The organism is Nocardia sp. NPDC101769, assembly GCF_044766925.1.
GTDB lineage: Bacteria > Actinomycetota > Actinomycetes > Mycobacteriales > Mycobacteriaceae > Nocardia.
On the sequence record NZ_JBIWMX010000013.1, the window covers coordinates 1 to 56,596 of the forward strand.

Sequence of the window (56,596 nt, forward strand, 5' to 3'; positions counted from 1 at the left end):
CACGGGGGGTGTGAGGCCGGAACCAAATAAAATATTTGGCACTGACATTCATCGACACACTATTGAGTTCTCAAAGAACACACGCACAAGCAATCGACCCAAAGTTGATTGGATGTCCTGCGAGGCAACTTTTCCAGCCTAGCCGCGAGACTCCGCAGAGTCAAGGGCCAACTTTCTGGCTGGCGTGTTCATGTCCGGCGCTCCTCGTCCAACCTCGTATCCGCTTCCGATGATTTCCAGCCTCTGAGCTGGGCTTTTCGGTCCCGGTCGGTGTCCGTGTCGCTCTGACCTGGACTAAGTTACGCGGCGGATAACGCGAGGTCAAATCCGCTGGTCGCGGATGCGTTTACGCTGGTAAAAGGGTTGCTGACCGGGGCGATCGGCGACCTGAGCCACCGGTTTGTGACCCAGGTCATTTCGATCTTGTTTCGGTATCGGCGAACCGGTCAGTCGGCCGCGCGGCGCACGCCGGCGAAGTTCTTCTTGCCGCGACGCAGCACCAGCCACCGTCCATGCAGGTAGTCGGCATCGGATGGGGTCCACTCCGGATCGGACACCTTCTCGTTGTTCACGGCGGCGCCGCCCTCGTTGACGGCGCGGCGGGCCGCACTGCGGCCCTCACACAGGCCCGAGTCGACCAGCAGATCCACGATGGTGGAGGTTCCGGTCGCCTCGGCGACCTTGCCGTCGACCGCGGACTCGGCCAGGGCCGCCGACAGCGTGGCCTCGTCGAGCTCGCGCAGATCGCCGCGGCCGAACAGGGCCTGACTGGCCAACTGCACCGCATGGGTGTTCGCCTCGCCGTGCACGAGCGTGGTCATCTCGGCGGCCAGGCGCTTCTGGGCCTCGCGGGCAAAGGGGCGCTCGGCGGTCGCCTTCTCGAGCTCGTCCAGTTCCTCGCGGGAGAGGAACGTGAACCAGCGCAGGTAGCGGACCACGTCGGCGTCGGCCGTGTTCACGAAGTACTGGTACCAGGCGTAGGGGCTGGTCATCTCGGGGTCCAGCCAGAGGCTGCCGCCGCCGGTGGACTTGCCGAACTTCTTGCCGTCGGCCGTGGTCACCAGCGGGACGGTGAGGGCGTGCACGTGCTCGCCGTCGACGCGACGGTTGAGCTCCACACCCGCGATGATGTTGCCCCACTGGTCCGAGCCGCCGACCTGCAGCGTGCAGCCGTATTCGCGGCGCAACTGCAGGAAGTCGTTGGCCTGCAACAGCATGTAGCTGAACTCGGTGTAGGACATGCCGTCCGACTCCAGCCGGCGCTTGACGGTGTCGCGGGCCAGCATCACGTTCACCGAGAAGTGCTTGCCGATGTCCCGCAGGAACGAGACCGTGCTCAGCGGGCCGATCCAGTCCATGTTGTTGGCGATGATCGCCGAGTTCGGGCCGTCCAGATCCACGAAGCGCTCGAGCTGGGAACGGATGCGGCCGGCCCATTCGGCGACTGTATCGGTGGAGTTCATGGCGCGCTCGCCGATGTCGCGGGGGTCGCCGATGAGACCGGTCGCGCCACCGGCCAGCACGATCGGGCGGTGGCCCGCGCGCTGGAAGCGCTTGAGTGCCAGCAGGGGAACCAGGTGTCCGGCGTGCAGGCTGGCCGCGGTCGGGTCGAACCCGGCATAGAGGGTGATCGGGCCCTTGGCCGCGGCCGCACGCAGGGCGTCCAGGTCGGTGGACTGCGCGATCAACCCGCGCCAGGTCAGTTCATCGATGATGTCGCCGCTCACGCAGTCCATCTTTCCATTCCGCCTCTCCGCGACTTTTTCGCCCAGCGTTGGCACCGTCGCCAGTACCGCATGCGGGCGCCGGTGGAGAGCAGAAACAATTTTGGCCGTCCCCGACGAGTTACCCCGGTCGCAACGAAATCGGTTGTCGCGTGACATACGAGGAAGCCCGTCGCCGAGTTTCGTCGGCGACGGGCTGGGGTCGAGCGATTGTTCGGGTCACTTCACCAGGTTGGTGAAGGTGGAGAAGGAGGCGCGGCGCTCGTAGGCGATCCACGCGAAGACGCCGACCAGGATGAGCGGGAAGATCGCCATGGCCGGGGAGCCGAGCACGAAGGCCTGGGTGGCGGCGGCGCACACCATGGTGATGGACAGTCCCGCCGCGGCAGGGCCGTTCAGGCGGGCGACCAACAGGCCGATGCCGCCGGAGACCTCGACCAGGCCGGTGAAGTAGCGGAACCAGTCGCCCCAGCCGATCTGGTGGAAGACGCGGACGGCGTCGGCCTGGCCCACGAACTTCGGCAGGCCGGAGGCGACGATGAAGAACAGGCCGAGCACGATCTGCAGGGTCCACAGCACGCGGTTGCGGAGCTTGCCCGAGGTGGCGGTGGCGGCGACGATCGGGGTGGCGGCGATGGCGGTCATGTCGAATGTCCTTTCGGGGCTTGTCGGTTCGGTGTCGAACTCGCTTGCTCCCTAGGACGGGGGCCGTCACGGAAACTCATCGCCGTTCGGCAGAACTTTTTTGGCTAGGGCTCGAAGGCGGCTTTGAGCGCGGTCAGGTGGACGCGGCTGGCGGTGGCGGCGACCTCGGGATCGCGGGCGCGGATGGCGTCGTAGAGGTGCTCGTGCGCGTCGTGGTCGGTGGCCGGATCGCGCATGGGGCGGATGCGGAGCATGTCGATCATGGCGTGGCGCGAGCGCGGGACGAAGGCGTTGAACAGCTCGAGCAGGATGTCGTTGTGGGCGGCGGCCACGACCGTGCGGTGGAAGGCGGTGTCGGCGTCGACCAATCCCTCGACGGAGTCGCCGCTTTCGGCGCGGGCGGCCAGGGCGCGGAGCATGGCGCGCAGGTCGGCGGGGGTACGGCGGCGGGCGGCCAGGGCCGCGCCCTCGGCCTCGATGGCGATGCGGGCCTCGATGACGGTGACGATGTCCGAGCGGCGCAGCACCGTGTCCCAGTCCTCGGCGACATCCAGGGCCGTGACGAAAACGCCCGCGCCCTGGCGGCTTTCGAGCACGCCCTTACCGGCGAGTTCGCGAATGGCCTCGCGGAGTGTCGAGCGGCCGACGCCGAGCTGGGCGGCGAGCGTGGTCTCGCCGGGGAGGCGGTGGCCCAGCTGCCACTCCCCCGCACGAATTCGCGAGAGCAGGACCTCGGCGGCCTGGGCGGCGAGCGGATGCCTCTGTACCTGCGCCACTATTGCTCGGCCTCTCTACTTGTCTGAGGAGTGAATCCCCTCTAGTCTAGTCCACATGCTTCTGGGTGCCCTGCTTCTCCTTCACCGCCGCGGCGGGGTCTGACCGACCGGCACCCCGCTAGCGGGCTCGCTGTGCTGCGCCGGTCACCTCCTCCGACGCGAAAGCGAATCTCCCGTGAGCACTCCCCCGAGCTGGAATCGTCAACAGTCGTCCGTCATGCCCTCGCATCGGTATCGCGATGTGTACCAGCGGGTTTCGGTGCCACTGACCGAACGCGCCTGGCCCGCCAACCGGATCACGACCGCACCGCTGTGGGTGCCGGTGGATCTGCGCGACGGCAATCAGGCCCTGGCCGAGCCGATGGATCCCGACCGCAAGCGGCGGTTCTTCGAACTGCTGGTGGCCATGGGCTACAAGGAGATCGAGGTCGGGTACCCGAGCGCCTCGCGGACCGACTTCGATTTCGTGCGGTTGATAGGGGCCGAACGGCTGGCTCCCGAGGACGTCACCATCGTCGTCTTCACCCCCGCACGCCGGGATCTGATCGAGCGGACCGTGGAATCGGTGCGCGGCATTCCCAACGATGTAGTCATCCACATGTACACCGCCACCGCGCCTACCTGGCGGAATGTGGTGCTGGGCAAGACCCGCGAAGAGCTGGCCGAGCTGATCACCGCCGGCGGGCGCGATGTGCTGGAACTGGCCGGGGACATGCCGAATGTCCGGTTCCAGTTCTCGCCCGAGGTGTTCATGCTGACCGAACCGGATTTCGTGCTGGAGGTCTGCGACCGCATGACGACCCTGTGGGACGCCGCGCCCGAGCGGCCGGTGACGCTGAATCTGCCCGCGACGGTCGAGGTGGCGACACCGAATGTGTACGCCGATCAGATCGAGTACATGCACCGGAACCTGGCGCGGCGCGACAGCGTGATCCTGTCGGTGCATCCGCACAATGACCGCGGCACCGGGATCGCATGCGCGGAGTTGGCGGTGCTGGCCGGGGCGCAGCGGGTCGAGGGGTGTGTGTTCGGCAATGGGGAGCGCACGGGCAATGTCGATCTGGCGACGTTGGCGTTGAATCTGCATGCGCAGGGCGTGGATCCGATGATCGACTTCTCCGATATCGACCAGGTGCGGCGGACCGTGGAGTACTGCACGCGGCTGCCGGTGCACGAACGCCATCCCTACGCTGGCGATCTGGTGTACACGGCATATTCGGGAACGCATCAGGACGCGATCAAGAAGGGTTTCGCCGAACATCGCGAGCGGGCGGCCCGGCTGGGGCAGCCCGAACGTGAAATCGCCTGGGAGGTACCGTATCTGCCCATCGACCCGGCCGATGTCGGCCGCTCCTACGACGCGGTGATCCGGGTCAATTCGCAGTCCGGCAAGGGTGGGATCGCGTATCTGCTGGAGACCGAGTACGGCCTGGAGTTGCCGCGCCGCCTGCAGATCGACTTCGCCCGCCACGTCCAGCACCACACCGATCGGACCGGGACCGAGGTGTCGGCGCGGACACTGTGGGAGCTGTTCACCGCGACCTACGCGGGGAGCCCGGCCGATTCGGATATCCCCGCCGACGCGACGGTCGAGGACGCCATCGGCCTGCTGGGCCGGCGTGGGTTCTCGGTCGAGGTGCTGTCGGTGACACATCAGAGCGTGGACCACGCCGGAGTCGATCCGGCCGCCGCCTACCTGGAGTACCGCACGGACGACGGTGTGTCCTGGGCCTTCGGTACCGGTGAAAACTCCGCCCGTGCAACGGTTTCCGCCGTGCTGGCGGCCGGGGAACAGGCGGCCCGGGCGGTACCGCTGAGCGTGTAGCCGCGGCTACCCGACGACGTCGCCGTGGACGGTCCCGGTGCCGGGGCCGCCCAGGCGTCGCTCGAGTTCGGCCACCCGGTGTTCGAGTTCGGTGATGCGCTGGCGGAGTTCGGCTTCGGCCGAGGGCGCGGCGGTCGGGCCGGGGCTCGCCGCCATGCGGGCGTCGATCCGGCCGCGGAGGTCGTCGGGCGTGGCGCTCTCGCTGATGAGGACCTGCGAGGCCACGCCGGAGCCCTCGGCGACCAGGGCGAGCAACAGGTGTTCGGGGCCGATGTAGTTGTGCTGCAGGCGGATTGCCTCGCGCAGCGACATCTCCAGCACCTTCTTGGAGCGGGGTGTGAAGGGAATGTGCCCGGCGGGGGCGTGGTTCTCCTGGACGCCGACCGCCTGGTTCACCCGCTCGCGGAGGCCGGAGAGGTCCAGGCCCACGTCCGCGAGGGCCTGCCCTGCGATCGGATCGCCGCCGTGCAGGATGCCGAGCAGCAGGTGTTCGGTCCCTATCCAGTCGTGCCCGAGCAGGCGGGCCTCCTCCTGGGCCAGCACGATGGCGCGGCGGGCAGTGTCGGTGAACCGTTCGAACATGGGCTATTCCACCTAGGGTGAGCTGTCGATCCGTCCACCGTAGTCCTCCGGGCCGCCCGCCGATACGGACTCCGGTGCGCCGCTCGGCGCCCGGCGCACGAACTGATCCGGACTAGGCGGAACGATCCAGCTTGGGGGCGCGCGGGCTGCGGCGGTAGGCCGACACCGCCGGGGAATCCGGCAGCCACAGGCGCCACGGACGATCGGCGGCCAGGCTCACCCCGACCCGGGGGCCGACGGATACGGCCGCGGGATCGGTGATCTCGGGGCCGAGCTCCAGGCGGATCGGCGCGTCCCGGTCGAAGAGGTGAGTTCCATAGTCGTCCAGGCGAATTCCGAGGGCGCTGCCGACATTGCCGGGGCCACGGGCCAGGTCGGCATCGGTTTTGGCGGCGGGGCGGCGGGTGCGGGCGACATCGTGGCCCGCGATGATCTCGCCCGCCCGGACGAGGACGGCACTCGCGACGCCGTCGGGACCGCTGGTGACGTTCACGCAGGTGTGCATGCCGTAGCTGAAGTAGACGTACAGCACGCCGGGCGGGCCGAACATGATCGCGTTGCGCGGAGTGCGGCCGCGGCCGGAGTGGGCTGCGGGGTCGGGCCACGGGCCGACCGGGTCGCTTCCGTAGGCCTCGGCCTCGACGATGCGCAGACCCACCGGCCCGGACCAGAGCGTGCTGCCGAGCAGGCGCCGCGCGGCGCGCAGTGGTTCGACGGCAAGCTCTTCGGCACTCACGCCGACCTATTGTTCCGCACGGCCGTCCCGCCCGGAGTGCCGGGACGGCCGTGCGGGGCCGGCTACCCGTGGTCGGAGCCGAACCGGTGGTCAGAGCCAGGCTGCGACGCCGCCGTGGTGCGAGCAGGTGCCGCGGCGGTGCTGGCTGAAGCTGTAGGTGCCGTCCTGGCAGCGGGCGGTAGCTCCGTCCGGGACGGCGGGAGACTCTTCCGGACGCGGCACGCAGGCGCCGTTCACGTTCTCGTATTCGGTGGCGGCGCAGGCGGTGTGGAGCACCGGTGCGGCGACCGCGGGGCCGGCGAGCGCGCTGCTCGCACCGATGAAAGCCGCGGCGGCCCAGGGCAGAATATGTCGCGCCGCACGGCGCTTGGTATAGCCGATCACTACGAAATCCCTTGCAGAGTAGCGGTGTCGAAGCGGGAGCGGATGCCCCCGCCGAGCGCCGAACAATACGGGACCGCTATCGCCGTGACCCCGGATTCCTGTCGACCGACCGATTCGGCGACCTATTCGCCGCCACCCTGCTGCTGAATACCGGCCAGTTTGTCCGGATTCACCTGGAAGCGGATGTTTTCGATGTGACCATCGCGAATGTCGTAGGTCAGGGCACCCACGCGGTAGTCGCCGATCATGGCCAGGACGCCGAGTTCGCCATTGATGTAGGCGGATTCGAGGCGGATGCCCGCGCTGCTCGGTTTGGCCATGGCGCCGAGCATCCAGCGAGCCACGTGGTCGGGACCGTAGAGCGGGCGGCGGGCGGCGGTGACCTTGCCGCCGCCGTCGTTCCACAGCGTCACATCGGGGGCCAGAAGTTCCATGAGCGCGTTGACATCTCCGCCCTGGGCCGCGGCCATGAACTTCTCGGTGACCTCCGAGCGGATCGAGACATCGGTGTCGAAGCGCGGGCGGCGCGAGTGCACGTGGGAGCGGGCGCGGTGGGAGATCTGGCGGACGGTGCCCTCGGGGCGGTCCAGGAAACCGGCGATCTCGGCATGCGAGTAGCCGAAGACTTCGCGCAGCACGAAGACCGCGCGCTCGACCGGGCTCAGGGTTTCGAGGACGACCAGCATGGCGGTCGACACGGTGTCGGCCATCTCGGTCTCCTCTGCGGCGTCGGCGGTGGTGGTGAGCAGGGGTTCGGGCAGCCACGGCCCGACATAGGTCTCGCGGGTGGCGCGCGCCGAGGTGAGGCGGTTGAGCGCCAGATTGGTGACGGCGCGGACCAGATAGGACTTGGGGTGGGTGACCGTGTCCCGGTCCACCCCGTGCCATTTGATCCAGGCGTCCTGCAGGACGTCCTCGGCGTCGGTGACGGTGCCGAGCATCTGGTATGCGGTGCCGAACAGCAGCCGGCGGTGGGCGACGAACGGATCGATCGAATCGCCCTGCCGGGCAGCGGGTGTGAGCTGGTCGGGCGTGTGGTCCTGCATGGGACTCATACCTACCTGGTCTTGCGAAACGAATCCATCTCATGCGATCGTGCGCGTGGCGCGGCCGCCGTTGGCGAACTGCACCTGCATGTTCATGTGCTTGCTGATCTTGTAGACCGGCACCGGGCTGCCGCTGACCTGCTCCTTGTAGGCGACGGCGGCGCGGCCCTTCAGGTACCAGCGACGCGGGGTGTCGTCGGCCCTGGTGAACTGGATGACCGCGTCCTTGCGGCCCAGGCTCACCGGCTGGTGGATGTAGCCGAAACGGAAGGGCTTCACGGTCTTTCCGCGCAGCCGGCGGGCCAGGCTGTCGGCGGCGTAGGCGGCGGTGGGCATGCCGCTCTGGCAGGTGCCGTGCAGGACGCCGAAGGGCATGCGCACCGCTGCGGCATCGCCGATGGGCAGGATCTCCGGGTGCGAGACCGAGCGCAGGGTGGTGTCGGTGACGATCAATCCGCGCTCGTCCACGGCGATTCCGGCCAGGGCGGCCAGCGGCGACACCTTCACGCCCGCGGTCCACAGGGTCAGGTCCGAGGCGATCAGGTCGCCGGTGGTCAGGCGCACGGCATCGGGCAGCACCTTGGCGACCTGCACACCGACCTCGCGGACGATGCCCAGCCGGTCCAGAGCGTGGTTCAGGTGCGCGCGGGCCCTGTCGCCCATCAGGTGGCCGGGTTCCTGCGCGCCGATCAGCGTCACGGTCAGGCCCGGATGCGATTCGGCGATCTCGGTGGCGGCCTCGATACCGGTCAGACCGCCGCCGATCACGGTGACAGTGCCTGCGGCAGCGGCGATTTCGGTGAGCCGGTGCGAGAAGCGGCGGGCCTGGCGCGGGTCGTTGAGGGTCCAGGCGTGGTGGTCGGCGCCGGGCACGATCGAGGTGTCGGTGGTGCTGCCGAGGGCGTAGATCAGGGTGTCGTAGGGCATGTCGGTGGCGTCGTCGAGAGTGACGACGCGAGCCGCGGCGTCGATGGCGACGGCGGCCGCGCGGTGGAAGACCACGCCCGATCCGGCCAGCAGCTCGGGGATGCGGTGGTCGGCCAGTTCCTGCCCGGCGGCGATCTGGTGCATGCGCAGCCGCTCGGTGAAACGGTCCGAGGGGTTCACCAGCGTGATGCGGGCGTCCAGCTTGCGGGTGCGGCGGGCCAAGCGGATGGCGGCCAGCACGCCGGTGTAGCCGCCGCCGAGGACGACGATTCGGTGAGTATTGGTGGTGGCGTTCATGGTCGGCTCCGTGGGGCTCGTTCCTGCTGGGTCGGGCATGGGACAGGACAGCCCCGCGGAACGTGACAACCCGACTCTGTGAACTGGGTCACAGCGGAACATTCGGACCCGGTCGCTGGTTGGCAGAGGGGTGGCCGGACCCTCCGGCCTGCGGAAACAGCGTCGGAGCGTGAGGTGTGATGGCCGTAGAGGTCGAGATCTGGACCGATATCAACTGCCCGTTCTGCTATCTGGGCAAGCGGCGTTTCGAGGAGGCACTGGAGGCGTTCCCGCATCGGGACGCCGTCACGGTGGTGCACCGGTCCTTCGAACTGGACCCGATGCTGCCCCGGGATCACAGCGACGCGGTGGTACCGCACATCGCGGAGAAGTACGGCATCAGCGAGGCGCAGGCCGCCGCCAATGAGCGCGGCATCGGTGCGCAGGCCGAGGCGATCGGGCTGCCCTACCTGACCTCGGGGCGGGACTTCGGGAACAGCTTCGACATGCATCGGCTACTGCATTTCGCGCTCGAAAAGGGCAAGCAGGAGCCGCTGCTGGATGCCTTGTACGCGGCCAACTTCGCCGAGGACGAGCCGCTCTTCGGAGATACCGAACGGCTGGTTCAGGTCGCGGTGTCGGCCGGATTCGACGACGTGGCCGTACGCGAGGTGCTCGCGGATCCCGAGGCCTACGCCGATGCGGTGCGTGCCGACGAGGCCGAGGCCGCCCGGCTCGGCGCGCGCGGCGTGCCGTTCTTCGTGCTCGACCGCAAGTATGGGGTGTCGGGCGCGCAACCGTCGGAGGTGTTCGCGCAGGCGCTGGAACGGGCCTGGAGCGATCACGCGCCGGAGCTCGAGATCGTCGCGGACGGTGAGGCCTGTGGTCCCGACGGTTGTGCGCTGCCGCAACGGGATTGAGCGCGGCTAGCGATCGCCGTCGCGAATGATCCGGTGCCCGATGGCCGAGACGCCCTGCAGGTACGCGCTGCGCTCCCCGGATCGGAGTCGGAGCAGGTCGTCGGCGATCACGAACCCGTAGGCGACCACGATCAGGACCACGAGCTGTCCCCAGGCCACCCAGGCGATGCCGATCGGCGCGGTGGCCACGACGGCGATCGCGGCGATCAATCGCAGGCCCGAGCGGGGAATGCCCAGGGCCAGCCGGAACAGGCACTGGCCCAGCAGGAACAGAGCCACGCCGCCCGAAAGCGCCAGTGCCGCGGCCTTACTCGCGGGCTGATTGCCGTGCGCGATGGTCATGGAGATGCCGGCCGCGGTCAGGATGATGCCGAGCACCAGCACGAACAGTGAATAGCCGTAGGCGAGTACCGCGGTGCGGATCTGCGCCGGGCCCCGCAGTGCCCGCAGCCGGTGCTCACCGCGCTCGTCGTCGAAGCCGAAATAGGCCCACCACAGCACATATCCGAGCGTGAGGCCGAGGCCCGCGGTCGCGACCAGGCCGACGGTGAGGTCCATACCGGTCAGGTTCGCGCCGATGGCCACCACCGATTCGCCCAGCGCGATGATCACGACCAGACCGTGGCGTTCGCAGAAATGGCTGGGGCGGATGACGAATCCCTCGGTGCGGGCCAGGTACGGCGAAACCACCTGCACCGCGACCGCGATCATCCACAGCACGGCGCGCACCCAGCCCTCGGCGATGCCGCCCGCCAGCACCAGCGCCGCGGACACGGCATTGAGCGGCGCGAGTCGCAGGATCGCGGAACTCGCCCCTCGGCTGGCCGACGTCGCGAACATGACGCTGTGCACCGTGTTGATCACGAAGTACCCGAGCCCGAAGGCCAGCCCGGAACCCTGGAACGCACTCGGAATCGCGATGGCGATGACGAAGAACCCGAACATGCCGATGAGCAGGAACGTGCGGCGTGACGAGCTGTTCGGGGCGACCTCATTGGTGAGGAACACGTACCCGCTGTACATCCACCAGATGATGGCGAACATGAGCGCCACGTGCCCCAGCTCGGACCAGCCGGGATGGCGGGTGAAGGCGTGGGTGAGCTGGGTGATGGTGAAGACGAAGACGAGGTCGAAGAACAGTTCCAGGGTCGAGGCCCGGACCTGTCCGCCCTCCGCCTCGACCTCGCCGGCCGGGCCGGACATATCGCTGGTCACGTCCTGAGCGTAGAGCCGGCCGGCTCCTGCCGCCGCCTGCGCCTGCCCCGGCCATCGCTCGCTCGGCGCGCTCAGGATCGCGCCAGCCAGGCGATCGGCCGCCCCGATATCGTGACCGCGGCGACCACGCGTAGCTCGGCGGCCGCGGCCAGCTCGGGGGCGCATTCGATGCCCACCCGCGCCCATCGCACGGGCGTTCCGGGTGCCGTTGCGAGGTTCGAGTGGGCGGGATGCACGATCGAACCCGTTCCGGCCGGGGCGAATTCGACGATCGCGACACCGTCGGGGGCGAGCAGTTCCCGGGACCGCCGCAGCACTCGCACCGGATCGCCGCCGATCCCGAGAATGCCGTCGGCGAGGATGGCGTACGACCACCGCCCGGTACCGGGGAGCTGGGCGAAAAGGTCGCGATGGAGCGCGGGTACGCCCCGGAATCGGGCGGCGGCCACCGCCATCGGTGACAGATCCACACTCAACGCGGCGACGCCTTGCCGCAACAGCCGATCGGCGCGCCGTCCCGAGCCGCAGGCCAGGTCGAGGGTCGGACCGTCGCAGCAGCAGATCAGCACTCGATCGAACCGCTCCCGCGCCGCGGCCGCCCGCGTCAGGGACCGCCCGGCCAGCCACTGCCGCCCACGCCCCGGCACGGCCCCGAGCCCGCGTCGCGGACCTCGGCGCGCGCCGCCCAGCTCTCCGGGTTCCGCCCCGGCAGCGCCATATCCCGACCCCGATCCGGCAGGAAATTCGTTGCCGGGCAAGGCAATCAGTGGGGCACGGCGACTGTTCGCCGAAGGCGGGTACTGCGCCGCCGACCCGTTCCCTCGCGCGCCTCCGCCGTGTCCGTAATGCTCGCCCAGTGATCGGTCCGGGCCCGAGCGGGTTCCGGGTGCGTCGGATCCACACTCGCGATGGTCTTCGGAGTCCGGCCTGTCGGGCGCGGGGTTCATGGTTTCGACGGTAGGTCCGTGGGACCGTTCGAGCCGGTCACCGGTGGTGACGAAACTGTGACGGCGACCGCGGAAATGGCCCGGACCAGGTGATTCACGGTTCGACGCCGCCTAGGGTAGGGAGATGCGGATTCTGGTGGCGGATGACGATCCCGTGGTGCGCGAGGTGGTGCGGCGGTATCTGGAGCGGGACGGGCTCGAAGTGGTCGAGACCGCGGACGGGCCTGCGACCGCGGCCGTACTGGCCCGGAACGAGATCGATCTGGCGGTGCTGGATGTGATGATGCCGCGGCCGGACGGGATCGATCTGACGCGGGCCGTGCGAGCGGGGGCGCATCCGGAGACGCCGATCATTCTGCTGACCGCGCTCGGCGAGGAGGACGATCGCGTGGTCGGGTTGCAGGCGGGGGCGGACGACTACGTGACCAAGCCGTTCAGTCCGCGCGAGCTGGCGCTGCGGGTGGCGTCGGTGCTGCGGCGCACGCATCCGCAGCCGGTGGCCGACGAGGTGCTGCGCGGAGACGGGGTGGAGTTGAACCGGGCGGCACGGACCGTGGTGGCGGGCGGGACGCCGGTCGAATTGACCGCGCGCGAATTCGATCTGCTGGCCTTCCTGCTGGCGCATCAGCGGCGCGTCTTCAGCCGGCAGGAGTTGCTGGCCGAGGTGTGGGGCTGGAACTTCGGTGACCTGTCCACGGTCACCGTGCACGTCAAGCGGTTGCGCGCCAAACTGGGCGCCGCACATCGGATCGAGACGGTGTGGGGTCGCGGATATGCCTGGGGCCGCGCCGATCTCGGCACTGATCCAGGAACCGAGGAGGTGTCCGGTGCCGACTGATACACCCGGGCTGATCGGGTACGCGCTGGCGGGCACGCTGCCGGTGGTGGTGGTCGGCGCGCTGCTGCTGCGCTACACCCGCAATCGCGCGATGACCACGAGCATGGCCGTGCTGGTGCTGATTCCGACGCTGGCCACCCTGTGCGGGGTGGTGGCGGTGAGCGGGCTCATGTTCGGGGCCGAATTCGAGCGCACCGCAGTGGTATTGGCCGTCGTCACCGCCGTCACGGTGCCCGCGGCGATTCTGCTCGGCCGCGAGCAGGCCCGTGCCACGGTGTGGGAACGCGAGATGCTCGAGCAGGAGCGCGCGGCGGAACGATCGCGACGCGAGCTGGTGGCCTGGGTCAGCCACGATCTGCGCACCCCGCTGGCGGGGATTCGCGCCATGGGCGAGGCGCTGCTGGACGGGGTGGTGTCCCGTCCCGAGGATGTACAGCGGTACGCGGACCAGATCGTGCGCGAGACGAATCGACTCTCCGCGATGGTGGACGACCTGTTCGAGATGTCGAAGATCAATTCTGGAGCGCTGCGGCTGCAGATGGAGCCGGTGGATCTGCGCGAGCTCATCGACGAAGTGCTGGCGGCCAACCGGCCGACGGCCGAACGCGCCCGGATCACCCTGGCCGCAACGCAACCCGAGGACAAGATCGTGGTGGCGGGCAGCGATCGGGCGCTGGGCCGGGTGCTGACCAACCTGGTCGCCAATGCCATCGCGCACACCCCGCCCGGCGGGCGCATCGACATCTCGGCGGGCGCCGACGACGGGCACGCCTGGACCCGGGTCGACGACACCGGGCCCGGCATCTCCGAGGCCGATCTGCCGCGCATCTTCGAAGTCGCGTACCGCGGCAGTTCCGCCCGCTCCCCCGGCGCGGCCGAACTCGGCAGCAGCAGCGGCATGGGATTGGCCATTGCCGCCGGGCTGGTGGCGGCGCACCACGGGGACATCACCGCGCAGAATCGTTCCGACGGTGCGCGATTCGAGGTCCGGCTGCCACTGCTGACGACCGCCGGGCGGTGAACAGCAGGTACGCGGCCACCCCCGCCCACACCACGGCGAGCGTGACCAGCAGACCGACGGTGTAGTCACGGTCCAGGGTGGTGGCGTTGCCGGGAACCGCGCCCTCGCGGCCGAGGACCGGGACGGCGATGAGGATCAGGGCCAGGCTGATGAACGCGCCCACGGCGTAGGCGGGCCACCAGCGGGCGGGGAGCACGAGGCGGCCGAGCGCGCCGGCGAGGGCCGCGGCCGGACCGAAGACCAGATTCTCGGCGAGGATGACGCCGATGAACCAGACCGCGACCGAGCGCAGGTCCGGGGTGCTCATCTGCAGCAGCAGTTCGACGCCGTACGCGGCCAGGCCGATGCCCAGCGCGCCCAGCAGGATTCGCGTGATCGTCATGACAGTTCCTCGATCGATTTCAGCCATTTGGTCTGCAGGACGCCCGGGCGGCTGGGAGCGATGAGGCGGCAGGGGTAACCGTGGTCGAGGGCCAGGTCTTCGCCATTGAGACGCAGGGCGATCAGCGTGGCGGCATCCACCACGTGGGTGCGGGGCAGGATGGACGAACCGTAGATGCCGGTCGTCTCCAGGGACACGAAACGCACGTCGCCGCCGCCATATTCGCCCACCCGGGCCAGCAGGTCGCGCAGACGGACGCCCGACCAGTGGGCCTGCGCGCTCCAGCCTTCCACGCAGGCGATGGGCAGCGCGCTGTCGGTCTGCGGCAGGGCCTCGAGTTCGGCGCGGGAGAAACCACGTTCGCGGCCACCGACTTTCACCGTCAGCGTGTACCGCGGTGAGCGCGCGGTCTCGGCGACTCCAGCGGCTGCGGCAGTCCGGTTGATCGGAACACCTTGCGGGCCTTCACCACTGCGCGGCGCGAGCAAGGAGACCCAGCGCAGGAACGGGATCGACTGCCCCGCCACTGCCAGGCCCGCCACGACCGCGCCGAGCCCGGCCGCGGCGAGCACCGCGCGCCGCGAAACACCCGACTGCGCGTATTCCGATTCCTCGGTCTCATCGGCATCCGGGACGGGGTCGTCGATCGGCCGCGAAAGCGCTTGCCGCACAAGGGGAAGCTTGACCGCCAGATGCACAATGACCGAGCCGAAGGCCACGTAGGCCATGGCGTGATGCGTGATGGTGAAGAAGAACTTCCACGGGTAGAACTGCGCGGTATTGAACAGCCCGGTCACGATCTGGAACAGCACCGCGCCGATGAGTACCGCCACCGACAGGCGTTCCAGCGCGTCCGGAATCCCCCGGCGCAGCGACGGTTTGATGAAGAACCGCGGATACACCGACCAGAACTTCACCAGCAGCAGCGGGATCATCATGACCCCGACCGTCACGTGCGTGCCCTGCGTGAGCCGGTACAGCCACACCGGATGCGCGGGCCACCAGAACCAGTCCGGCGGATGCTGGATCAGGTGGCTGATCAGGCCGGTCACGAACAGGATGGTGATGCCGACGCCGAGGGCAATGCCCGTCCGCGCGGCCACGGCCGTGGAGCGGGCGGGACTCAGCCGATCGGAAAGCGCAGGCGGCAGCAACAGTTGGAGCGGCCCGGCCCCCACGATCCGGCCGGGTCCTTCGACCGGGCCGGGCTGAGCTGTCCCACCGGACCGGGCCGTCCCGCCCGGCTGGGCTGTCCCGCGGGGTTGAGCTGTCGGGCCGGACTGGGCTGCCCCACCGGGTTGAGGTGTCCCACCGGGCTGAGGTGTCCCACCGGGTTGAGCTGTCCCGCTGGACTGGTCCGTCTCGCCGGGCCGAGCTGTCGCGTTCGACTGGTCTTTTCCGCCGGATTGGACTGGCCCGCCGGGCAGTGCGGGTTGATCGGGCAGTGCGGTGTGTTCTGACATGGCGTCCGCGGCGGGGCCGGTTCGGGGCCCGCCGCGGGCTCCTTTCGATGCTCGAATCTCAGAGTGGGACAGGAGTTTTCGCTGTCACGAGATCAGCGACGGCGCGCGCGAAGCGCCCGCGGGACACGGCCGCCACGGCGACGGCGTCGGGGTAGGTGTCCACGTCCGCGAGGGTGGGCAGGGAGTGCACCCGGAATCCGCTGTGGCGCAGTGCTGTTGCGGTGAGCTCGCCGGTGCGGGCGGTCGACATGGGGATGTCGGTGAGCAAGTGCGCCGGGTGCGGCTCGGGGAGACCGAGGGCCCACCAACCGCCGTCCGCCGCGGGGCCGAGGACGGTGTCGCCGGTGGCCACCAGGCGCGCGGCCGAGCGGTTCAGCAGGTCGGCGTCGGCCTGCGGGGTGTCCATGCCGATCTGCAGCACCGGGACACCGAACTCGGCGGCATCGACGTGGGCGTTGGCGAGGCGTTCGCCGAAGCTGTCGCCGCGCTGCGGCACTACGGTCACCTCGCGCAGGGCGGCGGCCAGTTCGACCGAACGCTCGGCGCGGTCGAGGTCGCCGGTCCAGGCGACGACGCTGTGCCGGATGCCGCTCTCGCGCACCGCGTCCAGCGTGTCGAGCAGGGCGCAGGCCGCCAGATAGGCGGCGTCGACCGGCGAGAACGGCGGTGTGAGACGGGTTTTGGCGAATCCGGGGATCGGCGATTTGGCCATCACCAGCATGGCGGCGGGGACATCGGTCGGGTTCATCGCACGCTCCAGAAGTCTCGGGCGGCACGCACGGTGCCGAGCCAGGAACCGGAGACCTTGGACTCGCCGTGAGTCCGCGGCCGATAGGTGATGTCGCGCTCCAGCACCAGCCAGCCCGCGCGGGCCGCGCCGGTGAGCAGGGCCAGCGGATAGCCGGACCGGGCATGCAGGTGGCCGAGCGCCTGCAGGCGGTCGCGGCGGGCCACCCGCATGGCGCCGATATCGTGCACCCGCAGGCCGTAGCGGCGGCGCAGCCGGAAGGCGAAGGCCCAGTTGCCAATTCGCGCATGTAGGGGTATTGCGCCGGGTACCGCGGCACGGCGGCGGCCGACCACCAGGTCGACGCCGGGGCTGAATTCGGCCACCAGCCGGGGCAGTTCGCCGGGATCGAGGGAGCCGTCGCCGTCCAGGACGGCGACCAGTTCGGTGCGGGCGGCGCCGACGCCGGCATGCACGGCGCTGCCGTAGCCGGGGGTCGATTCGGTCACCACGGTCGCTCCGGCGGCACGCGCGACCTCGGCGGTGCCGTCGGTGGAACCGTTGTCCACCACGATCACCCGGTAGCCCACCGGAATTGCCGATAGTACGCCGGGAAGCGCTTCCGCTTCGTCCCGGCAAGGGATCACCACCGTGACCCCGGGTACGGAGTCCAACTCGGTCATGGTCTCGACCGTACGGCCAACCGGCGTCTTCCGACCCCGGGACACGCATGACCAAAGTATGACAAGAGCAGGAGAAATGGTGATCCGGACAGTTCCGGCGGGTTTCGGGGCCTAGGGTTTCCGCCATGGCGAACGCTTCCGCGACCCGGGTCGCGCGCTATGTCTCCACCCGTGTCGACGGCTACTGCGCGCTCGCGGCTCTTCTGTTGGTCCTCGTCGCCTTTCTGGTTCCGCGAATCGAGGGCAAACCCTGGCGAGACCGGCTCTACGCCGGGGCCGCGCCGATCTTCGGTGACTGGCTGCCGCATGTGGGGTGGGGCACGGTGCCGGCCGTCGCCCTGGCCGCGGCCGTGGTGCGCTTCGGCCCGGACCTGGCGCGGCGGCTGTCATGGGGACGGCTGCTGCTGGCGACGTGGGCGACGGCGGCGGCGTGGGCGTTCGCGCTGGCCATGGTGGACGGCTGGCAGCGCGGCTTCGCCGGCCGGCTCACCACCCGCGACGAGTACTTGCACGAGGTCGGCGGAGTGCACGACATCGGGGCCATGCTGCGCGGATTCTCCGGGCGCATCCTGGATTTCCAGCCCGATTCGTGGACCACCCACGTGGCCGGGCATCCGCCGGGCGCACTGCTGGTGTTCGTACTGCTGGACCGGATCGGACTGGGCGGCGGGGCCTGGGCGGGACTGCTGTGCGTGCTGGTCGGGACCAGTGCCGCGGCAGCGGTGCCGTTCGCCATCCGGGCGCTGGGGTCCGAGCATCGGGCCCGGGCCGCAACGCCTTTCCTCGCGCTCATGCCCGCGGTCATCTGGATCGCGGTCTCCGCGGACGGGCTCTTCGCCGGGGTGGGCGCCTGGGCGGTGGCATTACTGGCATTGGCGACCCGGCTGGAGCGGGGCTGGGTCCGGCTCGCACTGGCGTCCGGAGTGCTGTTCGGGTTCACCCTCTTCCTGAATTACGGCTTGGTGCTCATGGTGATTCCGGCCGCCGCGGTGCTGTGGTCCCGGTCGCCGCGGCCCGCGCTGCCGGCGCTCGCGGGTGTGCTCGCGGTGGTGGGAGTCTTCGCGGCGGCGGGATTCTGGTGGCTCACCGGCTATCACCTCGTGGTACAGCGCTACTACCAGGGCATTGCCAGCGAGCGACCCTACTCGTACTGGATCTGGGGCAATCTCGCGGCGACGGTGTGCGCGGTGGGGCTGGCCACCGCCGCCGCGAGCAACCGGGTGCTGATCGAGCTGAAGATCCTGCCGGTACAGCCATGGCGGAAGTGGCTCTCGCGCTGGCGCTCCCACGTCGATCCGGCGGCGCTACTGGCCGCCGCCGGGATCACCGCCATGCTCATCGCGGACATCAGCGGGCTCAGCAAGGCCGAGACCGAACGCATCTGGCTGCCGTTCGATGTGTGGGCGCTGTCGGCGACCGCGCTGCTCCCCCGCCACAGCACACGCTTCTGGCTCGTCGCGCAGGCGGCGGGGGCACTGCTCGTCAACCACCTGATCCTGACGAATTGGTAGTCGCCGGAGCCGAATTCACCGCCAGGTGGGGGCTCCGTTCCCGGCGACCGAGCGCAACGGCGCGGTCGCGAATTCGGCGAGCCCCAGGCTCGGCGTGACGGCGGCGACGAAACCCAGTGAGCGGCGGGCGCGTTCGGGACTCGCCACGATGTGGCGGACGTCGCCGGCACGGTAGTCGCCGGTCACCACGGGCTGTTTGCCGCCATAGGCACGGGCCAGCGTGGCGGCCACCTCGCCGATGGTGATCGGGGTGCCCGAGGCGATATTGAGCGGGGTGAACGCGCCCAGCGGGTGTTCGAGGGCGGCGACATTGGCCTCCGCGATATCGCGGACGTGAATGAAATCACGGGCCTGCGTGCCGTCTTCGAACACGCGCGGGGCCTCACCTGCCTCGAGTGCGGAGCGGAAGATGGCCGCAACCCCGGAATACGGTGTGTCCCTGGGCATATCGGGTCCGTACACATTGTGGTACCGCAGCGCGGTGACGGTCCCGCCGGTGGCCGCGGCCCAGGCGATGGCGTAGTGCTCCTGCGCCACCTTGGACGCGGCGTAGAGGCTGCGCGGACGCAGGGGCGCGTCCTCGTCGATGGGCGTCCAGGCGAGAGGGCGTCCGTCGGGGCCGCGGTGGTCGAATCGGCCGTTGTCGAGATCGGTGCGGGTGCGCGGGGCCGGCTCGGCGGGCACTCCCGCGGAATCGACGTAGCGACCCTCGCCGTAGACCACCATCGAGGAGGCCAGCACCAGATGGCGGCAGCGGGCGCGGTCCATGGCCGCGAGCAGCACGGCGGTGCCGAGGTCGTTGTGGCTGGCATAGGCCGGGGCGTCCTGGGCGCTGACGCCCGCGCCGACCACGGCGGCCTGATGACAGACGACGTCGACGCCGTGCAGGAGCTCGCCGAGGGCGTCCGGGTCCCGCACGTCCACCCGGGCGATGCCGGGCGGGGGCAGGGCGGCGGATCCGTGGGCGGCCGCGAGCATGAAGTCGGCCGCGACGACCTCGTGTCCGGCGGCCAGTGCCGCGCGGTGAATGTGCGAGCCGATGAATCCGGCTGCGCCGGTCAGAAGTACACGCATGCGGCGATTCTGGACGGCCCGCCGCCGGAATGCGCCCGGACCGGCCGACCTCGCGTGATTCGTCACGATTTGGTCAGCGTAATCGGTCAGATATGGCCAGATCGCCACACCAGAAAACGACACGCAGCGGGGTCTTGCCCCGGAGCCCCGGATGGGCGCACAATTCATCGCGTAGTGAATTCAACACTCGATGAATTGAGGGTGACCCCGTGACGGCACCAGCGACGACAACCGACGCCATCGCCATCGAGCACCTGGAAGTGCGGCGCGGCGGGAATCAGGTTCTGCAGAACATCTCCCTGACCGTTCCCCGGGGCAGCATCACCGGACTGCTGGGACCGTCGGGGTGCGGGAAGACGACGCTCATGCGCAGCATCGTCGGGACACAGATCATCGAATCCGGGTCGGTGTCCGTGCTCGGCGAGGAGGCCGGATCGCGCGGGCTGCGGCGGCGGGTCGGGTATGTGACTCAGGAGCCGAGCATCTACGACGACCTCACCGTGGCCGACAATGTCGCGTATTTCGGTGCGCTGTACGGGGCGTCGTCCGCCGAGGTCGAAACGGCGCTGGCCGCCGTGGGTTTGGGCAGTCATGCCGGGCATCACGGCAACGAGCTTTCCGGCGGTCAGCGCACCCGCGTGTCCCTGGCCTGCGCGCTGGTGGCAGATCCCGAGCTGCTGGTACTGGACGAGCCGACGGTCGGCCTGGACCCGGTGCTGCGCGCCGACCTGTGGGAGCAGTTCCAGGCGCTCGCGAAACAGGGCCGGACACTGCTGGTTTCGAGCCACGTCATGGACGAGGCCGAGCACTGCGACCGGCTGCTGCTCATGCGCGAGGGCCGGCTGCTGGCCCAGCTCACACCCGCCGAATTGCGGTCCGACACAGGCGAATCCAGTCTGGAGAACGCCTTCCTCAAGCTGATCCGGATGGGAGAAGAGCTGTGACCGCGACCCTTTCACGCCCCGCGGGCCCACGGCCGCTGGGCTGCTATACCGCCACCACCGTGCGCATCCTGCGCCAGCTGCGCGCCGACAAGCGCACGGTCGCCATGATCGTGCTGGTGCCCGCGCTGCTCATGACGCTGCTGTATTTCGTGTACAAGAACTATCCGACCATCCCGCATGCGCCGCGGCTGTTCGACCGGGTCGGCATCACCATGCTCGGCATCCTGCCGTTCGTGGTCATGTTCCTCATCACCGCCATCGCCATGCAGCGCGAACGGGTTTCGGGCACGCTGGAGCGGCTCATGACCACGCCGCTGTCCAAACTGGATCTGCTGGCCGGGTACGGCACCGCGTTCTCCATCGCGGCCGCGGTGCAGGCCGCGGTGGCCTGCCTGGTGGCGTTCTGGCTGCTCGGGTTGAAAGCGGCGGGCAGTCCGGGACTGGTCGTGCTCATCGCCGTGATCGACGCGGTGCTGGGCGTGGCGCTGGGCCTGCTGGCAAGCGCGTTCGCGCGCACCGAGTTTCAAGCCGTACAGTTCATGCCCGTGATCGTGCTGCCGCAGTTCTTCCTGTGCGGCCTGCTGGTGCCGCGCGGGCAGCTGCCGAGCTGGCTGGAGGCGATCAGCAATGTGCTGCCGCTCAGCTACGCCGTCGACGCGCTGGAGCAGGTGTCCACGCACACCGGGGCCACCGGGCAGATGTGGCGGGATGTGCTGATCGTGGCCGTCTTCGCCGCCGTCGCACTGGGATTGGGCGCCGCCACCCTACGCCGGCGCACCGCATGACCGGGAGACACGCGGCGTGAGCGGAGGCAACGGGATCCGCAGCGGACGGCGTCCGGGCAATTCCGGCACCCGGGAGGCGATTCTGGACGCCGCCCGGGTGCGCTTCGCCGAAGTCGGATTCGACCGGGCCTCCATCCGCTCCATCGCCACCGCGGCCGGAGTGGATCCCGCACTGGTACACCACTACTTCGGCACCAAACACCAATTGTTCGCCGCCGCCCTGCAACTCCCCGTCGATCCCCAGACCATCCTCGCCGGCTTCGCCGCAGTCCCAGTGGAAAACCTGGGCGAGCACATCATCCGCACCGTCGTCGGCATCTGGGACTCCCCCGTCGGCATGCCCGCCGTGGCCGCCATCCGCAGCCTCCTCGCCAGCGACGACCCGACCCTGGCCCGCACCTTCCTTCTGGAAATCGTCCTGAAAGAAATCCGCCCCCTGGTCGATTCACCCCCCGGCACCGGCGCCCAACGCGCCGCCCTGGCCGCCTCCCAACTGGCCGGCCTCCTGATAACCCGCAAAATCCTGCGCCTGGAACCCATAGCGTCCATGCCCATCGAAGACCTGGTCACCACCATCGGCCCCACCCTGCAACGCTATTTCACCGGCGATCTCCCCCAACAGGACCGACCCACGCGCCAGACATCAACCGGCAGTTGAGGATCCGCACCGGTCGGCTCGGGTTGCCAGCCGCACCGCCCACCCGGCGGACGCGGGCAACCCGGTTGAGGCATCCACCCCGGATACTGCTGTGCGACAGGGGCGTGCGGTAGCGGGGAGCCGTGGCGGCCGCGATCAGGGCGAGCACCGTCACGAGCACGGCCAGGGCGGTGGCGGTGAACAGGAGCCACGGGCCTACGCCGCGATCGCCGAAGCCGACCGGGCCGGGGTCCCCCGAAGGTGCTCACCCGGGAACCATGGTGCATTCCTGGGTGAGCGGGCGCTCATTGAAGGGGCGGTGGGGGATCAGGATTGGGTGAGGAAGAGGGTGTGTTCGTCGTCGGAGACGTCGCGGGCCTCGTCGACGAGGAGGACCGGGATGCCGTTGTCGACCGGGTAGGCGCGGCGTAGGCGGGGGTTGTAGAGCACAGTGTCACCGGTGGCGGTGTGGACCAGCTGCAGGGGGCCCTTGTCCTGGGGGCAGGCGAGCAGGCTCAGCAGGGTGGCGTCCAGGTTTTCCTCCGACATGTCCGACAACCTACCGGTCGGGGTGGGTGGGAGGGGAATCGGCGGGGCGGCGGAAGCTGATGTGGCGATGGCCGAAGTAGCTGGCCACCGCGACCAGGCCCATGACCACCACGGCGGCCGGTTTGGCGGGGGCGCGCAGCAGGGAGACGGCCAGTTGCAGCAGCACCATGTTCAGCACCATGCCGACGGCGTTCACGCCGACGAAGGCCACGAAGTCGCGCAGTAGGTGGCCACGTACCCGGAACACCAGGGTGCGGTGCAGGACGAAGGCCACCACCATGCTGACCGCGTAGGCCAGCGCCACCGACAGCGCGGCGGCCACGTCCTTGGACACCACGCCGCCGAGGACGGTCAGCCACACGATGGTGAGCACCATGCCCATCAGCGTGTTGAAGCCGCCGACCAGGGCGAAGGCGACCTCCTGCCGGCGCACCAGCCGGAGCAGCGGGCCGGCCGGTGCGGTCTCGGCGGGCGCGGCGCCGTGCTTCGAGGGGCGCGTCTCGGTCACTTGGCGGTGCCCACCAGTTCGCGGTCCGGGTCGTCGTCGAGCTGTTCGGCCACGGGCGCGTCCTGGCCGCGACGACGCGAGCGAACGTACAACCACTGCAGCAGCCCGAGGCCGACGAGTGCGGCCGCGGCACTGCCGATTCCGATCTTCCAGCCCGGCGGCCGCCAGCTCACCTCCAGCACGGCTTTGTCGGTGCCGGCCGGAATGTCCACGGCCACGAAGACTTTCGCGACGGTGTGGAACGGGACGGTCTTGCCGTCGAGGGTGACGCGGTAGCCGGGCCAGCCCAGGCGCGCGAAGGTGACGCGACCGCCGGTCTCCGAGGAGACCCGCACACGGCTGGTGGTGTCGGTCTCGTCGAGCGAGGTGGCGGTGGCATCGTGGGCGTCGCCGACGCGGCCGTTGACCGTGGAGATCGGGCCGTTGTCGCGCTCGAGCACCCAGATGTACTTCTCGTGCCCGGGCACGTCGACGAAGTGCCAGCCCTCCGGGGCGGGTTGGTCGCCGGCGTCGGGGAACATGGCCTTCTGCAACACGACCCGGTCGATCAGCATGAGGTCGGCGAGGGTGCGGCCGGTGGTCGGCTCGGCGCTGAACAGCCGGCGGTAGGCGTCGGGGCAGACGCTGGAGTCCCAGCGCATGCAGAGCATTTCGCCGAAATAGAAGTGCCCGTTGGGCGTATAGCCGTTGACGTAGTCCTGCTGCAGGTCCTTGGCGTAGTTGCCCCACACCAGCGACCCGTAGGCGCCCTGCAGGTTCTTGTCGGCGGGCTGCAGCAGGCCGCGGTCGGAGAGCTGGAGGGTGGTGCCGGCCTGGAACTTCGGGAAGGCCGCCATGGCCTCGTTGCGGTCAGCGGGCAGGTTCCACGACATCGGCGTGGGCTGCACCCACCACACCTGGAACCAGGCGATCGGCACCATGGCGGCGATGACCAGGGCGGTGGCCCCGGTAGCGCCGCGGGTGCGGCCCAGCCAGACCGCGCCGAACCCGAGGGCGATCACCACGGCGGCCGAGCCCAGGTGCCACAGCACGTCGTGCGGATCGGCGGAGAAGGTGCGCACCCACAGCGCCAGGACCAGCACCAGCGCCGAGATGATCCGCGTGTTGCGGTCCCGCAGCGTGGCGAAGCGCCCCAGCAGCACGCACACCAGCACGAGCAGACCCAGCGCCAGCATCGGCAACACGCGCGCGGGCCAGCGCAGCGGGCCGACGGTGCCGGGCCCGGCGGTCCACATGAGCGCCATCAGTGCGAACAGTGCAATCGCGACGAACTGTTTCCAGTGTTTCTGCGCCGCTTTCCAATCCACGAACGCCAGCGCCGGGATCAGGAACCAGGCGATGTAGGTCATGGGCAGCGGCTGCACGTAGCCCCACCACGAGGTGAACGCCGGCATGGTGGTCGGCAGGCTGGCATTCAGCGACTCGGACCACGGCACGGTCAGGAACTGGTCGTTATTGATCTGCGAATTGCCGCGCCAGCTCACCTGCGCCGACAGCATCGAGGGCAGGAAGGTCAGCAGACCCGCCGCGCCCGCGCAGGCCGCTGCGGCGGCCAGGCGCAGCAGCGGGCCGAACGCGACGCGCCACTGCGGCCAGGTCCGCGGCCCCCGGCACACCAGGTAGCCGACGGCCACCGCGGCCAGCATGAGCACCGACTCGACCGCGGGGAACACGTACTGCACCGAGATCGCCAGGTACAGGTATACGAAGACCGGGATCGGACCGCCCTGGCCGCGCAGGTAGCGCTCCGAGGACGCCCAGGCGTGGATCATCCACGCGGTGCCGGCCATGGCGGTGAACCAGCTGGCCGAGTCGAAGAACAGGAAGAAACCGGTGAACGGCATGGCCACCCCGGCCACCGCGGCCCACTGCGGGCGGGCGCCGTACACCAGGCACACCCGGTACACACCGAGCCCGGTGATGATCGCGAAGACCAGCTTCACGATGGTCGCGTACACGGCCAGGTTGGGCACCGAGGGCGCGATCAGATCGATCAGCAGCTGCGGCGGGTTGAACAGTCCCGCTTCCTCATTGGTGTAATTACCCGTCATCCACTGGTCCGGAATCAGCAGCGGGAAATGGCCGTCGCGGAAGGCGCGGCCGAAGAACACCCACAGGCCCGTGTACTGGGATTCGGTGTCGTCGGTAAAGAAGTGGCGGGAGTTGGCCAGGATGACAGCCAGATAGCCGAGGGTCACCCCGATCGAAGTGACGATGCCCCAGCGGTACACCTCGCGCCGAGCCGCCTTGTTGTCCTGCCCGGATTCGGCGGCCCCGACCACCTTGGAAACTGAGCTTTCCACCACGAGTTCCAGACCCTACAGGGCGGCGATGTCGATGGCACTTACCGCCAAGCCGTTGGGAGGTATGGGCGCCGTTGCGGGGGGTGGACATGGGGAATGATAGGCCGGGTGTCGATACTTCGCCCCGAATGCCGCGCCGAGCAGCGTGTTAGAGTTCAGCGCGGCTCGGGCTCCGGTTTCCGGTGTGGAGTTCCGGCGCACACCGTCATCGAAAGTACATTCAGCTGATGCCGATTCCGTCCGCCCGCACCTACGCGAGCGACCCCAGCGTGACCTCCGGCAGCGAGCGCCCGGCGCGGGTGCACGCCGTCTCCGTCGTGGTGCCCGTGTACCGCGGCGAGGAGACGATCGCCGCACTGGTCAGTGAGCTGGACAAGCTCGGGGAGCCGGTCACCACGCCGCAGGGCGCCACCTTCCGGGTCGAGGAGATCGTGCTGGTGCACGATCACGGGCCCGACCGCTCCGACGTGGTGCTGCAGAAGCTCGCCGAAACCTATCCGCAGGTGCGGGTGGTGTGGCTGAGCCGCAACTACGGCCAGGATGCCGCCACCATCGCCGGTATGGCCGCCGCGCAGGGCGACTGGACCGTCACCATGGACGAGGACGGCCAGCACGATCCGGCCTTCATCGCCGACTTCCTGGACGCGGCGCTCGAGCAGCGCGCCGATCTGGTCTACTCCAAGCCGGTCAACACCCGCCCGCACGGCTTCCTGCGCAATGTCACCTCGCGCGGCGCGAAGATCGTGCTGGCGACGGTGTTCGCGTTCCCGGACTCCACCCGCTTCGAGAGCTACCGGCTGATCCGCGGCGATGTCGCGCGGCAGCTGGCGCAGGTCGCCTCCAATGGCGTGTACCTGGATGTGGCGCTCACCTGGGTGGTGGGCGAGGCGGCGCAGGTGCCGGTGCAGTTGCGCGCAGAGGGCCGTGAGGAGTCCGGTTACAACTATCGGCGGCTGTTCTCGCTGTTCTGGAAGATGGTGCTGTGCAGCGGAACTCGCGGCCTGCGGCTGGTGAGCATGCTGGGTGTGACGCTGGCGCTGGGCGGGCTGGTCATGGCCGGGTGGGTGGTGTACCACAGGCTGACCGACAGCGGCACCGACCCCGAAGGCTGGGCCTCGCTCATGACGGTGCTGCTGCTGTGCTCGGGCGCGGTGCTGTTCTCGCTGGGTTTGATCGCCGAATACCTCGGTGTGGCACTGCATGTGCTGGTCGGCAAGCCGCTGTATCTGACGGTGGATTCGCCGACGCCCCGGCCGCAGCAGTTGCGCGGCGGCATCCGCCCCGACGGTGGAAGTCACCACGACGGCACGACGAATCGGTTCGACGAAGACATCGAGGGGGAGCTCCGCGCGTGAGCAGTGACCGCATCATCTTCAGCCGCCCGTTCCGCGCCGCGCGCGAGCTGCCGAATGTGGAGGCCGTGCTGTCCTCGGACCACAGCCACGGCGACGGTCCCTTCACCGCGACGGCCACCACGAAACTGCGTGACATCACCGGTGCGCCGCACGCACTGCTCACCACCTCGTGCACGCACGCGCTCGAAATGGCCGGGCTGCTGCTGGAACTCGGGCCCGAGGACGAGGTGATCGTGCCAAGTTTCGCGTTCACCTCCAGCGCGACAGCCATGGCGTTGCGCGGCGCGACCGTGGTGTTCGCCGATATCGACGCCGCCACCGGCAATCTGGATCCGGAGTCGGTGGCCGCGGCGGTCACCCCGCGCACCAAAGCCGTGATGGTCATCCACTACGGCGGCGTGGCCGCCGACATGGAGGGTCTGCGGCGGCTGGCCGACGCGCACGGCTTCGCCATCATCGAGGACAATGCGCACGGCCTGGGCGGCTACTATCGGGGCCGCCCGCTGGGCACCATCGGCACGGTGGGCGCGCTGTCCTTCCACGACACCAAGAACGTGCACTGCGGTGAGGGCGGCGCGGTGCTGCTCACCGACGAAATCCTCATGGCGCGTGCGGAAATCATTCGCGAGAAGGGCACCGACCGGGCTCGCTTCCTGCGCGGCGCGGTGGACAAGTATTCCTGGCAGGACATCGGATCCTCCTACCTGCCCAGCGAATTGAACGCAGCAGTCCTCGACGCCCAGCTCGCCGAGTTCGACACCATCCAGCGCAACCGCCACCGCGTGTGGGACACCTACGCCGCCGCCCTCCCGGACTGGGCCGCCCGCAACGACATTCGCCTCATGACGGTGCCATCGGACCGCGAGCACACCGCGCACCTTTACTACCTGCGCGTACCCACCGAGCACCGCCGCGACGACCTCATCGCCCACCTGTCCCAGCGCGGCATCGTGGCCCCCTTCCACTACATTCCCCTGGACTCCTCCCCCGCCGGCCTCAAGCTCGGCCGCACCCCGTTCCCGTGCGTGCGCAGCGCCGAGTTCTCGGCCACCCTGGTCCGCCTCCCCCTGTGGCCGGGCCTCACCGAGGATCAGCTGACCCGCGTCGTCGACGGCGTCACCAGCTTCACCGTCTAGTAGCCGCGGGCCCGGCGGCATCGCGGATGCCGTTGCCACACACGGGTCCGTGTCAGGGATGGGGGGAAATTCGGTTTCGGTAGCGGTCGATGTCGGCGTTCAGGCGCGAGAGCGAGTCGGCTAGCGCGGTGACCTCCTCGTCGGTCCAGTCGGCGACGATCTCGTCGAGATGGCGGATGCTCTGTGCGCGTTCGCCGTTCAGGCGGGACGCGCCTTCCGGGGTGAGGCGGAACTTGCGGGCGATGCCGCCGTCGGGGTCGGGGATGCGGTCGGCGAGGCCGGCGCGGAGCAGCGCCGCGGTCTGCCGGTTCAGGGTGGAGACATCGAGGCCGAGGATTTCGCTGAGCCGGCCGATGGACATCGGGCCGTCGGCTTCGAGCAGGCTCAACAGCAGGTAGGCGCTGCGATCGAGGCTGGTGTCGGTCGCCTTGCGCGCGATGAGGCTGAAACGGCCCATCAGCATGGTCTGGAATTCCAGCAATTCGGTGGGCTTGGGCACGTCCCGTCCTTCCGCGATCCGCATTGACCTGCGGGTTCAACCCCTGTTCACCCACACCCTAGCGTTGTGCATCCACCATTGCATGTGCATGTTGCACTTTATGTGTACAGTACACATTGTTTGCGCATCGTGAGGAGATCCCATGACCCAACCCGATTCCGCTACGGCGTCCGGCTCGACGCCGGCGCGCACGGGCGCGGGCCGCACCCTCGCGGTGCTCGCCTACGCCGGTGTCATCGCGTCGCTCATGCAGACGCTGGTGGTGCCGCTGCTGGGTGAGCTACCCCGCATCTTGAATACGTCGGCCTCGAACACCACCTGGGTCGTCACCATCACGCTGCTCGTCGCGGCCGTCGCCACCCCCGTCGCGGGCCGGCTCGGCGACATGTACGGCAAGCGGCGCATGATGATCGCCTCCACCATTCCGCTCATCATCGGATCGATCGTGTGCGCGGTGTCCGATTCGCTGGTGCCGATGATCGTCGGCCGCGGCCTGCAGGGGCTCGGCGTCGGCATCATCCCGCTCGCCATCGCCCTGCTGCGCGATGTGATGCCCGCCGAACGGCTCGGCTCGTCGATCGCGCTGATCAGCTCGTCCCTCGGCATCGGCGGCGCACTGGGCCTGCCGATCGCCTCGGCCGTCACCGAGTACAGCAGCTGGCGTGTGATGTTCTGGGTCGCGGCGGGTCTGGTGGGCATCGCCACCGCGTTGATCGTGACCCTGGTGCCCGAGGGCAGCTCGGAAGGACCGTCGGGACGTTTCGACCTTCCGGGTGCGGTGCTGCTCGGCGCCGGTCTGGTGTCGTTCCTGCTGCCGGTGTCGAAAGGCGCGACCTGGGGCTGGACCAGCGGTACCACGCTGGGTCTGTTCGCCGCGGCGGTCGTCGTCCTGCTCGCCTGGGGTTGGTGGGAGCTGCGGTCGCCCGAGCCGCTGGTGGACCTGCGCACCACCGCGCGTCCGCAGGTGCTGGTCACCAACCTCGCGAGCGTCGCGATCGGTGTCGGCATGTACGCACTGCAGTTGAGCATGCCGCAGCTGTTGCAGCTGCCGACCTCGCTCGGTTACGGCCTGGGCCAGTCGATGATCATGATGGGTCTGTGGATGGCCCCCGGCGGCATCATGATGATGCTCATCTCACCGGTGGGCGCCCGCCTGTCCGCTGCGCGCGGCCCGAAGATCACCCTCTTCACCGGCGCGTTGACCATGGCGGCCGGCTACGGGGTGGCACAGCTGACGATGGGCTCCACCTGGGGTCTGGAGCTGGTGAACATCATCTGCAGCACGGGTGTGGCGCTCGCGTACGGCGCGATGCCGGCGCTGATCATGAGTGGGGTGCCGCTGTCGGAGACGGCCGCCGCCAACAGCTTCAACACCCTGATGCGCTCGATCGGCACCTCCGTCTCCTCGGCGGTCGTGGGCGCGGTGCTTGCGCAGCTGACCATCTCGGTTGGCGGCCATGCCATTCCGACCGAGAACGGCTTCCGCACGGTGTTCCTGATCGGCAGCGTGGCCTGCCTGGTATCCGCGGTGATCGCGCTCATGATCCCGGTCCGCAAGGCGGTCGCGGCCCGCACCACCGCAGCGGCCGAACCACAGAAGGTGCTGGCGGAGAACTGAACCGGAGCACCGGCTACAGTGCGAGCTCGGGCTGGCTGGTCGCGCCGTTCCGCGGGCTGCCAGCCCGGCGGGGCGACGATGTAGCCGAGTTTGTTGCGGTCGCAGGCGAAATGCGAACGCGCCCCGGCCCTGCCGTGTCTTCTTCGGTGCGACACGGTGGCGGGGGCGCGTTCGAGACGATCAGCCGAACAGGCGCGCGGCGAGGTCGGGGGTGAGGATCTCGTAGGCCTCGGTGGTGCGGTTGTACCACCAGGTGCGGTCGTCGGGTTCGGCGCGGCCCGCAGCCTGCACCGCCCGCGTCGAGGGACGGTAGGTGGAGCTGCGGGGGATGTCGTCGACGACGTAGACGATGTCGGGGCGCTGGTCGGGAGCCAGGGCCCGGACCGCCTCGGTCACATCCTTGGGAGCCAGGCCGAAGCCCGCGCGGACGCTCACCGCGGCGACCGCGAGGATGCGGTCGCCGGCGGGGAGGCCGAAGGCCACCTCCATGTCGACGGCTGTGATGTCGTTCAGCACGTCGACGATCGGCTGGGTGTAGACCGGACCGCGCGGCGTCGGGATGACGGTGTCGCGACGGTCCATGAGCCAGTAGTCGCCGTCGCTGTCGCGGCGGAAGAGGTTCTCGGTGGGCATCCAGGCGTCGCCGGGGGCGAAGACGCCGCGCAGCCCGCCCGCGGAGAGGTCGACGAGGTCGGACACGGTGCCGATGAGCAGCCCCACCTCGTTGTCGGCACAGCGCCGCGCGAAACCGCTGTCCTCGACCAGGATTTCGTCGGTCAGCGGGTCGTAGGCGATGAGTTCGACCTTCGCGGTGCCCGGCACCGGACGGCCCTTGGAGCCGATCTTGGCGCCGGAGACGTTGGCCAGCACCACATCTCCCTCGATGGAGGCGTAGAACTCCAGCACCTTGGCGGGCGCGAAGCGCTCCTCGGTGCGCCGCCACAGGCCCGCGGGCATACCGGAGCCGATGAACAGGCGGATCGGATGCGCGTGCCCGTCGGCGAAGGTGTCAGCGTCGAGGATGTCGCGCAGCATGGTCCAGGTGTAGGTGACCACGGTGACGCCGTAGCGGTGCACCTCCTCGGCGAACCGCGCAGGTTCCAGCGAGCGGGCCAGCGCGATGCGGCTGCCGCCGGCCACCGCGCCACCCAGGCTCACCAGTAGTCCGGACGAATGATGCAGCGGCGCAAGGCAGTACACGGTGTCGTGGCGGCCCAGGTCCGCCGCCGACGCGGTGCCGAAGGCCGACAGCGCCCAGCGGTGATTGGTGACCTGCTTGACGTCGAACTTGTCGCCGGTGCCGGTGACCAGGATGAAGGCCAGCTCGCGCGCCAGGCCCGGATTCGGCCGGTACCAGGCGGGCAGCTCCACCTGCGCCGGGTCGATCTGCTCCAGGTCGACCACATCGGCGCCCGGCGGAATGTCGAGGCTGCGGGCATCGCCGCCGCCGAGCACCAGCACCCGGTGACCGGTGGCGGCCGCGCTGGCGAGGTTCTCCGGATCGGTGATGAGCAGCTTGGTGCCGGTCAGGTCCGCGACCTTGGAGAGTTCACTCCCCGGCGCCAGCAGCACCGCAACCGCGCCCAGCCGCGAGAGCGCGGCGATGGCGGCCAGCGCGCTCGGCCGGGTCTCCATGACCACGCCGACCCGAGTGGCCGGCCGCACGCCGACGGAGATCAGCCCGCGCACCACATTGTCGATGCGCTGATCGACCGCCTCCTGGGTGTGCACGCGGTCGTCGAACACGAACAGCTCGCGCTGCGGCGCGCGCCGCGCCTGCTCGGCGACCAAGCGGCCCAGCGAGATTCGGGTGTGCGGCTGGATCATGCCCAGCCGGGTCAGCCGGGGCAGCGCGCGGGCGGCCTCACTGGTGAGTTCGACCGTGCCGCGCAGCGTCTGCCCGGCCACGCCCTCGATGGTCTTCCCGACGCTGGTTCCGGCCTCGGCCAGGGTGCCGAGGGCGTGCACGACCCGGGTGAGCCCGGTGCGCGGGCCGTTGCGGACCGCCTCGGTGCTCATGCGCTCGACCTGTTCGGGCAGTTCGCCGCGGCCGCTGAGGTAGTTCACCCAGTCGCGCACCACGGGCCAGGTCTGCCTGGTGGCCGTGGAGCCCGACACCAGTCCGAAATGCCCGGCCACAATGCTGGTCTCGTACACATCGGCATTGGGCGCGGCGTGCACGATGCCGCGCACGGCGGCGGGCTGGCCGATGTCGTCGACCTCGCCGACGAACGCCAGGATCGGGCACTTGATCTCCGCCAGCGAGATGGGCTGATCGCGGATCACGAAGCCGCCCAGCATCATTCGATTGTGCTTGACGAACTGCTGAAGCAGATCGGTGAGCGCGGGACCCGGGTAGCCGAGCCAGCCGTCGACCTCGAGAAAGCGGCGCTGGCGCTCCTTGGGCAGCAGGGCCTCGCGGTTGTGCAGCTGGCGCAGGAAGTCGATGCGGGCGCGGGCGGTCTTGACCGGGTCCAGGGCCTGGAAGCCCAGGCGCACCATGGAATCGGTGATGGGCAGCCGGTTCAGCACGTGGTCGGTGAGGAAGTCGGCGGCGTCGGAGACCAGCCCGTGCGGCAGGCCGAAGGGCATGCCCGCGACGGCGTCGACCGGGCTGCCGAAGGTCACGATGGACTCGACGCCCTTGCCGTAGCGGTAGGCCGCGGTCTGGTAGGCGAACATGCCGCCCTGCGAGTACCCCATGAGATGCACGGCGCGGCCGGTGATTTCGGTGACGGTGTCGACGACACTCGAGACCGCCAGCACGTGGTCGGCCAGATCCCGGTCCCAGCCACCCTCTTCGGTGGCGGGTGAGCCGAAATCGACCACCCAGCAATCGATTCCGCCCTGGTGCAGAATGCCGACCGCCCCGTCGGCGACATTCACGTCCCAGATCTCGGCGGTCACCATGATGGGCGGCACCAGCACCACCACCGGACGGTCCGCCCCGGTGTCGTCCGGGAAGTAGTGCCGCAGGCGGTACATCCGCTTGCGCTCCACCACCTCGTACGGCGACGATTCGATGTCGTGAACCAGTCCCCCGAACCGGATCACCTCGAGCCCGTTCTGTGCGGTCGCGACGAGTCGCTCGATCGGACCCACCACGGACCTCGTATTGAATTTCACGGCTTCTCTCCCAGACATTTCCTGGCCTTGACCAGCGTCACCCGCCCCGACGCGTCGCGATGAGCTTGCCATACGTCCACCCTACTGCGCTGGCGCTGTGACCAGCACCATGCGGGCTACGCGTGGCGGAGCGATCCGGGCCCGCACCAAAGCAAACCGGCCGTTCGGGGTTTACGGGTCACAGCAACATCCCAGGCATCATGTTTTGGCATTTCGGCGCGTCGGGTGATCCGGAGCTCTACCATCGGAATCGCTGGAAACGCACTGTCGCGCTTGTCAATTCACTCACTTGACTAATTCATGCAGGCCCCGTTCGGGTCTGCTGTTTCGCCGTGGACTCCACCGCCTTCCGTCGCGGTGGCCCTTCGAGGTGAGGACCGCAGCATGACCATCGAAATGCCCCTTCAGACCGAAAACGGCCAGCGCCGGTCGCTCAGTACCGCTGCCGCTCACCAGCTGGCGCACACCACCAAATCCGAACCGCAGATGCAGGGCATCAGCTCCCGCTGGCTGACCCGTTCGCTGCCGTGGAGCCAGGTGAAGGGCGGTATCTACCGCGTCAACCGGCGCCTCACGCACACCGTCGGCAACGGCGAGGTGGAGTACGTCATCAACGGCCCGCATGCCCGGGTCATCCCGCTCGAACTGCAGGAGCTGCCGCAGCTGCGCGGCGTCGCCGACGAGGAGATCCTGGCTGCCGTGGCCGGCCGCTTCGAACAGCGGGATCTGCCCGCCGGCACCGTGGTCGCCGAGTTCGGCAACCCGATGGACCAGGTGCTGCTGATCGTGCACGGCAAGCTCTCCAAGATCGGCACCGGCGAGTACGGCGAGACCACCAAGCTCGGCATGCTGGGCGGCGGCGACTTCTTCGGCGACCAGACCCTCACCGATCCGGACGCCATCTGGCCGGTCACCATCAAGACGATCACGCCCACCACCATGCTGGTGCTCGGCCGCTCCACCGTGAACCAGCTGACCGAGAACATTCCGGCACTGGCGGAACACCTTTCCGCCGTGGCACAGGCCCCGTCGCTGCCGCAGAACAAGTACGGCGAGGCCGAGATCGTGATCTCCTCCGGCCACTCCGGGGAGCCGATGCTCGAGGGCACCTACGTCGACTACGACGACCAGCCCCGCGAGTACGAGCTCAGCCTGGCCCAGTCGGTGCTGCGCGTGCACACCCGCGTCGCCGACCTGTTCAACGACCCGATGGATCAGATCGAGCAGCAGCTGCGCCTGACCATCGAGGCCCTCTACGAGCGCCGCGAGTACGACCTGGTCAACAACCCGGACTTCGGCCTGCTCAACAACTGTGACATCAAACAGCGCATCTACACCGAATCGGGCGCGCCTACTCCGGACGATATGGACGAACTGCTCTCCATGCGCCGCAGCACGAAGCTGTTCCTGGCCCACCCCAAGGCGATTGCCGCGTTCGGGCGCGAATGCTCCAAGCGCGGAATCTATCCCGACCCGGTGGAGGTGGACGGCCACCGCGTGCCCGCCTGGCGCGGGGTGCCGATCTTCCCGTGCGGCAAGATCCCGGTCAGTGACACCCACACCACGTCGATTCTCGCCATGCGCACCGGCGAGAAGGACCAGGGCGTGATCGGCTTGCACCAGACCGGAATTCCGGACGAGTACGAGCCCAGCCTGAACGTCCGGTTCAAGGGCATCGACGATCAGTCGATCATCTCCTACCTGGTCAGCTGCTACTACTCGGCCGCCGTCCTGGTCCCCGACGCGCTCGGCATTCTCGACAATGTGCTGGTCGCCCGCCAGTCCGACTGAGCGAGGTGTGCTGTCATGTCGGTGCTCTCACGCGCCGCGGCCCCGCCTGCCACCCATGAGGTGGCGGCGGCCGTCGCCGCCCTGCTGACCAACCTCGACACCACCGCGCCCCAAACCCTGCTCCCGGCAACCGAAGCCATTGCCGCCCTCGGTGATGATCCCCGCCTCGGCGCCTCCGACGCCGCCGAGGCGCACTCCCCCCGACGGCTGCTCGGCCCCTCCGGCCTCGGGGCCCCGAGCCTCCGCGTGAACCTACCCACCCCCCAGGTGATCACGGAGCTCGCGGGACAGGCATCGCGTCCGCCGTCGCCTGCCGGCGGCGCGGTGCCGACGCCCAGACCCCCGACCTCTCCACTCGCCCAACCCTGCCGCCCCATCCCCCGCGCCCTCGGCTCCGGCCACCTACCCTCCCCTCCGTCCGAAACCCATGCCGCGGGACAGAGTTCGCCCGGCCCGACGGCGCGACGGGTTGCGAGCGGCCCCACCGGAATCGGTACGAACTCGGCAATTCGCCGAGTCGGGGTGCCCGGTGGCTTCCCACCGGTCACGCCGACTTCGCCTGCGGCACGGGCGGACACCATGGTCCGGGCCGATGCGGCGGCTCCGGCTGTCGCCACCTCGGCGGCTGCTCGGCCCGATGCTCCGAGCGCGGCTCCCGACAGGACCCTCGATCGGGCGTGGGACCTCGAGTCGATCACCGAGCTGGCTCGCGGGATTCCGGGCTCCACGGCGGTCGAGCCCGGCGCCACTATGGCGACCGGGACATTGGAGGCCGCGAGTTCTGCTGGGGCCAAGCGGGTTTCGCATGGTCCGAGCGGAATCGGGACCGGATCGACGCGGCGGGCGCAGGAGGCGGTTATTCCGGCGCTCTACTGTCCGCCGCCGGTGCGGGACAATCCGGCGCTGGCGGAGGCGGTGAATTTCGGGATCATCGCGTGGGCCGAGGAGATCGGGCTGTACGAAGGGCGGCTCGATGATCTGCGGAAGGCCGACTTCGGGCGGCTGATCATGCTGGCGCATCCGGATTGCGATGATGCGGACAGATTGCTGGCGGCAGCCAAGTGCGCGGTGTCGGAGTGGTCGGTGGACGACTACTACTGCGAGGAGGACGCCAGCGATATCGCGCCGGACGGCAGCAGGTCGAGCGCCGAGGCCGAGCTCGGGCCGCGGCTCGAATTGGCCGCCGCCGCCATGGATCCCGTGCATCTGCCACCGCGGTACCAGGTCAAGGTGGAGGAGGCCATGCAGCGCGATCCGATTCTGCGGGCATTCCGGACCTCCTTCGAGCATCTGTCGCGATTCGCCACCCCGACCCAGGTGGCGCGGCTGCGCACCGAGATCGCGGGCTGGTTCATCGCCCTGGGCGCCGAGGCGGGGTGGCGCGCGGCGGGCCGCATGCCGCCGGTCTGGGAATACCTGCTGAACCGGCAACCGCACAGTTTCCTGCCCTGCATGGCCCCGATCGACGCGGTCGGCGGCTACGAGGTGCCGGCCGCGGAGTACACCGACCCGCGGGTGCGGCGGGTGGTCACCACCGCCGCGCTGGCCAGCCAGATGGTCAACGACCTCTACTCCATGGCGCGCGAAGACCTCTCCGGCGGACGGGAATTCAACCTCCCCACCGTGCTCGCCGCCGAGGAGCAGTGCTCTCGCCGCCAGGCCGTCCAGCGCACCGCCGAGGTCCACGACGAACTGGTGCACCGCTTCGAGGCCGAGGCGGGCGCCCTCGCCGCCGCCGGCTCCCCGGAGCTGCGCCGCTTCCTGACCGGACTGTGGGCCTGGATGGGCGGCAACCGGGCCTGGCACGCGGACAGCCGCCGCTACAACGAAACCCCGTGAATCACACCGCCGTTCGATGCGCGCAGTACTTCCAGCGTCATATCACCCATTCGAGAGGATGACCTGCCATGACCGCGCTCCACCCCCGGCCGGACGCCGTGCTGAAGACCGAATACCAGAAATCGGTCGCGTCCTACTGGAACAACAATCCCAATGACGATCGCGTCAACACCAAGCTCGGCGAGGTGGACGGGCTCTACCACCATCACTACGGCATCGGCGATCCGGACCTGTCGGTCCTGGAAGGCCCCGAGGAGACCCGGCAGGAACGGATCGTCGAGGAACTGCATCGCCTGGAGACCGCGCAGGCCGACGTCCTGCTCGGCCAGCTCGGCGACGTCCGGCCCGGCGACCGGCTCATGGACGGCGGATCCGGTCGCGGCGGCACCAGCTTCATGGCCAACCAGCGCTTCGGCTGCGAGGTGGACGGCGTCACCATCTCCGAATACCAGGTGGGTTTCGCCAATGAGCAGGCCCGCGAGCGCGGCGTCGCCGACAAGGTGCGCTTCCACTTCAAGAACATGCTCGACACCGGTTTCGAGTCCGGCTCCAGGCGCGGCATCTGGACCAATGAAACCACCATGTACGTGGACCTTTTCGAATTGTTCGCGGAGTTCTCCCGACTGCTCGAGCCGGGCGGCCGCTACGTCTGCATCACCGGCTGCTCGAATGACGTGTTCGGCGCCCGCTCGGCCTCGGTGAGCTGGATCGACGCCCACTACGGCTGCAATATCCATCCGCGCAGCCGCTACTTCCAGGCGCTGGCCGCCAACGGCCTGGTCCCCATCGCGGTCACCGACCTCACCGCCGCGACCATTCCGTACTGGGAGCTGCGCACCCGGTCCGAACTCGCGACCGGCGTCGAGAAACCCTTCCTGACCTCGTACAAGGAGGGCAGCTTCCAGTACCTGATGATCACCGCCGATAAGGTGGTCCGGTGACCGGCACCCTCGACGCATCCGACACCACCCCGGTGGTGGACCGTGAGACCCTGCTCGTCGAACTGGTCGACGAGCAGGGCCGGGCGCAGGGTGCGCTGTCGGTGGCCGCGGCCCACACCGCGCCCGGGCGGCTGCATCGGGCCTTCTCGGTGCTGCTGTTCGATGCCGCCGGGCGGGTGCTGCTGCAGCAGCGGGCGGGCGTGAAGACGCGCTTCCCGCTGCTGTGGACCAACACCTGCTGCGGGCATCCGGAGCCCGGGCAGGCGGTGGTGGAGGCGGCCGCCAAGCGGCTGCACGAGGAACTCGGCGTCACCGCCGAGCTCTCCGAGGTCGGCATCTTCACCTACCGGGCCACCGATCCGAATACCGGCCGCGTCGAGTTCGAATTCGATCACGTCCTCATCGGACGGCTGGAGGGGACCGCGCCGCACCCGAATCCCGACGAGGTCGCCGATATCGCGTGGATCCGGCCGGACGCCCTCGCCGAGAACGTGGCGGCCGAACCCGCGCGCTACACCCCGTGGCTGAGCGGAGTGCTGCGGATCATCGCGGCGCGCGACTAGCGCTCAATTACCGCGCGCGGCACCGATCGAGCCCGCCCGCGGTCAGGCGAGGGCAGGCTGCTGATCGGCGTCGAGCAGCCAGTCGTTCGGCGCGAAGAGCTCGAAATGGACTCGGTCCGAGGGGATTCCGGCGGACATGAGCTGGGCGCGCACGTACTGCAGGAAGCCGGTGCCACCGCACAGGTAGTAGTCCGCGTCCTCCGGCAGATCGACCCCGGTCAGGTCCAGCAGCCCGTGGCCGTCGGCCTCGTACCAGGCGCGGAGGTACACGTCCGCCAGCCGGTGGGCGAGCGCGTCGACCGTCTCGCGCAGGGGGTGCGCGGTGATGGAGCGGTCCGCGTGCAGAATGACCGTCCGGCGCGTGGGGGTTTCGGCCGCCAGGTATTCCAGGATGCCCGCCATCGGGGTGACGCCGATGCCCGCGGAGATCAGCACGACCGGCGTGGTGGCCGCGGTGTCGATGGTGAGATCGCCGAAGGGCAGCGTGATTTCGAGGGTGTCGCCCGCGCCGACGGTGTCGTGCAGCCAGTTCGAGACCTCACCGGCGGGGGTGTCCGCGTCGGCGGGCACCTTGCGCACCGTGAAGGCGAGCCGGCCGTCGCCGCCGCGATTGATCAGGCTGTACTGACGCAGCTGGCGGGCGCCGTCGGGCAGCCGGGCGCCGACCGAGATGTACTGTCCCGGAACGAATCCCGGCAGCGGTGCGGACGGATCGGCGGACTCCACCACGAAGGTGGCCACACCCGACGGGTCGTCGATGCGCTGCACCACCCGGGTCTCGCGGAACACGTCACCGGGCACGACGCCCGCGGCGTCGTAGAGCTCCCGCTCGAAATCGATGAGCGTGGTTGCCATCAGCCAGTACACGCGATCCCAGGCCGCGGCGATCTCGGGGGTCACCACGTCCGCACCCAGCACCTCGACGATGGCGGCGAACAGATGCTCGTGGACGATGCGGTATTCGGGCTCGGTGACACCCAGTGAGGCGTGCTTGTGGCCGATGCGGGCCAGTAGTTCCTGCGGGTGCGGCAGGCTCGGGTCGACGAGGTGGGTGGCGAACACGGCGATGGAGGCGGCGAGCGCCTTCTGCTGTGCGCCCTGATGCTGGTTGCCGCGGTTGAAGCGGTCGCGCAGCAGCTCCGGGTGGGCGGTGAACATCTTGGTGTAGAACAGCGGGGTGATCTGGTCGATGTGCGCGGCCACCAACGGCAGGGTCGCGACGATCACCTCGGCGTGCTCGGGTTCCAGCTCGGGGAAGGTGTTCAGCGTGGAATCCGGCGCGAGCCTCATGAGGTCTCCTAGGTGTCGATGAGTGAAGCCGCCGGGAATACCGGCATGTACAGCAGCTCCACGGTGCGTTGATCCACCAGATCGGACAGGACGTACCGATCGAGTTCGGCGTAGAAGGCGTTCTGCGCGGTGGCGAGGACGCCCCGCAAACGGCACGCATTCGCCAATGCGCACGGATTGTCGCCGCCACACTCGATGACTTCGCTATCACATTCGAGCTGCCGAACAATAGTGCCGATGGTGGTTTTTCTACCCGCATCGGTCAGGAATATCCCGCCGGTCCGTCCGCGCTGGGACTCGACATAGCCCAGTTCGGCGAGCCGGGAGATGGCCTTGGCAACGTAGTTTTCGGAAGCATTCACCTGTCGCGCAATGAGTTTGACGGTGACTCTTTCCTCGGCGCCGCTACTGACAGCCAGGCGCATGAGCGACCGTAAGCCGAGATCGGTGAACCGGGAGAGCTGCATGAGCACATACGGTACTTATTCCGATTGAGAAAAGCAGGTTTTCCTACTGTGCGCTTTAATACGCGCCTCCGTGCGGATTATGTAACGCCGGACACATTTTCGGGAGACGATCTATTACTGATTCAGCAAATCCCTGGCAGCGACCGGCATCGCTGCCAGGGATATCCCCTCAGGCTTCGACCATGAGCTTGCTGCGCGTGGCCAGCGCGTAGTAGATGACCAGTGCCAGACCGCATCCGATGAACCAGCTGTACTGGGCCGCGGCGTGCATGCCGTAGACGTCCTTGGCCAGTACCGGGAACACCGCAGCGATGGCGCCGATCACGGTGGCGATCACCGCGACCGGATTGAACCCGTTGCGGTACCAGTACTTTCCGCTCTCGGCCATGGTGAACAGCTCGTCCACCACGATGGTCCGCTTGTGCACCAGGTAGTAGTCGGCGATGAGCACCCCGAACAGCGGGCCGATGAACGCGCCCAGTACCTCGAGGGTGTAGTGGATGACGTCCGGGTTGTTGTACAGGTTCCACGGCGTGATCAGCACCGACCCGACCGCGGCGATCATCCCGCCCATGCGCCAGCTGATCTTCTGCGGGCTCACGTGCGAGAAGTCGAAGGCCGGCGAGATGAAGTTGGCGACGATATTGATGCCGACGGTGGCGATGGTGAAGGTCAGCGCGCCCAGCACGATGGCGAAGGTGGAGTCGATGCGCGAGACGGTCTCGACCGGATCGGTGATGAGCTCGCCGTACACCGGGATGGTCAGCGACGCGGTGATCACCACCAGCAGCGAGAACGCCAGGAAGTTGACCGGCAGCCCGAGCAGGTTGCCGCGCTTCACCGCCGCCATGGACCTGCTGTAGCGGGAGAAGTCACCGAAGTTCAGCATCGGCCCGCAGAAATAGGACACCACCAGCGCGATCGCGCCCAGGACCACGGGCAGCGCGTCCCAGCCGTGGTACTTCACCGCACCCAGCTGCAGGTCGATGGCGCTCCAGCCGGCCTTGTGGATCAGGTACCCACACAGGAAGAACATGACGACATACACGGCGGGACCGCAGAAGTCGATGAACTTGCGGATGGACTCCATGCCCTGCCAGAACACGGCCGCCTGCACCAGCCACAGCACCAGGTAGGCACACCAGCCCAGCAGCGACAGGCCGAGGAACCCGTAATCACCGAACTTCGCGTAAGGCGCCAGGCTCGGGAAGAGCTTGACCGCCACCACGATCAGCGCCGCCGACGCCAGGTAGGTCTGAATCCCGTACCAGGCCACCGCGATCAGACCGCGGATGATGGCCGGGATGTTCGCGCCCTTCACGCCGAAGGCGCTGCGACACATGACCGGATACGGCACGCCCGCCCGCTGGCTGGGCGCGGCCACCAGATTGCACAGGAAATATACGATCGTGATGCCGATGAGCAGGGCGGCCAGCACCTGCCAGCCGGCCAGCCCGAGGGCGAAAAGGCTGCCCGCCGTGACGTATCCGCCGACGCTGTGCACATCCGACATCCAGAAGGCGAAGATGTGGTACGAGCCCCAGGTCTGTTTCTTCAGGGGGGCGAGATCGTCATTGGTCAGCCTGGGGTCGTAGTCTGGAGCGGGTGTCGCCGCGGTGGGTTCCGCGCCCGCCGACGCGGGGGTGACGATGTCGGTCATGGGGTGGTATCCGATCCGAAAGCCGATGATGGTGGGCCCAAGGTAGGAACGAGCCGTTCCCCGTGGATTGCTTTTCGGTTTCCGGGTTATTGCGTGATCCGTATATCTTTCGCGAACGACAAGCGGGTGAATACCTGGCAACATGGCCCGCATGGAGCTCATGGCGCGGATCGAAGCGGCGGCGACCCTGCTGACACCGGTGATCCGGCGGACTCCCGTGGTGGCCTCGCGGGTGCTGTCGGAACGTATCGGGCACGAGGTCTGGTTGAAGTGCGAGAACCTACAGCGCACGGGATCATTCAAGCCGCGCGGCGCCTACAACCGGATCGCCAATCTGTCCGCGGCCGAGCGGGCGCACGGGGTGGTGGCGGCCAGCGCGGGCAATCACGCGCAGGGGGTGGCGTGGGCGGCGACCTCGCTCGGGATCGACTCCACGGTGTTCATGCCGGTGGGTGCGGCGCTGCCGAAACTGGTAGCTACCAGGGCCTATGGCGCGACCGTGCATCAGGTGGGCGACACCATCGACCAATCCCTCACCGCTGCACGGGATTTCGCGGAACGCACCGGAGCGACCCTGGTGCACCCGTTCGATCACATCGATATCGTGGCCGGCCAGGCGACGGTCGGGCTCGAAATCCTCCACCAGCTCCCGGATGTCGGCACGGTGCTCGTGCCGACGGGCGGCGGCGGCCTGCTCGCCGGGGTGGCCGCGGCGGTGCAGCGGCTGAAGCCGCAGGTCCGGGTGATCGGTGTGCAGGCCGCCGAGGCGGCCGCCTGGCCCGCCTCGCTCGCGGCCGGGAAACCGGTGGCGCTGGAACAGATGTCCACCATGGCCGACGGCATCGCCGTGGGCCTGCCCGGTGAGGTGCCGTTCGAGCACATCGTGGCCAGCGCGCCCACCATCGTCACGGTCGACGAGGATTCGCTGTCCAAGGCGCTGCTGTTGTGCATGGAGCGGGCCAAACTGATCGTCGAGCCGGCGGGCGCGGCGGCGGTCGCGGCGCTGATGGCCTGCAGCCCAGCCGAACTCGCGCTGGAGGGGCCGGTCTGCGCCATCCTGTCCGGCGGCAATATCGACCCGCTGCTGCTGACCCGCGTGATCGGCCACGGCCTCAGCGCCGCCGGCCGCTACCTGGCGGCCCGCATCACCATCTCCGACCGCCCCGGCAGCCTGTCCCGCCTGCTCGCCGAGCTCGGCCGCACCGGCGCCAGCGTCCTGGACGTGGTCCACTCCCGCACCGGCGCCTGGCTCGCCATCGACGAGGTCGAGGTGCTGCTGACCCTCGAAACCCGCGGCCCCGCCCACCGCGACGAGATGCTCACCGCCCTCGCCGACGCCGGATACCTGGTGCGCGTACAGGATTGACGACAGCGGGAACCGCACTGCCCGCAGTCAGTGCGCCCCACCGAGTTCCAGGGCCAGCACCCCCGCGATCACCAGCACGATCCCCCCGAGCTGCGTCGCGGTGATTCCCTCGTCCAGGAACAACGCCCCGATCGTTGCCACCGCCACCACCCCCACCGCCGACCAGATCCCATACGCCACCCCGATCGCCATCCCCCGCTTCAGCGCCTGCGAGAGAAAATAGAACGCCGCCCCATACCCGATCACGACGATGATCGAAGGCACCAGCCTGCTGAACCCCTCCGAGATCTTCAGCGAAACAGTCGCCGTCACCTCACACGCAATCGCCAACGCAAGCAACAACAAGGTCATGACCGCACAATAACCAGCCTCCACCGCACTACCGGAGTGCCTGTGCGACACCCACTGATCGAGGTGTCGAGAAGTTCCTCTCCGCTCGGCGGTGAGCGGACTACTCTACAGCGATGAGGATGGTCGGGCGCGGGCTGGCCGGGATCGCCGGGCAGCTCGGAAATCCCCACGGCTGGGCGGGGCCGGTGGTCGCGGCCGTGCTGAACCGGGGAAATCGGTATCTGATCGAGGCGGCCGTGGATGCCGCGCAGGTGCGGCGCGGCCAGACCGTGGCCGATATCGGATTCGGTGGCGGGGCGGGGCTGGGACTGCTGCTGGAACGGGCCGGGGCGAACGGCACCGTGCACGGGATCGAGATCTCGCGGGATATGTTGTCGCGGGCCGGGTATCGCTACAGACGGTTTCTCGAGGCGGGACGGCTGCGGCTCGAACCCGGGTCCCTGACCGAATTGCCGCTCTCCACGGCGAGTGTGGATGCCGCCATCACGGTCAACACGGTGTACTTCCTGGCCGAGCTGGAGCGCGCGTGCGCCGAGCTGCGACGGGTGCTGCGGCCCGGCGGCCGGGTGGTGGTGGGTGTCGGCGAGCCGGAGGCCATGGCGAGAATGCCGTTCGCCCGCTACGGGATCCGGCTGCGGCCGGTGGCCGAGGTGATCGGAGCGCTCGAACGGACCGGTCTGGTCGTCGAGCACGGCGTCATCGAACGCTGGCCGATCGACGGGCATTTCCTGGTCGGTCGATGAGGCCGGTGCCGGACCGCGCCCGGGCCGATGTCCTGGTCACCGCGTTCGACGCCCATGCAAAGCAGAGTCGGGATACGGTGAAATTCCAGGTCACATCGCTGTCCGGGTCTGCGCAGGCGAATACGCGCTGCTGAACAATTAGAGGTGCACGAGCGCGGTCGTCGGGGCCACGCCCAGGGTGGTGAGCATGGCCGCGCCCTCGGTGGCGTCCGCGCCACCGGCCAGGATCCGGGTCCGGGCCGACTGGTAGACGCAGCCCGCGGCCTCGAATGTGGTTGCGGTGGACAGCAATCGGTCCCGATCCTGGGCCAGCAGCGCTTCGGCCCGGTCGATGATGGCCGCGGCGACCGGGTTTCCGGTGACCTCGGTCCGCGCCTGCGCGAGATCGCCTGATGCGGCGGTGTTCCCGGTCATGGCGGCTGCTTCGGCGTGCAGGGCCAGATACCACGGCAGCCACACGCCGGTCACCCGGGTGCGCGCCTCGGCCGGGGTCAGTTCGGTGCGTTCCAGCGCGTCCTCCGGCTGGCCGTGGTGCAGCATGAGCAGCGCGTCGAAGACGGCCTGGTAGCCATCGGCATCCGCGGCCGGGGTGCCGAGTTGCTGGAGTACGCCGGTCCATTCGCGCTCGGCGTCGTAGTCGTCGCGCAGGCCGTGGATCATGCGCACCCCGGCCACGGCCGCGCCGAGCGCCGAGCGGGCCGGGCGTTCCTCGCGATACCAGGCCTCGAGGAAGCGAGCGCTGTGGGTGAGGACGCCATCGACATTGCCCGCCAACGCATCCGCCACCAGCAGGCGGCTGGTCGCGGTATGTCCGACCTCGGCCAGCATCGGATGCTCGGCAAGCTGCCGTCCCCAGCGGCGCGCTCCGGCCAGATCGCCCACCCCGAGACCGAATTCGGTCGCCTGGCCCAGAGCGTCGATCAGTTCGTGGGTGCCGACCGGATTGTCCGGCGTGGTCGAGAGCAGCCGGATGCGCCGCCGTGCGGTGGCCGCGGCGGCGCGCAACTCCCCGGCGCGGCTCTGGGCGGCGGCGAGAGCATCGAGGGCGGCGGATTCGGCGAACGGGTCACGGGTGCTGTGTGTGAGCTCGACAGCTCGCTCCGCACTCGAAACCGCTTCCGGTGCGGAAACATCGGTAACGCGATGCGGCGCACCGAAGGGATTGGCGAGAAGGACGGCCTCGGCCAGTGCGATGGCGGCCCGAGCCGGATCAACCGCGACGGCCCCGGCCCGAGCGATATCGGTCGGAGCAGCGGACGTGGGCACGGTATCTGCCCCCGCCGCTACGGCCGACGCGATATCGGCCGGGGCGGCGGAGGTTGGTGCGGCGGCGAGGCGGCGCGCCTCGGCGACGAGTGCTACCAGGTCTTCGCGGGCCGGGATGTGCTCGAACTTGCCCCAGAATCGGTAGGCGGATGCTGCCGCGGTCGCCAGGTCGATGGATGCCGCGGCGGAATCCCCAGCGCGCTGGGCAAATTCGGCGGCGGCGTGGTGCAGGCGGTACATGTCGTCGCCGTTGCCCTGACAACCGGCTGCGGCTGCCGCGTGCCGCAGCGATTCCGCTGCGGCGGCCGGGTCGTCGGAGAGGTAGGCGGCTTGCTCGTAGCGCCATTGGGATTCGCCGGTGAGGTGCCGGGTGAACATCAAGGGGGCAAGTAGCCGCGCCAGGGTGTAGGCGTCGCTTCGGCGGTCGGGTTGTTCGCAGGCCCAGCCCAGCGCGGCACGGAAATCGTCTGCGGCGGAATCGAATCGGGCCCGCCAGTCGGCGCGCACTATCGAGAGGTCGCTCGCCTCGGCCAGGCACCAGCGCAGATGTCCGGCACGGGCGTCGGCCATCTCGCCGGCTGCCTCGAGCTGTTCGAGCCCATACTGCCGGATGGTCTCCAGTGCGCGGAATTGGGTACCGGTCGGCGTATCTGTCACCACCAGCAGGCTCTGTTCGACCAGTCGCGCCAATCCGGCTGCCACCGCGCCTTTGTCGAGGTCTGCCGCGTCCGCCGCCGCCTCGACGGGGAACGCGGTCATGAATACCGAGACCCGCCGCAGCAGCATCCGGTCCTCGGGCTCGAGCAGGGCGTGGCTCCAGTCCAGGGCCGCGCGCACCGAGCGGTGCCGATCGTCGGCGCGGGCGCCGCCGGAGAGCATGCGCAGTTGATCGTCCAAACCGGCTGCGAGACCGTCCAATCCGAGCGTGGTCCAGCGGGCGGCCGCCAGCTCGATGGCCAGCGCCACGCCGTCGAGGCGCTCGCAGAAGGTCGCGACCTGGTCGCGCATGGCGTGGTTGGGCGGCCAGCCGCCCGCCGCCGCCCGATCCATGAACAGGGCGACCGCGTCCGAATCACCTTCCCCGGCAAGCGACATCGGCGGGACGGTGTACACGTGCTCGAAGGGCACCATCAGCCGGGCGCGGCTGGTGGCCAGCACGCTCATCCCCGGACACGCCTCCAGCAACTGCTCCACGAATGGGGCGACGCCGTCCCGCACGTGTTCGCAATTGTCCAGCACCAGCAGCGCGTTCCGGTCCGCGAGCGCGGCCAGCACGGCTCGGTCGAAGCCGCGGCCGGGCTGCTCACCGATGCCGAGCGCCATGGCGACGGTGCCCGCGACCACACACATATCCGGGCTGGTGATCGGCACCAGGTCGACGAACCACACGCCATCGGCGAAGTCGGCGGCCACGTCCGCCACCACCGCCAGGGCGAGCCGGGTCTTGCCGACTCCGCCGGGGCCGACCGCGGTGACCTGCCGTTGCGTCTTGATCAGCTCGGTGAGTTCGGCCCGCTCCCGCGTGCGACCGATGAACGAGGTCAACGGTTTCGGCAGCGCGGGCCCGGGTCGCGGACTCGCGGTGCGGGTCGCGGCGGCGTACAGGGCCAGGGCCCGCCGGTCGGACATGTCCAGCTTCCGTAGCAGCGAGGACACGTGGCTCTCCACCGTGCGCACCGAGATGAACAGTCGCGCACCGATCTCGGCATTACTGAGGTGCTCGCCCACCAGGGTCAGCACTTCCGCCTCGCGAGTGGAGATCTCCGACGTCACAGCCATGGATTCAGTCTGCCGCATCGGGCGCCGGAGGACGGTACCGATGGGTTCGGTATTGCTCTCCGTGGTGGATTCCGTGGTCACCACGGATGTGACCGAGGGGCCCCGGGAGCAAAGCTGAATGCACACCGGGTTCGCAGGAGCCAACCGGACGACAGGGTCGCTTCGGACCCCCACTCACCAGGAGAAATCATGACCACGCTGGGCATCAGGACCGTGCTGCACCCCGTCTCCGACCTCGCCGCCGCCAAGACCGTCTACGCCGCGCTGCTGGGCATCGAGCCCCAGACCGACTCCCCGTACTACATCGGTTTCGAGTCCGCGGGCCAGCACATCGGCCTGGTCCCCGCGGGCAGCCCGCAGAGCCCGGCCGCCCCCGTCTCCTACTGGCACGTCGGCGATATCGAGGCCAAGGTCGCCGAGCTCACCGCCGCTGGCGCGACCGTCCAGCAACCCGCGCGCGAGGTGGGCGGCGGCCGCCTGGTCGCCACCCTCACCGATGCCGACGGCAATGTCCTGGGCCTCATCCAGGACCGCTGACCGCTTCCCCGCCCAGTCCTCTCCCCCACTCCCGCAAAGGAATCCAGCCATGGCCACCCAGACCACCACCAAGAAGACCACCGTCGGCTTCAGCGCCGAAGAGCGCGCCGCCATGAAAGCCCATGCCGCGGAACTGAAGACCGCCGCCCGCCGCGGCTCCCGCTCCGCCAAGGCCGACGGCGAACAGGACGTGCTGGCCAAGATCGCCGAGATGACCGGCTCCGACCGCGAGATCGCCGAACGCCTGCACGCCCTCATCAAATCCGTGGCCCCAGAACTCACCTGCAAGACCTGGTACGGCATGCCGTCCTACATGCGCGACGGCAAGATCGTCTGCTTCTTCCAGACCGCCGCCAAGTTCAAGACCCGCTACGCCACCCTCGGCTTCAACGACATCGCCAACCTCGACGATGGTGACCTGTGGCCCGTCAACTACGCGCTGAAGACCATGACCCCCGCGGTCGAAGCCCGCGTCACCGAACTCGTGAAGAAGGCCCTGAGCTAGTACCGCCTCCGGGAAGGTTGATGGTGTAACCCGCCACCCGTGGTGGACCTCGAGCAATAAATGGGATGCGTCGAATGCCCGGGCCCGGTTACTGTGCTCCGCATGTGGCTGCAGCTGTTCTCCTGAGCACGATTCGTTTGTGACGCCCGGCGGTCTGCCGAATTGACCGTGCCTGTGGCATTCCCGATTCCGACCGGCGATCGAACCCGGTCCGTCGGTCACGCACCCCATAGGAGGACTCATGCCCGAGCGCTTTCCGCTGCCCGAAATCCCTGCCGAGGACCGCGTCGAACGCCCGTTGTCGCGGCGCGAACGGCGCGGGAAGGGCGACAAGAAGCAGCAGACCACCGCGAACGGCAAGGTGCACGACTCCGGTCGTGCGGCGGTGCCCGCCGCGAAGCACATGAATTATCGACGCGGATGACGAAAGCGGCCCGTTGGGTTTCCAGGTCGGAAATCCAACGGGCCGTTACCGTTTCGAGTATCAGCTGAGCCAGGCGCGCTGGGTGGCGGCGGTGCCGCGCACCTCCTCGAGCTGCTTGGCGACCTGGGTGCCGGCCGTGCCGCCGCGGGCATTGCGGGAGGCGATGGAGCCTGCGACGGTGAGGACCTCACGGACACCGGGGGTCAGGGCCGGGTCGACGGCGGCGAACTCCGCGTCGGTGAGCTCGTCCAGGCCGACGCCGCGCGACTCGGCGACGCGAACGCAACCGCCCGCGGCCTCGTGCGCGACGCGGAACGGAACACCCTGGCGCACAAGCCATTCGGCGATATCGGTGGCGAGGGTGAAGCCCGCGGGGGCGAGCTCCGCCATGCGGCCGGTGTGGAAGGTCAGGGTGGAGACCAGGCCCGCGATGGCGGGCAGCAGCAGTTCGAGCTGGGCGACCGAGTCGAAGACCGGCTCCTTGTCTTCCTGCAGGTCACGGTTGTACGCGAGCGGCTGGGCCTTCAGGGTCACGAGCAGGCCGGTGACATTTCCGATGAGGCGGCCCGCCTTGCCGCGGGTGAGCTCGGAGACGTCCGGGTTCTTCTTCTGCGGCATGATCGAGGAGCCGGTGGACCAGGCGTCGGCCAGGGTGATGTAGCCGAATTCCGGTGTGCTCCAGATGATCACCTCTTCGGCCATGCGACTCAGATCGACAGCGATCATGGCCAGCACGAACGCGGCCTCGGCGGCGAAGTCGCGCGAGGAGGTTGCGTCGATGGAGTTCGCGGCGGAGGAGTCGAAGTTCAGTTCGGCGGCAATGGCTTCCGGATCCAGACCCAGCGAGGAGCCCGCCAGCGCGCCGGAACCGTACGGCGACACCGCGGCCCGCTTGTCGAAGTCGCGGATCCGGTCGATGTCGCGCAGCAGCGGGTGGGCGTGCGCGAGCAGGTGGTGGGCCAGCAGCACCGGCTGGGCGGCCTGCAGGTGGGTCTTGCCCGGCATAACCGCCTCCGGGTGCGCGGCGGCCTGCTCGACCAGGGCATCCACCACGTCGAGCACCCCGGAGGCGATGCGCCGCACCGCATCCCGCAGCCACATGCGGAACAGTGTGGCCACCTGGTCGTTGCGGGAGCGGCCCGCACGCAGGCGGCCACCGAGCTCGGTGCCGACCCGGTCGATCAGCCCGCGCTCCAGCGCGCCGTGCACGTCCTCATCGGATTCGAGGGGGCCGAACGCGCCCGATTCCACGTCCGCCGCAAGCTGATCCAGGCCCGCGAGCATGCCCGCCAGGTCGGTCTCCGACAGCAGCCCGGCCTTGTGCAGCACGCGCGCGTGGGCCTTGGAGGCGCGAATGTCGTACGGCGCGAGCGCCCAGTCGAAGTGGGTCGACTTGCTCAGCGCCGCCATCGCCGCGGCCGGGCCGGACGCGAAGCGTCCACCCCACAGCGCGCCTTCATTGGTGCTGCCGCCCTGGGTCATAGCGTGTCGTCTCCTCGCGGTTTCGTCGCGGTCATCAGAATGTGTTGGGTCATACCGGCCCTGACCTCCTCGGGAACGGCCCGGCCGCGGTCCTCGAGCAGGGTGACCGGGTCGCCCTCGGTGACCAGCCAGCGGTGCATGGCGAACCAGTCGCGGGGGTCCTGTCGGTCCTCCCAGGGGTAGAGCAGGTCTTCCAGGTCGAGCTTCAGCCCGGCATCGGCCAGCACCTTGCGGCGCCGCTCCCGGAATTCGTCGCCCAGATCACCGGACCCGGTGCCGAGGTTGATCGCCATCCGGCTGCCCGGCGCGCTGAGCTCCACCACGTGCTCGAGCAGTCGAGTCTGGGCGTGACCGGGCAGGTAGCGCAGCAGCCCCTCCGCCAGCCAGGCGGTCGGCCGGTCCGGTTCGAAACCCTTGTCCAGCAGGGCTTTCGGCCAGTCCTGCCGTAGATCGACCGGCACCTCGCGACGATCGGCCGTCGGCTCGTGATCGGCGAGCGCCCGGGCCTTGAACGCCAGCACCTTCGGCTGATCGAGCTCGAAAATCCGGGTGTCCGAGGGCCATTCGAGCCGGTAGGCCCGCGCGTCCAGCCCGGCGGCCAGGATCACGATCTGCCTGATCCCGGCCCGCACGGCCGCGGCGAAATACTCGTCGAAGTAGACGGTGCGGGCCACCAGGACATTGCCCATCGACCAGGCCTGGTAGTCGCCGTCGCTGATGCTCCGGCGGCTCAGCGACCCGGACATCATGGCGTTCCAGCCCTCGGACCCGACCGCGGCCACCAGCTTCGCCGCGTACGGGTCGTGGAACAGGGCGTCGTCGCGGCTGGTCTCGTAGGCGCGAATGGCCGCGACGCCGATGGCGGTCGCGCCCACGCTCTCCGTGATGTCCCAACTGTCGTCATCGGTTCGCATGGGCGCGTCTCCTTCGGCCGGTGCTCGGAACAAAAACCGCCCCGGTCGCAGGCTACTACTTGCTGTTGAGATCCCGCCGCGCCGCGACCTTGGAGGACAGGCCGTGGATCTGGACGAAGCCCTTGGCCAGCGACTGGTCGAAGGTGTCGCCCTCGTCGTAGGTGGCGAGGTTGAAGTCGTAGAGCGACTCGTCGGAGCGACGGCCGTTGACCACGACGCTGCCGCCGTGCAGGACCATCCGGACATCGCCGGACACGTGCTGCTGGGTCTCGGCAACGAACGCGTCCAGCGCGCGCTTCAGCGGCGAGTACCACAGGCCGTCGTACACCAGCTCGCCCCAGCGCTGTTCGACCTGCCGCTTGTAGCGGCCCAGCTCGCGCTCGATGGTCACCGCTTCCATCTCCTGGTGCGCGGTGATCAGCGCGATGGCGCCGGGGGCCTCGTAGATCTCGCGGCTCTTGATGCCGACGAGCCGGTCCTCGACCATGTCGAGGCGGCCCACGCCCTGGCGGCCGGCCCGCTTGTTCAGCTCGGTGATGGCCTCGAGCATGGTGACCGGGCGGCCGTCGATAGCGACCGGCACACCCTTGTCGAAGGTGACGATGAGCTCGTCGGGCGCCTCGAAGTTGACGGTCGGGTCGACGGTGTAGTCGTAGACGTCCTTGGTCGGGGCGTTCCACAGGTCCTCGAGGAAGCCGGTCTCGACCGCGCGGCCCCACAGGTTCTGGTCGATGGAGAACGGCGACTTCTTGGACACGTTGATCGGCAGCTTGTTCTCGCCGGCGAACTCGATGGCCTTCTCACGGGTCCAGGCGTAGTCGCGGACCGGCGCGATGACCTTCAGGTCGGGCGCGAGCGCGCCGATGCCGACCTCGAAGCGGACCTGGTCGTTGCCCTTGCCGGTGCAGCCGTGCGAGACGGTGTCGGCGCCGTGGTACTCGGCGGCCTCGACCAGGTGCTTGACGATCAGCGGCCGGGAGATGGCCGAGACCAGCGGGTAGCGGCCCATGTAGAGGGCGTTGGCCTGAATGGTGGGCAGGCAGTACTCGTTGGCGAACTCGTCGCGGGCGTCCACCACGATGGACTCGACGGCACCGCAGTCCAGCGCGCGCTGACGCACGTCGTTCATGTCCTCGCCGCCCTGGCCGAGGTCGATGGCGACGGCGACGACCTCCGCGCCGGTCTCCTTACCGATCCAGCTGATGGCGACTGAGGTGTCCAGCCCGCCGGAGTAGGCGAGTACGACGCGCTTGGTCATAGTCCGTGTGCTCCTCGATTGTTCGTATAGGCCCTCGACCGGTGCGCTGCCCCGCGGTCCCGTCCCGGTCCCTCTGGCGCGCTCCGTCGTCCTGCAAATGATTATGCATGACGATGCAATCCCATTCATAACCGGGGTCTTCGGCATCGCCGCAACACCCCCGCGACCGTTGTGGACGTCCACAAGGATTCCGCGTTCTTCTGCGCGAGGACACATCGGGCGATCGGCGAACCTGCGGCAATATCTATAGCGAATCTGAATCAATCCAGTCGTTCGACCATAGGGACAGCAATGCTCTCGACCCGAGAACTCGCCGCCTCCGCTGCCGTCGCCGCGGCCACGTCGGCGTCATCGCTTCCGCCGCACCGGCTTCCGCGGCCCCGGTGACACCGGCCAAATTCCCGACCATCCACTCGCGAATTGGTGCGCCGCGCCGGCCCATCCCCCAGCCTGGGCCAGGCCACGACCCGCATGTCCCATCCGTCGGGATCTCGGGTCACGATTCACAACACAGCGACTGAGCGGTAGCTCGCGGTGTCGAGCCATCCTTGCGCCGACGTCGGCCGAGCAATACAGTACGAGCGTACTGTTTGGGAAAGTCGACGATGATCGGAGCGACCCATGTGGGATCCGGACAAGTACCTCGCCTTCGACGACCTGCGTGCGCGGCCGTTCTTCGATCTGGTGAATCGAGTGGGCGCGACCAAACCCCGGCACGTGGCCGATCTGGGGTGTGGCCCTGGGAATCTGACCGTGACGCTGGCCGAGCGGTGGCCGGGGGCGGCGCTCGAGGCATTCGATTCCTCGCCCGAAATGGTCGCCGCGGCAAGAGAACACGGGATCGATGCCGCCGTGGCCGATGTGCGGGACTGGCTGCCGGCGCCGGACACGGATGTGGTCGTCACCAATGCGGTGCTGCAATGGGTGCCGGATCATCTTGCGCTGCTGCCGGGCTGGATCGAGGCGCTACCGGCCGGGGCCTGGTTCGCCCTGCAGGTCCCCGGAAACTTCGACGCGCCTTCGCATGTCGCGATTCGGGAGCTGGCGGGGTCCGAAAAGTGGCGCGGCAAGCTGGGATCCGCAGGGATCGTCAAGCGTGAGACCGTGCCCGATCCCTCCGGATATGCCGCGGTGCTGACCGCGGCGGGCTGCCGAGTGGACGCCTGGGAGACCACCTACCTGCAGCCCCTGACCGGTGCCGATCCGGTACTCGAGTGGGTGACGGGCACGGCGCTGCGCCCGGTGCGCGACGCTCTCGACGATGCCGACTGGCAGGACTTCCGGACGGACCTCGCGCCGACCCTGCGCGCCGCCTACCCACGGCATGCCGATGGCACCACCTGGCTGCCCTTTCGCCGCGTGTTCGCGGTGGCGCACAAACATTCCTGAGCTGGGCCAACAGACCAACGGCCCGTTACAACGCTTCTCAATCCTCGAAAGGCGACGGCAACCAACCGGCCCTGATCATATGAGAACCCCAGCCCGCTTCTGTGGTTGGGGGCTCCCCGGGGTGAAGGCCGAATCCGGACCCGATGCCTTCCTGATCGTGGGCTGGCTCACCGACGCCAGAGCCCCGGTCGAAATCCTCCACGGGCTACTGGGATTCGCCGAACACGACACGACTTGCACATCGGTGCCACTGACAGATCGTCAATCAGTAACCGGTGACGCGGCCCGCGCTCTGATCCGCGAAGCGCTTGCAACCCGGGACAGTAAACCTCCCCCGTGGCGACCAGGCGGCTAACAATCGGACAAATCGCCGAAAACCCGTACACCGGTTCGAATCACGATCACATTCACCACGACTGTGTCACGCTGAAACCGTCACCCCCGCGCACACCGGAGGATTCAGTCATGCTGTCGACACTCGCCCAGAACTTTGGAACCCTCGGCCGCGACATCCTGTCCATCGGGTCGGCCGCTTTGCAGTTCGCACAGGACCTCATCGCCTCCGGCGGGACCGGCCAGGGCGGCGGCGGTGCCTACCCGCCCGGCCAGTACCCGTTCAACTGAGGTAATGGAACCGCCCGCCGACTGTTCAGCGGCGGGCGGCCATCCATTCACGCACGGTGAGCAAGCGGCGGCGAGCGGAAGGTCGGCGCGGTAGCCCGGATTCACCGAACCAGAAGAGCCTTCGCGATTCGGACCCTCGGAGCTGGGCGAGTTGCTGTAGAAGGCATCTCACGCCTTCGCCCGTCGCGGCATCGCGGGCTTCGCCGACCGCGACCTCTTCCCGCCCGGATTCGCCTGATCGGCGAAGCCCCCGACATCCGCATGCGCGACCTTGCCGACCGCCGAGCCTTGCGCCTGGCTCTCACCGCTGCGGGCGAGAAGCAACGCCGGACAAACGCCGGCCGCATCAAACTGGTCGGGCTCCTGACCAAATTCCTCTCGCCACACCAGGAATGACCTGTGTTAAGTCTGGTGCTTCGGGAATTAAGCGACTCTCGAGTTGACTGGTGCGTACCGGTGTGGGAGCTTTCAGACGGCTGCCGTGGGCTCGATTTGCAGCATCACGGATTTTCAGAGGAGTAACGGGAAGTGCGTCCACGTCTATGGCGGGAAATGCCAAGGGACAGAACGGAGTCAGGGTCTGCGTCACCTGCTGACGCACAGCCGGTACCGAGGGTTGCATTCACCGGGATATTGCGCGCCCGGACAATTGGCGGGCAGCTTTCCCGAATCTTGGCGTTCGCTTTGATTTTGGTTCTTGTTCCCTTGGCAGCGACCACGCAGCGGGCGTATAAGGACTACCGCGAATCCGACGACACCCGGCAGGCGGTATCGCTGGCCCTGAACGTCCAGGATCTGACGGACCAGATCCAGCGGGAACTGGGACTGTCCAATGGTCTGCTGGGCGGTGACAACAGCTTGCAGCAGTCGCTGATCGCGCAGCGGCGCAGCGTCGACAATGCGCTCGGCGCGGTCAAGGGCGCGGCGTCGGGCGACGCGCCGGGCGCGGATCAGGTGCGAGCGGCGCTCAGTCAGCTGAATCTGTTGGCCAATACCCGCACTCAGATCGACACGCGCCGCGTCAGCCGACCGGTGGTCCTCCAGTTCTATGGCGAAGCCGTGAGCGCGCTCAACGGGTTGACCCTCGGCCTCGACCGGGCCAACGATGCCCGGCTCCAGCGCGGCTTGCAAGCGTTCTACGCCCTCGGCGCGGTCAAAGAACAGCTCGACAAGGAACGCGGCTTCCTCAACGGCGTCTTCGTGGCCGGACATTTCTCCGGGGGCGAGTACAGCCAGTTCATGGAGATCAGGGCGGCCAAACAATCTGCGCTGCAATCGTTCTCCCGCTTCGCCGACTCGAATCGGCAGGGCGATCTGGACGACGCCATGCGCGGCGACGACGCCACCCGGGCCGACCGGGACGAGAGCATCGCGCTCGCGTCCGGTGACGGGCCGCTGACCCGCCCGGTGGACCCGACGACCTGGTGGACGCGCCTGACCGGTGTCATCGATGCCCAGCGCGCCGTGCAGAAGGCCGTCGGCGACGACATCCGTTCGCGCGCCGACGAACTACGCGACGCGGCGCAGACCCAGCTCATCGTCTTCCTGGTCGGTGCAGCGATCGCCATCGCCGCCATGATCGCACTGGTGCTCGCGTCGGTTCGCGCCCTGGTGCGCCCGCTGGCCGCGCTGGCCGGAGAGGCGGACGAGGTGGCGTCACGGCGACTGCCGGAGGTCATCGACGCGTGGTCGCAGGACGTCGACAGCGCACCGGAAGCACCCAGGGCCGTGCTGACACCCGCCGGCGCGAGTACCGAAATCGCCGCCGTCGCGGGCGCATTGGATCGCGTGCAGACCACCGCTTTCGAACTCGCCTCGCAACAGGCACTGGGGCGGCGCAACACCATCGAGTCGATGGGCAGCCTGGCGCGCCGCAATCAGAAGCTGGTGCACCGGCAGCTCGCCCTGATCAGCCATTTCGAGCGCGAGGAGCTCGACCCGCAGGGCCTGGCCAATCTGTTCGAACTGGATCACCTGGCCACCCGCATGCGCCGCAATGCCGAAAGCCTGCTGGTGCTCGTCGGCGAGAACAGCCCGCGGCGGCTGACGCAGCCGATCTCGCTGGTCAATGTGATTCGCGCCGGCATGTCGGAGGTGGACGACTACCGCCGGGTGGTGCTGCGCCGGATCGAGGACGTGCTCATTGTGGGCACGGCGGCCAGCGAACTGTCCCACATGCTCGCCGAATTGCTCGAGAACGGCCTGACCTTCTCGCCACCCGATATGGATGTCGAGGTCTACGGCC

The 56,596-nt window shown here is 68.8% G+C and carries 51 protein-coding genes (1 of these 51 cut by a window edge); 23 read left to right on the top strand and 28 right to left on the bottom strand.

The window, feature by feature from the left end; all coding sequences use genetic code 11:
- Positions 1-446 precede the first annotated feature (446 nt).
- From tyrS to ACIRRA_RS20860, 3 genes are all read right to left on the bottom strand, one after another.
- Entirely contained in the window at positions 447-1,727 is a 1,281-nt protein-coding gene (tyrS, locus tag ACIRRA_RS20850; RefSeq protein ID WP_402770386.1) for a tyrosine--tRNA ligase, read from the bottom strand.
- A 216-nt stretch (positions 1,728-1,943) separates the two neighbouring features.
- Complete coding sequence (locus ACIRRA_RS20855) at positions 1,944-2,369, bottom strand: DoxX family protein (protein WP_402770389.1); 426 nt, start codon at positions 2,367-2,369, stop codon at positions 1,944-1,946.
- A gap of 104 nt (positions 2,370-2,473) precedes the next feature.
- Entirely contained in the window at positions 2,474-3,148 is a 675-nt protein-coding gene (locus tag ACIRRA_RS20860; protein WP_402770846.1) for a FadR/GntR family transcriptional regulator, read from the bottom strand.
- A gap of 214 nt (positions 3,149-3,362) precedes the next feature.
- On the opposite strand from ACIRRA_RS20860, the gene ACIRRA_RS20865 reads away from it, so the two are divergent.
- Positions 3,363-4,970 (top strand): 2-isopropylmalate synthase, encoded by a 1,608-nt coding sequence (locus tag ACIRRA_RS20865; RefSeq protein WP_402770392.1) that lies wholly within the window; start codon positions 3,363-3,365, stop codon positions 4,968-4,970.
- 6 nt (positions 4,971-4,976) lie between these two features.
- On the opposite strand, the gene ACIRRA_RS20870 is transcribed toward ACIRRA_RS20865, so the two are convergent.
- The 5 genes from ACIRRA_RS20870 to ACIRRA_RS20890 all read right to left on the bottom strand — a co-directional run bounded on the left by ACIRRA_RS20870 (position 4,977) and on the right by ACIRRA_RS20890 (position 8,942).
- Positions 4,977-5,552 carry a Clp protease N-terminal domain-containing protein gene (locus ACIRRA_RS20870; RefSeq protein WP_402770395.1) on the bottom strand — a complete coding sequence of 192 codons (576 nt, stop codon included), beginning with the start codon at positions 5,550-5,552 and terminating at the stop codon, positions 4,977-4,979.
- Between the two features lie 112 nt (positions 5,553-5,664).
- Positions 5,665-6,288, bottom strand: coding sequence for a DNA-3-methyladenine glycosylase (locus tag ACIRRA_RS20875; protein ID WP_402770397.1), 624 nt, complete (start codon positions 6,286-6,288; stop codon positions 5,665-5,667).
- Between the two features lie 90 nt (positions 6,289-6,378).
- Complete coding sequence (locus tag ACIRRA_RS20880; RefSeq protein WP_402770399.1) at positions 6,379-6,672, bottom strand: DUF3761 domain-containing protein; 294 nt, start codon at positions 6,670-6,672, stop codon at positions 6,379-6,381.
- A 122-nt stretch (positions 6,673-6,794) separates the two neighbouring features.
- Entirely contained in the window at positions 6,795-7,718 is a 924-nt protein-coding gene (locus ACIRRA_RS20885) for an RNA polymerase sigma-70 factor (protein WP_402770402.1), read from the bottom strand.
- A gap of 39 nt (positions 7,719-7,757) precedes the next feature.
- The gene (locus ACIRRA_RS20890) at positions 7,758-8,942 is read right to left on the bottom strand and encodes an NAD(P)/FAD-dependent oxidoreductase (protein WP_402770405.1); all 1,185 of its coding nucleotides are present in this window, start codon (positions 8,940-8,942) and stop codon (positions 7,758-7,760) included.
- Between the two features lie 179 nt (positions 8,943-9,121).
- Here ACIRRA_RS20890 and ACIRRA_RS20895 point away from each other — a divergent pair, with 179 nt between their 5' ends.
- Positions 9,122-9,841 (top strand): DsbA family oxidoreductase, encoded by a 720-nt coding sequence (locus tag ACIRRA_RS20895; RefSeq protein WP_402770407.1) that lies wholly within the window; start codon positions 9,122-9,124, stop codon positions 9,839-9,841.
- 6 nt (positions 9,842-9,847) lie between these two features.
- Here the strand turns inward: ACIRRA_RS20895 and ACIRRA_RS20900 are convergent, their stop codons facing one another.
- Positions 9,848-11,056 carry a low temperature requirement protein A gene (locus ACIRRA_RS20900; RefSeq protein WP_402770410.1) on the bottom strand — a complete coding sequence of 403 codons (1,209 nt, stop codon included), beginning with the start codon at positions 11,054-11,056 and terminating at the stop codon, positions 9,848-9,850.
- Positions 11,057-11,127: 71 nt separating this feature from the next.
- The gene (locus ACIRRA_RS20905) at positions 11,128-11,703 is read right to left on the bottom strand and encodes a class I SAM-dependent methyltransferase (protein WP_402770413.1); all 576 of its coding nucleotides are present in this window, start codon (positions 11,701-11,703) and stop codon (positions 11,128-11,130) included.
- Between the two features lie 424 nt (positions 11,704-12,127).
- Here ACIRRA_RS20905 and ACIRRA_RS20910 point away from each other — a divergent pair, with 424 nt between their 5' ends.
- Complete coding sequence (locus tag ACIRRA_RS20910) at positions 12,128-12,841, top strand: response regulator transcription factor (protein ID WP_402770416.1); 714 nt, start codon at positions 12,128-12,130, stop codon at positions 12,839-12,841.
- The gene (locus ACIRRA_RS20915) at positions 12,831-13,862 is read left to right on the top strand and encodes a HAMP domain-containing sensor histidine kinase (protein WP_357002762.1); all 1,032 of its coding nucleotides are present in this window, start codon (positions 12,831-12,833) and stop codon (positions 13,860-13,862) included. Before ACIRRA_RS20910 ends, ACIRRA_RS20915 begins: the two co-directional genes overlap by 11 nt.
- Here the strand turns inward: ACIRRA_RS20915 and ACIRRA_RS20920 are convergent.
- The 4 genes from ACIRRA_RS20920 to ACIRRA_RS20935 form a co-directional block, all read right to left on the bottom strand.
- Positions 13,789-14,244 (bottom strand): hypothetical protein, encoded by a 456-nt coding sequence (locus ACIRRA_RS20920; RefSeq protein WP_402770419.1) that lies wholly within the window; start codon positions 14,242-14,244, stop codon positions 13,789-13,791. The two genes, ACIRRA_RS20915 and ACIRRA_RS20920, sit on opposite strands and share 74 nt — an antisense overlap.
- On the bottom strand, positions 14,241-15,422 hold the full coding sequence (locus ACIRRA_RS20925; protein WP_402770421.1) for a molybdopterin-dependent oxidoreductase: 1,182 nt from the start codon (positions 15,420-15,422) through the stop codon (positions 14,241-14,243). The genes ACIRRA_RS20920 and ACIRRA_RS20925 overlap by 4 nt, the downstream gene beginning before the upstream one ends.
- A 343-nt stretch (positions 15,423-15,765) precedes the next feature.
- Positions 15,766-16,455, bottom strand: a complete 690-nt coding sequence (locus tag ACIRRA_RS20930) for a DUF2064 domain-containing protein (protein WP_402770423.1) — start codon at positions 16,453-16,455, stop codon at positions 15,766-15,768.
- Complete coding sequence (locus tag ACIRRA_RS20935; RefSeq protein WP_402770426.1) at positions 16,452-17,117, bottom strand: glycosyltransferase family 2 protein; 666 nt, start codon at positions 17,115-17,117, stop codon at positions 16,452-16,454. Before ACIRRA_RS20935 ends, ACIRRA_RS20930 begins: the two co-directional genes overlap by 4 nt.
- Before the next feature lie 125 nt (positions 17,118-17,242).
- On the opposite strand from ACIRRA_RS20935, the gene ACIRRA_RS20940 reads away from it, so the two are divergent.
- Positions 17,243-18,628: a hypothetical protein gene (locus tag ACIRRA_RS20940; protein ID WP_402770429.1), complete on the top strand. Its 1,386-nt coding sequence runs from the start codon at positions 17,243-17,245 to the stop codon at positions 18,626-18,628.
- A 15-nt stretch (positions 18,629-18,643) separates the two neighbouring features.
- Here ACIRRA_RS20940 and ACIRRA_RS20945 read toward each other — a convergent pair whose 3' ends face one another.
- The gene (locus ACIRRA_RS20945) at positions 18,644-19,702 is read right to left on the bottom strand and encodes an NAD-dependent epimerase/dehydratase family protein (protein ID WP_402770432.1); all 1,059 of its coding nucleotides are present in this window, start codon (positions 19,700-19,702) and stop codon (positions 18,644-18,646) included.
- 209 nt (positions 19,703-19,911) lie between these two features.
- On the opposite strand from ACIRRA_RS20945, the gene ACIRRA_RS20950 reads away from it, so the two are divergent.
- The 3 genes from ACIRRA_RS20950 to ACIRRA_RS20960 are packed head-to-tail and all read left to right on the top strand — an operon-like array spanning position 19,912 to position 22,089.
- On the top strand, positions 19,912-20,646 hold the full coding sequence (locus ACIRRA_RS20950; protein ID WP_402770434.1) for an ABC transporter ATP-binding protein: 735 nt from the start codon (positions 19,912-19,914) through the stop codon (positions 20,644-20,646).
- On the top strand, positions 20,643-21,431 hold the full coding sequence (locus tag ACIRRA_RS20955) for an ABC transporter permease (RefSeq protein WP_402770437.1): 789 nt from the start codon (positions 20,643-20,645) through the stop codon (positions 21,429-21,431). Before ACIRRA_RS20950 ends, ACIRRA_RS20955 begins: the two co-directional genes overlap by 4 nt.
- 16 nt (positions 21,432-21,447) lie before the next feature.
- Positions 21,448-22,089, top strand: a complete 642-nt coding sequence (locus ACIRRA_RS20960; RefSeq protein WP_402770440.1) for a TetR family transcriptional regulator — start codon at positions 21,448-21,450, stop codon at positions 22,087-22,089.
- Between the two features lie 306 nt (positions 22,090-22,395).
- Here the strand turns inward: ACIRRA_RS20960 and ACIRRA_RS20965 are convergent, their stop codons facing one another.
- The 3 genes from ACIRRA_RS20965 to ACIRRA_RS20975 are packed head-to-tail and all read right to left on the bottom strand — an operon-like array spanning position 22,396 to position 25,323.
- Positions 22,396-22,617 (bottom strand): Trm112 family protein, encoded by a 222-nt coding sequence (locus ACIRRA_RS20965; RefSeq protein ID WP_402770443.1) that lies wholly within the window; start codon positions 22,615-22,617, stop codon positions 22,396-22,398.
- 10 nt (positions 22,618-22,627) lie between these two features.
- Positions 22,628-23,125 carry a GtrA family protein gene (locus ACIRRA_RS20970; protein WP_402770446.1) on the bottom strand — a complete coding sequence of 166 codons (498 nt, stop codon included), beginning with the start codon at positions 23,123-23,125 and terminating at the stop codon, positions 22,628-22,630.
- Positions 23,122-25,323, bottom strand: a complete 2,202-nt coding sequence (locus ACIRRA_RS20975; RefSeq protein WP_402770849.1) for a hypothetical protein — start codon at positions 25,321-25,323, stop codon at positions 23,122-23,124. The genes ACIRRA_RS20970 and ACIRRA_RS20975 overlap by 4 nt, the downstream gene beginning before the upstream one ends.
- Before the next feature lie 404 nt (positions 25,324-25,727).
- Here ACIRRA_RS20975 and ACIRRA_RS20980 point away from each other — a divergent pair, with 404 nt between their 5' ends.
- On the top strand, positions 25,728-26,783 hold the full coding sequence (locus ACIRRA_RS20980; protein ID WP_402770852.1) for a glycosyltransferase: 1,056 nt from the start codon (positions 25,728-25,730) through the stop codon (positions 26,781-26,783).
- Positions 26,780-27,919 (top strand): dTDP-4-amino-4,6-dideoxygalactose transaminase, encoded by a 1,140-nt coding sequence (gene rffA / locus ACIRRA_RS20985; protein WP_402770449.1) that lies wholly within the window; start codon positions 26,780-26,782, stop codon positions 27,917-27,919. The genes ACIRRA_RS20980 and rffA overlap by 4 nt, the downstream gene beginning before the upstream one ends.
- Before the next feature lie 52 nt (positions 27,920-27,971).
- Here rffA and ACIRRA_RS20990 read toward each other — a convergent pair whose 3' ends face one another.
- Positions 27,972-28,418 carry a MarR family winged helix-turn-helix transcriptional regulator gene (locus ACIRRA_RS20990; RefSeq protein ID WP_402770452.1) on the bottom strand — a complete coding sequence of 149 codons (447 nt, stop codon included), beginning with the start codon at positions 28,416-28,418 and terminating at the stop codon, positions 27,972-27,974.
- Between the two features lie 142 nt (positions 28,419-28,560).
- On the opposite strand from ACIRRA_RS20990, the gene ACIRRA_RS20995 reads away from it, so the two are divergent.
- A complete protein-coding gene (locus tag ACIRRA_RS20995; protein WP_402770455.1) occupies positions 28,561-30,036 on the top strand; it encodes an MFS transporter in 1,476 nt (491 codons plus the stop codon).
- 180 nt (positions 30,037-30,216) lie between these two features.
- Here the strand turns inward: ACIRRA_RS20995 and ACIRRA_RS21000 are convergent, their stop codons facing one another.
- Entirely contained in the window at positions 30,217-33,180 is a 2,964-nt protein-coding gene (locus ACIRRA_RS21000) for an AMP-binding protein (protein WP_402770458.1), read from the bottom strand.
- 366 nt (positions 33,181-33,546) lie between these two features.
- Here ACIRRA_RS21000 and ACIRRA_RS21005 point away from each other — a divergent pair, with 366 nt between their 5' ends.
- The 4 genes from ACIRRA_RS21005 to idi all read left to right on the top strand — a co-directional run bounded on the left by ACIRRA_RS21005 (position 33,547) and on the right by idi (position 38,296).
- On the top strand, positions 33,547-34,953 hold the full coding sequence (locus ACIRRA_RS21005) for a family 2B encapsulin nanocompartment shell protein (protein WP_402770461.1): 1,407 nt from the start codon (positions 33,547-33,549) through the stop codon (positions 34,951-34,953).
- Positions 34,954-34,968: 15 nt separating this feature from the next.
- A complete protein-coding gene (locus ACIRRA_RS21010; protein ID WP_402770464.1) occupies positions 34,969-36,792 on the top strand; it encodes a family 2 encapsulin nanocompartment cargo protein terpene cyclase in 1,824 nt (607 codons plus the stop codon).
- 68 nt (positions 36,793-36,860) lie between these two features.
- Positions 36,861-37,733 (top strand): geranyl diphosphate 2-C-methyltransferase, encoded by an 873-nt coding sequence (locus ACIRRA_RS21015; protein WP_402770466.1) that lies wholly within the window; start codon positions 36,861-36,863, stop codon positions 37,731-37,733.
- Positions 37,730-38,296 (top strand): isopentenyl-diphosphate Delta-isomerase, encoded by a 567-nt coding sequence (gene idi / locus ACIRRA_RS21020; RefSeq protein WP_402770469.1) that lies wholly within the window; start codon positions 37,730-37,732, stop codon positions 38,294-38,296. The genes ACIRRA_RS21015 and idi overlap by 4 nt, the downstream gene beginning before the upstream one ends.
- A 42-nt stretch (positions 38,297-38,338) precedes the next feature.
- Here idi and ACIRRA_RS21025 read toward each other — a convergent pair whose 3' ends face one another.
- The 3 genes from ACIRRA_RS21025 to ACIRRA_RS21035 form a co-directional block, all read right to left on the bottom strand.
- The gene (locus ACIRRA_RS21025) at positions 38,339-39,586 is read right to left on the bottom strand and encodes a globin domain-containing protein (RefSeq protein WP_402770472.1); all 1,248 of its coding nucleotides are present in this window, start codon (positions 39,584-39,586) and stop codon (positions 38,339-38,341) included.
- 8 nt (positions 39,587-39,594) lie between these two features.
- A complete protein-coding gene (locus ACIRRA_RS21030; RefSeq protein WP_402770475.1) occupies positions 39,595-40,053 on the bottom strand; it encodes an RrF2 family transcriptional regulator in 459 nt (152 codons plus the stop codon).
- 169 nt (positions 40,054-40,222) lie between these two features.
- Positions 40,223-41,713 carry an NCS1 family nucleobase:cation symporter-1 gene (locus tag ACIRRA_RS21035; RefSeq protein ID WP_402770478.1) on the bottom strand — a complete coding sequence of 497 codons (1,491 nt, stop codon included), beginning with the start codon at positions 41,711-41,713 and terminating at the stop codon, positions 40,223-40,225.
- Between the two features lie 142 nt (positions 41,714-41,855).
- On the opposite strand from ACIRRA_RS21035, the gene ilvA reads away from it, so the two are divergent.
- Entirely contained in the window at positions 41,856-43,079 is a 1,224-nt protein-coding gene (gene ilvA / locus ACIRRA_RS21040) for a threonine ammonia-lyase (protein ID WP_402770481.1), read from the top strand.
- Between the two features lie 27 nt (positions 43,080-43,106).
- On the opposite strand, the gene ACIRRA_RS21045 is transcribed toward ilvA, so the two are convergent.
- Positions 43,107-43,430: a DMT family transporter gene (locus ACIRRA_RS21045; protein WP_402770484.1), complete on the bottom strand. Its 324-nt coding sequence runs from the start codon at positions 43,428-43,430 to the stop codon at positions 43,107-43,109.
- Between the two features lie 113 nt (positions 43,431-43,543).
- Between ACIRRA_RS21045 and ACIRRA_RS21050 the strand changes: the two genes are divergently transcribed.
- Positions 43,544-44,173 carry a class I SAM-dependent methyltransferase gene (locus ACIRRA_RS21050; RefSeq protein WP_402770486.1) on the top strand — a complete coding sequence of 210 codons (630 nt, stop codon included), beginning with the start codon at positions 43,544-43,546 and terminating at the stop codon, positions 44,171-44,173.
- 138 nt (positions 44,174-44,311) lie between these two features.
- Here the strand turns inward: ACIRRA_RS21050 and ACIRRA_RS21055 are convergent, their stop codons facing one another.
- Complete coding sequence (locus ACIRRA_RS21055) at positions 44,312-47,218, bottom strand: ATP-binding protein (RefSeq protein WP_402770488.1); 2,907 nt, start codon at positions 47,216-47,218, stop codon at positions 44,312-44,314.
- Positions 47,219-47,407: 189 nt separating this feature from the next.
- Between ACIRRA_RS21055 and ACIRRA_RS21060 the strand changes: the two genes are divergently transcribed.
- The 3 genes from ACIRRA_RS21060 (at position 47,408) to ACIRRA_RS21070 (ending at position 48,684) form a co-directional block, all read left to right on the top strand.
- Positions 47,408-47,755: a VOC family protein gene (locus ACIRRA_RS21060; RefSeq protein WP_357002823.1), complete on the top strand. Its 348-nt coding sequence runs from the start codon at positions 47,408-47,410 to the stop codon at positions 47,753-47,755.
- Positions 47,756-47,804: 49 nt separating this feature from the next.
- On the top strand, positions 47,805-48,260 hold the full coding sequence (locus ACIRRA_RS21065) for an iron chaperone (protein WP_402770492.1): 456 nt from the start codon (positions 47,805-47,807) through the stop codon (positions 48,258-48,260).
- Between the two features lie 241 nt (positions 48,261-48,501).
- A complete protein-coding gene (locus ACIRRA_RS21070; RefSeq protein ID WP_402770494.1) occupies positions 48,502-48,684 on the top strand; it encodes a hypothetical protein in 183 nt (60 codons plus the stop codon).
- A 60-nt stretch (positions 48,685-48,744) separates the two neighbouring features.
- On the opposite strand, the gene argH is transcribed toward ACIRRA_RS21070, so the two are convergent.
- From argH to ACIRRA_RS21085, 3 genes are read right to left on the bottom strand one after another with little or no spacing between them, the layout of a single operon-like run.
- Entirely contained in the window at positions 48,745-50,166 is a 1,422-nt protein-coding gene (argH, locus tag ACIRRA_RS21075) for an argininosuccinate lyase (protein WP_402770497.1), read from the bottom strand.
- A complete protein-coding gene (locus ACIRRA_RS21080; protein WP_402770500.1) occupies positions 50,163-51,080 on the bottom strand; it encodes a class I SAM-dependent methyltransferase in 918 nt (305 codons plus the stop codon). Before ACIRRA_RS21080 ends, argH begins: the two co-directional genes overlap by 4 nt.
- A gap of 55 nt (positions 51,081-51,135) precedes the next feature.
- Positions 51,136-52,338: an argininosuccinate synthase gene (locus ACIRRA_RS21085; protein ID WP_354848500.1), complete on the bottom strand. Its 1,203-nt coding sequence runs from the start codon at positions 52,336-52,338 to the stop codon at positions 51,136-51,138.
- A 621-nt stretch (positions 52,339-52,959) separates the two neighbouring features.
- On the opposite strand from ACIRRA_RS21085, the gene ACIRRA_RS21090 reads away from it, so the two are divergent.
- The 3 genes from ACIRRA_RS21090 to ACIRRA_RS21100 form a co-directional block, all read left to right on the top strand.
- The gene (locus tag ACIRRA_RS21090) at positions 52,960-53,727 is read left to right on the top strand and encodes a trans-aconitate 2-methyltransferase (RefSeq protein ID WP_402770504.1); all 768 of its coding nucleotides are present in this window, start codon (positions 52,960-52,962) and stop codon (positions 53,725-53,727) included.
- 465 nt (positions 53,728-54,192) lie between these two features.
- Positions 54,193-54,351 carry a hypothetical protein gene (locus ACIRRA_RS21095; RefSeq protein WP_402770506.1) on the top strand — a complete coding sequence of 53 codons (159 nt, stop codon included), beginning with the start codon at positions 54,193-54,195 and terminating at the stop codon, positions 54,349-54,351.
- A 705-nt stretch (positions 54,352-55,056) separates the two neighbouring features.
- Positions 55,057-56,596, top strand: partial view of a nitrate- and nitrite sensing domain-containing protein gene (locus tag ACIRRA_RS21100; protein WP_402770509.1) — the 5' portion only. 755 nt of this gene lie beyond the right edge of the window; the window shows 1,540 of its 2,295 coding nt (coding positions 1-1,540); its start codon is at positions 55,057-55,059; its stop codon lies off the right edge, out of view.

Coding starts and splice junctions, on each gene's coding strand:
- ACIRRA_RS20855 (WP_402770389.1), bottom strand. CDS start 2,369: ATGACCGCCATCGCCGCCACCCCGATCGTCGCCGCCACCGCCACCTCG.
- ACIRRA_RS20865 (WP_402770392.1), top strand. CDS start 3,363: ATGCCCTCGCATCGGTATCGCGATGTGTACCAGCGGGTTTCGGTGCCA.
- ACIRRA_RS20870 (WP_402770395.1), bottom strand. CDS start 5,552: ATGTTCGAACGGTTCACCGACACTGCCCGCCGCGCCATCGTGCTGGCC.
- ACIRRA_RS20885 (WP_402770402.1), bottom strand. CDS start 7,718: ATGCAGGACCACACGCCCGACCAGCTCACACCCGCTGCCCGGCAGGGC.
- ACIRRA_RS20890 (WP_402770405.1), bottom strand. CDS start 8,942: ATGAACGCCACCACCAATACTCACCGAATCGTCGTCCTCGGCGGCGGC.
- ACIRRA_RS20895 (WP_402770407.1), top strand. CDS start 9,122: ATGGCCGTAGAGGTCGAGATCTGGACCGATATCAACTGCCCGTTCTGC.
- ACIRRA_RS20910 (WP_402770416.1), top strand. CDS start 12,128: ATGCGGATTCTGGTGGCGGATGACGATCCCGTGGTGCGCGAGGTGGTG.
- ACIRRA_RS20920 (WP_402770419.1), bottom strand. CDS start 14,244: ATGACGATCACGCGAATCCTGCTGGGCGCGCTGGGCATCGGCCTGGCC.
- ACIRRA_RS20930 (WP_402770423.1), bottom strand. CDS start 16,455: ATGAACCCGACCGATGTCCCCGCCGCCATGCTGGTGATGGCCAAATCG.
- ACIRRA_RS20935 (WP_402770426.1), bottom strand. CDS start 17,117: ATGACCGAGTTGGACTCCGTACCCGGGGTCACGGTGGTGATCCCTTGC.
- ACIRRA_RS20940 (WP_402770429.1), top strand. CDS start 17,243: ATGGCGAACGCTTCCGCGACCCGGGTCGCGCGCTATGTCTCCACCCGT.
- ACIRRA_RS20945 (WP_402770432.1), bottom strand. CDS start 19,702: ATGCGTGTACTTCTGACCGGCGCAGCCGGATTCATCGGCTCGCACATT.
- ACIRRA_RS20965 (WP_402770443.1), bottom strand. CDS start 22,617: ATGTCGGAGGAAAACCTGGACGCCACCCTGCTGAGCCTGCTCGCCTGC.
- ACIRRA_RS20995 (WP_402770455.1), top strand. CDS start 28,561: ATGACCCAACCCGATTCCGCTACGGCGTCCGGCTCGACGCCGGCGCGC.
- ACIRRA_RS21000 (WP_402770458.1), bottom strand. CDS start 33,180: ATGTCTGGGAGAGAAGCCGTGAAATTCAATACGAGGTCCGTGGTGGGT.
- ACIRRA_RS21005 (WP_402770461.1), top strand. CDS start 33,547: ATGACCATCGAAATGCCCCTTCAGACCGAAAACGGCCAGCGCCGGTCG.
- ACIRRA_RS21010 (WP_402770464.1), top strand. CDS start 34,969: ATGTCGGTGCTCTCACGCGCCGCGGCCCCGCCTGCCACCCATGAGGTG.
- ACIRRA_RS21015 (WP_402770466.1), top strand. CDS start 36,861: ATGACCGCGCTCCACCCCCGGCCGGACGCCGTGCTGAAGACCGAATAC.
- ACIRRA_RS21025 (WP_402770472.1), bottom strand. CDS start 39,586: ATGAGGCTCGCGCCGGATTCCACGCTGAACACCTTCCCCGAGCTGGAA.
- ACIRRA_RS21030 (WP_402770475.1), bottom strand. CDS start 40,053: ATGCAGCTCTCCCGGTTCACCGATCTCGGCTTACGGTCGCTCATGCGC.
- ACIRRA_RS21035 (WP_402770478.1), bottom strand. CDS start 41,713: ATGACCGACATCGTCACCCCCGCGTCGGCGGGCGCGGAACCCACCGCG.
- ilvA (WP_402770481.1), top strand. CDS start 41,856: ATGGCCCGCATGGAGCTCATGGCGCGGATCGAAGCGGCGGCGACCCTG.
- ACIRRA_RS21045 (WP_402770484.1), bottom strand. CDS start 43,430: ATGACCTTGTTGTTGCTTGCGTTGGCGATTGCGTGTGAGGTGACGGCG.
- ACIRRA_RS21050 (WP_402770486.1), top strand. CDS start 43,544: ATGAGGATGGTCGGGCGCGGGCTGGCCGGGATCGCCGGGCAGCTCGGA.
- ACIRRA_RS21055 (WP_402770488.1), bottom strand. CDS start 47,218: ATGGCTGTGACGTCGGAGATCTCCACTCGCGAGGCGGAAGTGCTGACC.
- ACIRRA_RS21060 (WP_357002823.1), top strand. CDS start 47,408: ATGACCACGCTGGGCATCAGGACCGTGCTGCACCCCGTCTCCGACCTC.
- ACIRRA_RS21065 (WP_402770492.1), top strand. CDS start 47,805: ATGGCCACCCAGACCACCACCAAGAAGACCACCGTCGGCTTCAGCGCC.
- ACIRRA_RS21070 (WP_402770494.1), top strand. CDS start 48,502: ATGCCCGAGCGCTTTCCGCTGCCCGAAATCCCTGCCGAGGACCGCGTC.
- argH (WP_402770497.1), bottom strand. CDS start 50,166: ATGACCCAGGGCGGCAGCACCAATGAAGGCGCGCTGTGGGGTGGACGC.
- ACIRRA_RS21080 (WP_402770500.1), bottom strand. CDS start 51,080: ATGCGAACCGATGACGACAGTTGGGACATCACGGAGAGCGTGGGCGCG.
- ACIRRA_RS21085 (WP_354848500.1), bottom strand. CDS start 52,338: ATGACCAAGCGCGTCGTACTCGCCTACTCCGGCGGGCTGGACACCTCA.
- ACIRRA_RS21090 (WP_402770504.1), top strand. CDS start 52,960: ATGTGGGATCCGGACAAGTACCTCGCCTTCGACGACCTGCGTGCGCGG.
- ACIRRA_RS21095 (WP_402770506.1), top strand. CDS start 54,193: ATGCTGTCGACACTCGCCCAGAACTTTGGAACCCTCGGCCGCGACATC.